Origin of the sequence: Bradyrhizobium sp. GCM10028915 (assembly GCF_042666195.1) — a bacterium.
Taxonomy (GTDB): domain Bacteria; phylum Pseudomonadota; class Alphaproteobacteria; order Rhizobiales; family Xanthobacteraceae; genus Bradyrhizobium; species Bradyrhizobium canariense_D.
Genome location: NZ_JBHTFN010000070.1, coordinates 110,074 through 164,527 on the forward strand (window position 1 = coordinate 110,074; position 54,454 = coordinate 164,527).

Annotated in this window: 58 protein-coding genes (1 of these 58 cut by a window edge); 20 read left to right on the plus strand and 38 right to left on the minus strand. The window is 64.0% G+C overall.

Annotated elements, in window-relative coordinates; translation table 11 throughout:
- Positions 1–276: 276 nt before the first annotated feature.
- The 6 genes from ACFQX9_RS33950 to ACFQX9_RS33975 all read right to left on the minus strand — a co-directional run bounded on the left by ACFQX9_RS33950 (position 277) and on the right by ACFQX9_RS33975 (position 6,265).
- On the minus strand, positions 277–1,509 hold the full coding sequence (locus ACFQX9_RS33950) for a Zn-dependent hydrolase (RefSeq protein WP_085350549.1): 1,233 nt from the start codon (positions 1,507–1,509) through the stop codon (positions 277–279).
- A complete protein-coding gene (locus tag ACFQX9_RS33955) occupies positions 1,502–2,287 on the minus strand; it encodes an ABC transporter ATP-binding protein (protein ID WP_162496351.1) in 786 nt (261 codons plus the stop codon). Before ACFQX9_RS33955 ends, ACFQX9_RS33950 begins: the two co-directional genes overlap by 8 nt.
- Positions 2,284–3,057, minus strand: coding sequence for an ABC transporter permease (locus tag ACFQX9_RS33960; protein ID WP_007601313.1), 774 nt, complete (start codon positions 3,055–3,057; stop codon positions 2,284–2,286). Before ACFQX9_RS33960 ends, ACFQX9_RS33955 begins: the two co-directional genes overlap by 4 nt.
- Before the next feature lie 73 nt (positions 3,058–3,130).
- The gene (locus ACFQX9_RS33965) at positions 3,131–4,075 is read right to left on the minus strand and encodes an ABC transporter substrate-binding protein (RefSeq protein ID WP_026234003.1); all 945 of its coding nucleotides are present in this window, start codon (positions 4,073–4,075) and stop codon (positions 3,131–3,133) included.
- A gap of 106 nt (positions 4,076–4,181) precedes the next feature.
- The gene (gene hutC, locus ACFQX9_RS33970; RefSeq protein ID WP_085350550.1) at positions 4,182–4,910 is read right to left on the minus strand and encodes a histidine utilization repressor; all 729 of its coding nucleotides are present in this window, start codon (positions 4,908–4,910) and stop codon (positions 4,182–4,184) included.
- Positions 4,907–6,265, minus strand: a complete 1,359-nt coding sequence (locus ACFQX9_RS33975; protein WP_018460327.1) for a formimidoylglutamate deiminase — start codon at positions 6,263–6,265, stop codon at positions 4,907–4,909. The genes hutC and ACFQX9_RS33975 overlap by 4 nt, the downstream gene beginning before the upstream one ends.
- An 84-nt stretch (positions 6,266–6,349) precedes the next feature.
- Between ACFQX9_RS33975 and hutI the strand changes: the two genes are divergently transcribed.
- Genes hutI through hutU form a run of 3 tightly spaced genes read left to right on the plus strand, consistent with a single transcriptional unit; the run spans position 6,350 to position 10,801 of the window.
- Positions 6,350–7,564, plus strand: coding sequence for an imidazolonepropionase (hutI, locus tag ACFQX9_RS33980; protein ID WP_018460326.1), 1,215 nt, complete (start codon positions 6,350–6,352; stop codon positions 7,562–7,564).
- Complete coding sequence (gene hutH, locus ACFQX9_RS33985; protein ID WP_377791677.1) at positions 7,564–9,120, plus strand: histidine ammonia-lyase; 1,557 nt, start codon at positions 7,564–7,566, stop codon at positions 9,118–9,120. Before hutI ends, hutH begins: the two co-directional genes overlap by 1 nt.
- A gap of 13 nt (positions 9,121–9,133) precedes the next feature.
- Positions 9,134–10,801 carry a urocanate hydratase gene (hutU, locus tag ACFQX9_RS33990; protein ID WP_085350669.1) on the plus strand — a complete coding sequence of 556 codons (1,668 nt, stop codon included), beginning with the start codon at positions 9,134–9,136 and terminating at the stop codon, positions 10,799–10,801.
- Positions 10,802–10,808: 7 nt separating this feature from the next.
- Here hutU and ACFQX9_RS33995 read toward each other — a convergent pair whose 3' ends face one another.
- Positions 10,809–11,084, minus strand: a complete 276-nt coding sequence (locus tag ACFQX9_RS33995; RefSeq protein ID WP_083926599.1) for a hypothetical protein — start codon at positions 11,082–11,084, stop codon at positions 10,809–10,811.
- Here ACFQX9_RS33995 and ACFQX9_RS34000 point away from each other — a divergent pair.
- Positions 11,077–12,393, plus strand: a complete 1,317-nt coding sequence (locus tag ACFQX9_RS34000; protein WP_085384854.1) for an esterase family protein — start codon at positions 11,077–11,079, stop codon at positions 12,391–12,393. The genes ACFQX9_RS33995 and ACFQX9_RS34000 overlap by 8 nt on opposite strands.
- Positions 12,394–12,404: 11 nt before the next feature.
- On the opposite strand, the gene ACFQX9_RS34005 is transcribed toward ACFQX9_RS34000, so the two are convergent.
- From ACFQX9_RS34005 to ACFQX9_RS34015, 3 genes are all read right to left on the minus strand, one after another.
- Positions 12,405–12,671, minus strand: a complete 267-nt coding sequence (locus ACFQX9_RS34005; protein ID WP_198957639.1) for a TonB-dependent receptor plug domain-containing protein — start codon at positions 12,669–12,671, stop codon at positions 12,405–12,407.
- A 60-nt stretch (positions 12,672–12,731) separates the two neighbouring features.
- Positions 12,732–13,799 (minus strand): hypothetical protein, encoded by a 1,068-nt coding sequence (locus tag ACFQX9_RS34010; RefSeq protein WP_377791848.1) that lies wholly within the window; start codon positions 13,797–13,799, stop codon positions 12,732–12,734.
- 327 nt (positions 13,800–14,126) lie between these two features.
- Positions 14,127–14,399, minus strand: a complete 273-nt coding sequence (locus ACFQX9_RS34015) for a hypothetical protein (RefSeq protein ID WP_085384851.1) — start codon at positions 14,397–14,399, stop codon at positions 14,127–14,129.
- 173 nt (positions 14,400–14,572) lie between these two features.
- On the opposite strand from ACFQX9_RS34015, the gene ACFQX9_RS34020 reads away from it, so the two are divergent.
- Positions 14,573–15,382 (plus strand): substrate-binding domain-containing protein, encoded by an 810-nt coding sequence (locus ACFQX9_RS34020; RefSeq protein ID WP_377791678.1) that lies wholly within the window; start codon positions 14,573–14,575, stop codon positions 15,380–15,382.
- On the opposite strand, the gene ACFQX9_RS34025 is transcribed toward ACFQX9_RS34020, so the two are convergent.
- Both ACFQX9_RS34025 and hisC read right to left on the minus strand, forming a co-directional pair.
- Positions 15,356–16,054, minus strand: a complete 699-nt coding sequence (locus ACFQX9_RS34025; RefSeq protein ID WP_085384849.1) for an ABC transporter permease — start codon at positions 16,052–16,054, stop codon at positions 15,356–15,358. The two genes, ACFQX9_RS34020 and ACFQX9_RS34025, sit on opposite strands and share 27 nt — an antisense overlap.
- A gap of 222 nt (positions 16,055–16,276) precedes the next feature.
- A complete protein-coding gene (hisC, locus tag ACFQX9_RS34030; protein WP_377791679.1) occupies positions 16,277–17,329 on the minus strand; it encodes a histidinol-phosphate transaminase in 1,053 nt (350 codons plus the stop codon).
- 222 nt (positions 17,330–17,551) lie between these two features.
- On the opposite strand from hisC, the gene ACFQX9_RS34035 reads away from it, so the two are divergent.
- The 5 genes from ACFQX9_RS34035 (at position 17,552) to ACFQX9_RS34055 (ending at position 23,506) form a co-directional block, all read left to right on the plus strand.
- A complete protein-coding gene (locus tag ACFQX9_RS34035; RefSeq protein WP_377791680.1) occupies positions 17,552–19,030 on the plus strand; it encodes an FAD-binding oxidoreductase in 1,479 nt (492 codons plus the stop codon).
- Between the two features lie 258 nt (positions 19,031–19,288).
- Complete coding sequence (locus ACFQX9_RS34040; RefSeq protein ID WP_085350558.1) at positions 19,289–20,140, plus strand: 3-hydroxybutyryl-CoA dehydrogenase; 852 nt, start codon at positions 19,289–19,291, stop codon at positions 20,138–20,140.
- A gap of 139 nt (positions 20,141–20,279) precedes the next feature.
- On the plus strand, positions 20,280–20,744 hold the full coding sequence (locus ACFQX9_RS34045) for a group III truncated hemoglobin (protein WP_377791681.1): 465 nt from the start codon (positions 20,280–20,282) through the stop codon (positions 20,742–20,744).
- A gap of 264 nt (positions 20,745–21,008) precedes the next feature.
- Positions 21,009–21,662 (plus strand): ubiquinol-cytochrome c reductase iron-sulfur subunit, encoded by a 654-nt coding sequence (locus tag ACFQX9_RS34050; RefSeq protein ID WP_018460312.1) that lies wholly within the window; start codon positions 21,009–21,011, stop codon positions 21,660–21,662.
- Positions 21,663–21,778: 116 nt separating this feature from the next.
- Positions 21,779–23,506, plus strand: a complete 1,728-nt coding sequence (locus tag ACFQX9_RS34055) for a methanol/ethanol family PQQ-dependent dehydrogenase (RefSeq protein ID WP_018460311.1) — start codon at positions 21,779–21,781, stop codon at positions 23,504–23,506.
- Positions 23,507–23,812: 306 nt separating this feature from the next.
- On the opposite strand, the gene ACFQX9_RS34060 is transcribed toward ACFQX9_RS34055, so the two are convergent.
- From ACFQX9_RS34060 to xoxF5, 7 genes are all read right to left on the minus strand, one after another.
- Positions 23,813–24,073: a hypothetical protein gene (locus ACFQX9_RS34060; RefSeq protein ID WP_018460310.1), complete on the minus strand. Its 261-nt coding sequence runs from the start codon at positions 24,071–24,073 to the stop codon at positions 23,813–23,815.
- Between the two features lie 57 nt (positions 24,074–24,130).
- Positions 24,131–26,443: a molybdopterin cofactor-binding domain-containing protein gene (locus ACFQX9_RS34065; RefSeq protein ID WP_085384846.1), complete on the minus strand. Its 2,313-nt coding sequence runs from the start codon at positions 26,441–26,443 to the stop codon at positions 24,131–24,133.
- A gap of 1 nt (position 26,444) precedes the next feature.
- A complete protein-coding gene (locus tag ACFQX9_RS34070; RefSeq protein ID WP_007601363.1) occupies positions 26,445–26,897 on the minus strand; it encodes a (2Fe-2S)-binding protein in 453 nt (150 codons plus the stop codon).
- 641 nt (positions 26,898–27,538) lie between these two features.
- Positions 27,539–28,102 (minus strand): S-(hydroxymethyl)glutathione synthase, encoded by a 564-nt coding sequence (gfa, locus tag ACFQX9_RS34075; protein ID WP_018460308.1) that lies wholly within the window; start codon positions 28,100–28,102, stop codon positions 27,539–27,541.
- A 33-nt stretch (positions 28,103–28,135) separates the two neighbouring features.
- Positions 28,136–29,245: an S-(hydroxymethyl)glutathione dehydrogenase/class III alcohol dehydrogenase gene (locus ACFQX9_RS34080; RefSeq protein WP_018460307.1), complete on the minus strand. Its 1,110-nt coding sequence runs from the start codon at positions 29,243–29,245 to the stop codon at positions 28,136–28,138.
- Positions 29,246–29,304: 59 nt separating this feature from the next.
- Entirely contained in the window at positions 29,305–29,793 is a 489-nt protein-coding gene (locus tag ACFQX9_RS34085; protein WP_007601366.1) for a c-type cytochrome, methanol metabolism-related, read from the minus strand.
- Positions 29,794–29,902: 109 nt separating this feature from the next.
- Positions 29,903–31,708: a lanthanide-dependent methanol dehydrogenase XoxF5 gene (gene xoxF5 / locus ACFQX9_RS34090; RefSeq protein WP_018460306.1), complete on the minus strand. Its 1,806-nt coding sequence runs from the start codon at positions 31,706–31,708 to the stop codon at positions 29,903–29,905.
- A 513-nt stretch (positions 31,709–32,221) separates the two neighbouring features.
- Here xoxF5 and ACFQX9_RS34095 point away from each other — a divergent pair.
- Positions 32,222–33,190, plus strand: a complete 969-nt coding sequence (locus tag ACFQX9_RS34095) for a helix-turn-helix domain-containing protein (protein WP_007601369.1) — start codon at positions 32,222–32,224, stop codon at positions 33,188–33,190.
- A gap of 58 nt (positions 33,191–33,248) precedes the next feature.
- Here ACFQX9_RS34095 and ACFQX9_RS34100 read toward each other — a convergent pair whose 3' ends face one another.
- The 5 genes from ACFQX9_RS34100 to ACFQX9_RS34120 form a co-directional block, all read right to left on the minus strand.
- The gene (locus ACFQX9_RS34100) at positions 33,249–33,674 is read right to left on the minus strand and encodes a hypothetical protein (protein WP_085350671.1); all 426 of its coding nucleotides are present in this window, start codon (positions 33,672–33,674) and stop codon (positions 33,249–33,251) included.
- A 130-nt stretch (positions 33,675–33,804) separates the two neighbouring features.
- Complete coding sequence (locus ACFQX9_RS34105) at positions 33,805–34,794, minus strand: tripartite tricarboxylate transporter substrate binding protein (RefSeq protein WP_085384845.1); 990 nt, start codon at positions 34,792–34,794, stop codon at positions 33,805–33,807.
- A 113-nt stretch (positions 34,795–34,907) separates the two neighbouring features.
- Complete coding sequence (locus tag ACFQX9_RS34110; protein WP_085350563.1) at positions 34,908–35,837, minus strand: ABC transporter substrate-binding protein; 930 nt, start codon at positions 35,835–35,837, stop codon at positions 34,908–34,910.
- Positions 35,834–36,190: a c-type cytochrome gene (locus tag ACFQX9_RS34115; RefSeq protein WP_018460302.1), complete on the minus strand. Its 357-nt coding sequence runs from the start codon at positions 36,188–36,190 to the stop codon at positions 35,834–35,836. The genes ACFQX9_RS34110 and ACFQX9_RS34115 overlap by 4 nt, the downstream gene beginning before the upstream one ends.
- Before the next feature lie 10 nt (positions 36,191–36,200).
- Complete coding sequence (locus tag ACFQX9_RS34120; RefSeq protein WP_085350564.1) at positions 36,201–37,865, minus strand: methanol/ethanol family PQQ-dependent dehydrogenase; 1,665 nt, start codon at positions 37,863–37,865, stop codon at positions 36,201–36,203.
- A 345-nt stretch (positions 37,866–38,210) separates the two neighbouring features.
- Here ACFQX9_RS34120 and ACFQX9_RS34125 point away from each other — a divergent pair, with 345 nt between their 5' ends.
- The 4 genes from ACFQX9_RS34125 to ACFQX9_RS34140 all read left to right on the plus strand — a co-directional run bounded on the left by ACFQX9_RS34125 (position 38,211) and on the right by ACFQX9_RS34140 (position 40,125).
- Positions 38,211–38,603 (plus strand): EF-hand domain-containing protein, encoded by a 393-nt coding sequence (locus ACFQX9_RS34125; protein ID WP_026233996.1) that lies wholly within the window; start codon positions 38,211–38,213, stop codon positions 38,601–38,603.
- 171 nt (positions 38,604–38,774) lie between these two features.
- Positions 38,775–38,855, plus strand: a complete 81-nt coding sequence (gene pqqA, locus ACFQX9_RS34130) for a pyrroloquinoline quinone precursor peptide PqqA (protein ID WP_018460299.1) — start codon at positions 38,775–38,777, stop codon at positions 38,853–38,855.
- A 36-nt stretch (positions 38,856–38,891) separates the two neighbouring features.
- The gene (locus ACFQX9_RS34135; protein ID WP_085350565.1) at positions 38,892–39,797 is read left to right on the plus strand and encodes a hypothetical protein; all 906 of its coding nucleotides are present in this window, start codon (positions 38,892–38,894) and stop codon (positions 39,795–39,797) included.
- A gap of 118 nt (positions 39,798–39,915) precedes the next feature.
- Positions 39,916–40,125 carry a hypothetical protein gene (locus tag ACFQX9_RS34140; protein WP_007601386.1) on the plus strand — a complete coding sequence of 70 codons (210 nt, stop codon included), beginning with the start codon at positions 39,916–39,918 and terminating at the stop codon, positions 40,123–40,125.
- Positions 40,126–40,135: 10 nt separating this feature from the next.
- On the opposite strand, the gene ACFQX9_RS34145 is transcribed toward ACFQX9_RS34140, so the two are convergent.
- From ACFQX9_RS34145 to ACFQX9_RS34160, 4 genes are read right to left on the minus strand one after another with little or no spacing between them, the layout of a single operon-like run.
- Positions 40,136–40,489 (minus strand): hypothetical protein, encoded by a 354-nt coding sequence (locus ACFQX9_RS34145; RefSeq protein WP_085350566.1) that lies wholly within the window; start codon positions 40,487–40,489, stop codon positions 40,136–40,138.
- A gap of 47 nt (positions 40,490–40,536) precedes the next feature.
- Positions 40,537–41,247, minus strand: coding sequence for an ABC transporter ATP-binding protein (locus ACFQX9_RS34150; protein ID WP_085350567.1), 711 nt, complete (start codon positions 41,245–41,247; stop codon positions 40,537–40,539).
- Positions 41,237–41,974 carry an ABC transporter permease gene (locus ACFQX9_RS34155; protein WP_085350568.1) on the minus strand — a complete coding sequence of 246 codons (738 nt, stop codon included), beginning with the start codon at positions 41,972–41,974 and terminating at the stop codon, positions 41,237–41,239. Before ACFQX9_RS34155 ends, ACFQX9_RS34150 begins: the two co-directional genes overlap by 11 nt.
- Position 41,975: 1 nt before the next feature.
- Positions 41,976–42,950 carry an ABC transporter substrate-binding protein gene (locus tag ACFQX9_RS34160; protein WP_162496355.1) on the minus strand — a complete coding sequence of 325 codons (975 nt, stop codon included), beginning with the start codon at positions 42,948–42,950 and terminating at the stop codon, positions 41,976–41,978.
- An 88-nt stretch (positions 42,951–43,038) separates the two neighbouring features.
- Here ACFQX9_RS34160 and ACFQX9_RS34165 point away from each other — a divergent pair, with 88 nt between their 5' ends.
- A complete protein-coding gene (locus tag ACFQX9_RS34165) occupies positions 43,039–43,398 on the plus strand; it encodes a hypothetical protein (RefSeq protein WP_018460292.1) in 360 nt (119 codons plus the stop codon).
- Between the two features lie 120 nt (positions 43,399–43,518).
- Here the strand turns inward: ACFQX9_RS34165 and ACFQX9_RS34170 are convergent, their stop codons facing one another.
- Complete coding sequence (locus ACFQX9_RS34170) at positions 43,519–44,337, minus strand: quinoprotein dehydrogenase-associated SoxYZ-like carrier (RefSeq protein WP_162496349.1); 819 nt, start codon at positions 44,335–44,337, stop codon at positions 43,519–43,521.
- A gap of 50 nt (positions 44,338–44,387) precedes the next feature.
- Positions 44,388–45,311: a quinoprotein relay system zinc metallohydrolase 2 gene (locus tag ACFQX9_RS34175; protein ID WP_377791683.1), complete on the minus strand. Its 924-nt coding sequence runs from the start codon at positions 45,309–45,311 to the stop codon at positions 44,388–44,390.
- A 127-nt stretch (positions 45,312–45,438) separates the two neighbouring features.
- On the opposite strand from ACFQX9_RS34175, the gene ACFQX9_RS34180 reads away from it, so the two are divergent.
- Together ACFQX9_RS34180 and ACFQX9_RS34185 are read left to right on the plus strand one after the other, a co-directional pair.
- Complete coding sequence (locus ACFQX9_RS34180) at positions 45,439–46,320, plus strand: substrate-binding domain-containing protein (protein ID WP_085350572.1); 882 nt, start codon at positions 45,439–45,441, stop codon at positions 46,318–46,320.
- Positions 46,321–46,330: 10 nt separating this feature from the next.
- Positions 46,331–46,888, plus strand: coding sequence for a PQQ-dependent catabolism-associated CXXCW motif protein (locus tag ACFQX9_RS34185; protein ID WP_085395381.1), 558 nt, complete (start codon positions 46,331–46,333; stop codon positions 46,886–46,888).
- A gap of 128 nt (positions 46,889–47,016) precedes the next feature.
- Here the strand turns inward: ACFQX9_RS34185 and ACFQX9_RS34190 are convergent, their stop codons facing one another.
- The 6 genes from ACFQX9_RS34190 to ACFQX9_RS34215 form a co-directional block, all read right to left on the minus strand.
- Entirely contained in the window at positions 47,017–47,316 is a 300-nt protein-coding gene (locus tag ACFQX9_RS34190) for a copper-binding protein (RefSeq protein ID WP_377791684.1), read from the minus strand.
- A 137-nt stretch (positions 47,317–47,453) separates the two neighbouring features.
- Positions 47,454–48,068: a hypothetical protein gene (locus tag ACFQX9_RS34195; RefSeq protein ID WP_026233992.1), complete on the minus strand. Its 615-nt coding sequence runs from the start codon at positions 48,066–48,068 to the stop codon at positions 47,454–47,456.
- Complete coding sequence (locus ACFQX9_RS34200; RefSeq protein WP_018460286.1) at positions 48,065–48,913, minus strand: ABC transporter permease; 849 nt, start codon at positions 48,911–48,913, stop codon at positions 48,065–48,067. The genes ACFQX9_RS34195 and ACFQX9_RS34200 overlap by 4 nt, the downstream gene beginning before the upstream one ends.
- The gene (locus ACFQX9_RS34205) at positions 48,910–49,716 is read right to left on the minus strand and encodes an ABC transporter ATP-binding protein (protein ID WP_018460285.1); all 807 of its coding nucleotides are present in this window, start codon (positions 49,714–49,716) and stop codon (positions 48,910–48,912) included. Before ACFQX9_RS34205 ends, ACFQX9_RS34200 begins: the two co-directional genes overlap by 4 nt.
- Complete coding sequence (locus ACFQX9_RS34210) at positions 49,713–50,693, minus strand: YVTN family beta-propeller repeat protein (RefSeq protein WP_026233991.1); 981 nt, start codon at positions 50,691–50,693, stop codon at positions 49,713–49,715. Before ACFQX9_RS34210 ends, ACFQX9_RS34205 begins: the two co-directional genes overlap by 4 nt.
- A 10-nt stretch (positions 50,694–50,703) precedes the next feature.
- Complete coding sequence (locus tag ACFQX9_RS34215) at positions 50,704–51,885, minus strand: ABC transporter substrate-binding protein (protein ID WP_018460283.1); 1,182 nt, start codon at positions 51,883–51,885, stop codon at positions 50,704–50,706.
- Between the two features lie 127 nt (positions 51,886–52,012).
- On the opposite strand from ACFQX9_RS34215, the gene ACFQX9_RS34220 reads away from it, so the two are divergent.
- Complete coding sequence (locus ACFQX9_RS34220) at positions 52,013–52,513, plus strand: DUF3280 domain-containing protein (RefSeq protein ID WP_018460282.1); 501 nt, start codon at positions 52,013–52,015, stop codon at positions 52,511–52,513.
- Positions 52,514–52,522: 9 nt separating this feature from the next.
- Here the strand turns inward: ACFQX9_RS34220 and fghA are convergent, their stop codons facing one another.
- Together fghA and ACFQX9_RS34230 are read right to left on the minus strand one after the other, a co-directional pair.
- Positions 52,523–53,368, minus strand: coding sequence for an S-formylglutathione hydrolase (gene fghA / locus ACFQX9_RS34225; RefSeq protein WP_018460281.1), 846 nt, complete (start codon positions 53,366–53,368; stop codon positions 52,523–52,525).
- A 70-nt stretch (positions 53,369–53,438) separates the two neighbouring features.
- Positions 53,439–54,059: a response regulator transcription factor gene (locus ACFQX9_RS34230; RefSeq protein ID WP_018460280.1), complete on the minus strand. Its 621-nt coding sequence runs from the start codon at positions 54,057–54,059 to the stop codon at positions 53,439–53,441.
- Between the two features lie 146 nt (positions 54,060–54,205).
- Here ACFQX9_RS34230 and ACFQX9_RS34235 point away from each other — a divergent pair, with 146 nt between their 5' ends.
- Positions 54,206–54,454, plus strand: the 5' end (the start) of a protein-coding gene (locus tag ACFQX9_RS34235) for a histidine kinase (protein ID WP_162496348.1). Its footprint extends 1,110 nt past the window's final position; only the first 249 of its 1,359 coding nucleotides appear in the window; its start codon is at positions 54,206–54,208; its stop codon lies off the right edge, out of view.

Genomic DNA, 54,454 nt, shown 5'->3' on the forward strand with positions numbered 1-54,454 from the left:
CCGGTGACTTTCGTTGGGGCGAGGGAGGCCAAAGAGAACTCGGCTCCCGGGAGAGCACGGCATAAGCCGTCCAACCATCGCGCAGGGAAGGCCGAGTGATTGGCTACACCTGTATGCTGCTGTGCGGTTTTCCTGCGTGTGCTTTTCGCGCAGCGGACCGCGGGTGCCAGCCGGCACCCGGCCTTCCCTGCGCCCTCTTGGACAAGAGGGTGAAGCGACGAAGCAAAGCTCGGGCGAAACACGCCGCGAGGATGCGAAGCTGTGTCTGTAATCGTTCTAGCCGCCGAGTATCCGCTGGCAAGCGTCGACAAACACCTGGGCGCCGGTGACGATGTCGACGTCGGCGGTGTTCTCGGTCCAGTGATGACTGATGCCGCCGATCGACGGTACGAACAGCATGCCCGCGGGCATGATTGTCGCCAGCATCTGCGCGTCGTGGCCGGCGCCGCTGGGCATGCGGATGGACCGTCCGCCGGCCAGGGCCTTGCTCGCGGCTTCGATCGCGTCCTGGATGCCCGCGTTCATCATGGCCGGCGCACCGGTGCGCAGTTTGTCCACGGTGACGGTGCAGGGGCCGTTCGCGCTGACCTCGTCCGCCATGCTCCGCAGCAGTTCTTCCAGCCGTGCGACGACGGAAGGATCGTCGTCGCGGATCTGGAACAGCATTTCGGCCGCACCCGGAATGATGCTCGGTGCGCCCGGATCGAGCGTGATGCGGCCGGTGGTCCAGACCGTGCGCAGGCCGCAGCTCTCGGGGAAACGCTCGTCGATCGCGACGCAGAACTTTGCCAGCGCCAGCCCGGCATCCTTCCGTGCAGCCATGCGGGTCGTGCCGGCGTGATTCTGTTCACCGACGAAATTGATCTGGTATTGCCAGATGCCGACGATGGAGGTGACGACGCCGATCGCAAGGCGACCGCTTTCGAGCGTGTCGCCCTGCTCGATATGGGCTTCCAGATATCCGACGTGCCGGCCCGGCTCGGCGGCGATGCGTGGTCGTCCTGCGAGCCCCATGTCGGCAAGTGCGGCCCGCATGGTGCGGCCGCTGGTGCGGTCGCGTGCGGCATCGATGTCGGTCTCGGTCAATTGGCCGACATAGGAGCGCGAACCGAGAAAGTGTCCAAAGTGTCCTTCCTCGTCGCACCAGGCGGCAACCTCGACCGCGCCTTCGAGCGAGGGATCGGCATTGAGCACGCGGGCCGCTTCGAGCGCGTAGACGACCCCGAGCGGGCCGTCGAGCCAGCCGGCGTAGTTCTGGCTTTCGAGGTGCGATCCCGCGAGCAGCTTGGGTCCCGACTTTGCGCTGGTGCCAAAGACATTGCCGATGCCGTCGATCGCGGCGGAGAGGCCTGCGTCGGGCAGCTTCTGCACCAGCCAATCCAGCGAAAGCTTGTGCGGCTCGGAGAAGGTCGGCTTGTGCACGCCGGTCTTGTACGCGCCAATGGCACGGAGCGCATTGAGATCGGCGAGAACGCGCTCGCCGTTTGCGCGTGAAAAGGTGTTAGGCATGCTCGGCAACCTTCAACGCCTCGGTGCGGATCTGCTCGACCAGCCGTTCCTTCAACTGCACAAATTCGGGCGTGGTCTTGATCTTGTAGGAGCGCGGATGCGGCAGGTCCACATTGATCTCGGCCTTGATGCGGCCGGGACGCGCGCTCATGACGATGACGCGGCTGCCGAGGAAGATCGCTTCCTCGATGTCGTGGGTCACGAACAGCACGGTCTTCTGGTCGCGCTCCCAGATCCCGAGCAGCATTTCCTGCATCAGGGCTCTCGTCTGGTTGTCGAGCGCGCCGAAGGGCTCGTCGAGCAGCAGGATCTTGGGATCATTGGCGAGCGCGCGCGCGATCGCGGTGCGCTGCTGCATGCCGCCGGAGAGCTGCTTTGGCCAATGGTTCTCAAAGCCGGACAAACCGACCTGGCGGATGAAGGCATCGGCGACCTTGTTTCGCTCCACCTCGGGCACGCCGCGCTCGCGAAGGCCGAAGGCGATGTTCTCGCGCACCGTCAGCCAGGGAAACAGCGTGTAGGACTGGAACACCATGCCGCGGTCGGCGCCCGGGCCAGTCACCTCGCGTCCGTCGAGCACCACACGTCCGCCGGTCGGGCGATCGAGGCCGGCGACGATGCGAAGCAGCGTGGACTTGCCGCAGCCGGAAGGGCCGAGGATGGTGACGAAGTCGTTGTTGCCGATCACAAGGTCGGTCGGCTCCAGCGCCCTCGTTGGCGCGTTGCCGTGGCGCGCGGGAAAAGTTCGCGAGACCTGTTCGATCTTGAGGATCGTCATGCGAGCCTCCAGGGAAACAGCCACGCGTTGAACGCCTTGAACAGGAAGTCCGAGACGAGGCCGATCAGCCCGATCACGATGATGCCGAAGATGATCTGGCCGGTGTTGAGCAGCGCCTGGCTGTCGGTGATCATGTGGCCGATGCCGGAGGAGGAGCCGATCAGTTCGGCGACGATGACATAGGTCCAGGCCCAGCCCAGCACCAGCCGCAGGATCTCGGCGATCTCCGGCGCGGAAGAGGGCAACAGCACGCGGCGGATGATGCCGCGGTCGCTGGCTCCCAGCGTATAGGCCGCCTCGACCAGGTCGCGCCGCGTGGTGCCGACGGTCACCGCGATCATCAGGATGATCTGGAACACCGAGCCGATGAAGATGACGAGCAGCTTCTGCAGCTCGCCGATGCCTGCCCACAGGATCAGGAGGGGAATGAAGGCGGAGGCCGGCAAATAGCGCGCAAAGGAAACGAACGGTTCGAGGAAGGCCTCGACCGGCTTGTACGCGCCCATCAGCACGCCGAACGGCACCGCGATGATTGCGGCCAGCACGAAGCCGCCGACGACGCGCCAAATCGTCATGCCGATGTCGAACAGGAAGCCCTGTTTGATGATCAGATCGACGCCTTCCTGCACCATGGTCAGCGGGTTGGCGAGGAACACCTTCGACACATGGCCGCCGAAGGTCGCCCAGGACCAGAGGGCTACGAACACCACGAAGAACGCAAGGCCGTAAGCCACGCGCTGCCTTGACGTCACGGGATCGAGGGGACGCATCAAACTGTCTATCCGGGCGGTGAACAAGTTTGCCGGCCCCGCGGCGAGACGGGGCCGGCGGCTCCTGGGAGATTTACTTGATATAGCTGGCGTCGAAGAGATCCTCGACCTTCGGCGCGGCCTTGATGATCCCGATCTCGAGCAGGAGGTCGGCGGCCTCCTTGTTGAAGGTCAGGAAATCGCCGGCGAAGAATTTCTGGTTCGCGGCCTTGTCCTGCCAGCGCAGATATTTTGCCGAGTTGCCGAACGCCTCGCCGCTCTGCTTCACGTCGGCACCCATGATCTCGTAGGCCTTGGCCTGGTCCTTGGCGATCATGTCGAGGGCCTCGAAATAGCTGTCGGCGAGCGCCTTGGCGGCCTTCGGGTTCTCGGTGAGGAATTTCGGCGTGCAGCCGAACGTGTCCATGACCATCGGATAGTCGAGCGTGGTCGCGATGATCTTGCCCTTGTCGGGGGCGGCACGAACCGTCGACAGATACGGCTCATAGGTCATCGCGGCATCGTTCTGGCCGGAGACAAAGGCCTGTGCCGCCGCCGCCGGCTCGAGGTTCACGACAGTGACGTCCTTCACCGACAAGCCGTTCTTCTTGAGCATCCAGGCCAGCGCGAAATAGGGCGAGGTACCGGGCGCGGAAGCAGCAACCGTCTTGCCCTTCAGATCCTTGATCGCGGCAAGCTCGTTGCGCACGGCCATGCCGTCGGCGCCGTAGCTCTTGTCGAGCTGGAAGATCTGCTTGGTCGCGACGCCGTTGGCGTTCCAGGAGATCCAGGTCTCCACGGTGGTCGCCGCGCACTGGACGTCGCCGGACGCGATCGCGAGATGGCGATCCTTCTGCGGAATCTTCTTGATGGTGACGTCGAGGCCGTTCTTCTTGAAAATGCCGGCTTCCTTCGCCAGCGTCAGCGGCGCGAACCCGGTCCATCCGGAGATGCCGACGCCGACCTTGACGTCGTCGGCGAGCACGGGGGTGGAGACCGCAAGTGCAATGACTGCCGCAAATACTTTCGAACTACGCATGATTGTCGTCCTCTTGCCGATCGATGGATTGACGTCCTGTTGATCTTGGTCGGTCCTCATGGACCGTTGCCCGAAACGTTGCACGATTTGTGCCGACATCGTCCTCTCAGCCTCCCTTGAATCGGGCGACAAGGCGGTGAGAGTCACCGGGATAGAGCAGCCGCACGGCGGTGATCGTGCGCGCGCTGCGCCAGGTATAGCGGTCGATCACGAGGCAGGGCGCGCCGACGGCGATGTCGAGCGCTTCGGCCGTGCGATCGTCCGCAACGATAGCGCTGATCGTATGCTCTGCCTCTGTCCATGGAACATGGTGAAGCAGCCATGAGCCGGGTGGCTCACGCGAAAAATCTGCGGCCGCCGCATCCGGCACCGACGCGAGATCGATCAGCCTGTCCTCGACGGCGAAAGGCACGTTGTCGGCGCTGTGGCGGCAGGTGATCGCGACCACCTTGCCGGCCTTCTTGACACCGAGGCGGTCACGGTCGGCCGCAGTCGCGGCGCGGAGCTTGCGGCCGATCAGCTCGTAGCCGTAATCGCGCCCGAGCGCGGTGATCTCGGCGCGCATGTCGGCGATCTTGAGCACAGCGGACTGGTGTTGCGGCCGGCGGACGAAGGAGCCGGCACGTCGCCGCCGCTCGATCAGGTCGGCTTGCGCGAGCTCCGACAGCGCCTTGTTCACGGTCATGCGCGAGCAGCCGTAACGCGCCACCAGTTCGTGCTCGAACGGGATGCGATGCCCGGGCGGCCACTCGCCGGTCAGAATGCGCTTCTCGATATCGGCGCGGATCCGCTTGTAGAGCGTCGGCTTGTCGCCGGCATCTGTGGCGAGGCTCATGCGACGAGCCTCCGCACCGATGCGTTGAAGTGTTCGCGCGCGGCCTGGCGCAGTCTGTGCCGCCCGCCTTCGACGACCTTGTCGCCGCCGGCCCAGACGCAATCGATCGCGCCGTTGCCCCCAGCGAAGATCCAGCCGTCGATGGCGGCATCGCGCGCGCGCCCCGCCAGCGAGGGATGCGTGATGTCGAGCGTGACGATGTCGGCGCGTGCACCTGGCGTCAGACCGACTGACATCTGGGCTAGTGCCCGCGCACCGCCTGCAAGCGCATGATCGAACAGGGCGCGTCCCGTCGAGCGGCCTGCGCCGGCAGAGAGCACGTTGCGTTCACGGTGCTTGAGCCGTTGGCCATATTCGAGCTGACGCAGCTCGTCGGCGACGCCGACCAGCACATTGGAATCCGTGCCGACGCCAAAGGCACCGCCGGCACCGACGAATTCGCGCGCCGGGAAAATGCCATCACCAAGGCTTGCCTCGGTGATGGGGCAGAGGCCGGCGACCGCACCGGTCCTAGCGAAGGCGCGGACTTCCTCGTCCGTGGTGTGGGTGGCGTGAATGAGGCACCAGCGTTGATCGACGGGTGCGTGCTCCAGCAACCATTGCACCGGACGTCGTCCGGACCACGCCAGGCAATCCTCGACTTCCTTCACCTGCTCGGCGGCATGAATGTGCACCGGGCCGCCCTCCGCGAGTGGAATGATCGGTGCAAGCTCGGCCGGCGTCACCGCGCGCAAACTGTGCGGCGCGATGCCGATATTCGCGCCCGGCAGTCGTTCAATCGCCTTGCGCGAGGCAGCCATCAGTGCGGAAAATTGATCAACCGTACAGATGAAGCGGCGCTGGCCGGCATGCGGTGCTGCGCCCCCAAATGAGCCATGCGCATAAAAACTCGGCAGCAGCGTCAGCGCAATACCCGAAGCTTCGGCGGCCTGCGCGATGCGTGCGGCCATTTCGCCGATGTCGGCGTAGGGCGAGCCGTCGCGATCATGATGCAGATAATGGAATTCGCCGACGCGGGTAAAACCCTGCTCCAACATCTCGACATAAAGCAGTGTCGCGACCGCTGCGACGTCGTCAGGCGTCATCGCCAGCGCGAAGCGGTACATCGTCTCGCGCCAGGTCCAGAAGGTGTCGGTGCTATCGCCGCGCAGTTCCGCGAGACCCGCCATGCCGCGCTGGAAAGCGTGGCTGTGCAGGCTCGCAAGTCCCGGAAACGCGATGTCGTGGCGTTCATCGCCGGAGACCGGCGCCATGCCCGGCGTCACCTCGGCGATCGCGCCGGCGGTGATCACCACCTGCACGTCATTGGCCCAGCCCGAGGGCAGGAGCGCGGAGGCGAAATGCAGTCGTGTCATGTTTCCATGCCGGCTGGACAGAACCGCGACACGATTATATGTCTAGACATATAAGTCAAGCATCCCACGCGAAGGGACAGTTGCATGGCAGAACGCTTCGACCGGATCTGGCATAACGCCCGGCTCGCCACGATGCGGGCCGATGGTCCCGATCTCGGTGAGATCGAGCACGGCGTGATCGCCGCGCGCGGCGGCCGTATCGCTTATGCGGGTTCGCAGACCGATTTTCCGGCGAGCGCCGATGCAGCCGACCGGATCGATTGCGGAGGGCGCTGGATCACGCCCGGTCTCGTCGACTGTCACACCCATCTGGTCTATGGCGGTAACCGCGCCCATGAGTTCGAGCTGCGCCTGAAGGGCGCGAGCTACGAAGAGATCGCGCGCGCCGGCGGCGGTATCGTCTCGACAGTGGCCGCGACGCGCAAGGCAAGCGAGGCCGAGCTCGTAGCACACGCGCTGCCGCGGCTCGATGCGCTGATTGCCGAGGGTGCCACCACGGTCGAGATCAAGTCCGGCTACGGCTTGGACACCGAGACCGAGATGCGGCAGCTGGCCGCCGCGCGAAGCCTGGGCCGTCAGCGGCCGGTCGCGATCCGCACGTCGTTTCTCGGCGCGCATGCGCTGCCGCCAGAGGCCGATGGCGACAAGGATCGCTACATCGATCTCGTCTGCAGGGAGATGTTGCCGGCGGTCGCGAAGGCGGGCCTCGCCGATGCCGTCGATGCCTTCATGGAGGGGATCGCATTTTCCGGCGAGCAGACGGGGCGGGTGTTCGAGACGGCGAGGCGGCTCGGACTTCCGGTTAAGCTGCATGCTGACCAGCTCTCGAACCTCGGCGGGGCTGCGCTCGCCGCAAAATTCTCGGCGCTCTCGGCCGATCACCTCGAGCACACCGACGAAGCCGGTGCAGCGGCGATAGCGAAGGCCGGAACGGTGGCCGTGCTTCTGCCCGGCGCCTTCTACTTCATCCGCGAGACGCAAAAACCGCCGGTCGAGGCGTTCCGCAAGCACGGCGTTGCCATGGCGCTCGCGACCGACTGCAATCCGGGCAGCTCGCCGCTGACCTCGCTGCTGCTCGCCATGAACATGGGCGCGACGCTGTTCCGGATGAATGTGGCCGAGTGCCTTGTGGGTGTCACCCGCGAAGGCGCGCGAGCGCTCGGCGTGCTCAATGATACCGGCACGTTAGAGGCCGGCAAATGGTGCGACCTTGCGATCTGGGACATCGATCGCCCCGCCGAGCTGGTGTACCGTATCGGCTTCAATCCGCTTCACCGCCGGGTGTGGAGGGGACAGTGATGGAGGAGAGCGCAGCGATCGTCGTCAAGCCGGGAACGGTTAGCCTCGACGATCTCGCGCGCGTGCTCGAAGGCGCATCTGTCGTTCTCGATCCCTCGTTCTGGCCGCGCGTCGACGCGGCCGCGGGGATCGTTGCAAGGGCTGCGCGAGCCGACGTCCCCGTGTACGGGATCAACACCGGCTTCGGGAAGCTGGCGTCGAAGCGGATTCCACCTGACCAGACCGCGCTGCTCCAGCGCAATCTCATCGTCTCGCATTGCTGCGGCGTCGGTGCGGCGACGCCCGAGCCGATTGTCCGGCTGATGATGGCGCTGAAGATCATCTCGCTCGGGCGCGGTGCTTCCGGCGTGCGCCGCGAGGTGATCGAGCAGCTGCAGGCCATGCTGGCGCGGCGCGTCTCACCGCTGGTGCCGCAGCAGGGTTCGGTCGGTGCTTCTGGCGATCTCGCGCCGCTCGCGCATATGACCGCTGTGATGATCGGCGAAGGACAGGCGTTCGTCGACGGCAAGAGCGTATCAGGCAGCGACGCGCTCGCCGCAGCCGGCCTACCGCCACTGACGCTCGGTCCCAAGGAAGGGCTCGCGCTGATCAACGGCACGCAATTCTCCACTGCCTACGCCGTCTCCGGCGTGCTGCGCGCATTTCGCCTGGCCCGCGCCGCGCTCGTCACCGGCGCGCTGTCGGTCGATGCCGCGATGGCTTCGACGGCGCCGTTCCGCCCCGAAATCCAGGCGCTGCGCGGCCATTCGGGACAGATCGCGGCCGCGGCAACCTTGATGGCGCTGCTCGACGGCAGCGACATCCGCCTGTCGCATCTCGAAGGCGACGAGCGCGTGCAGGATCCCTATTGCCTGCGCTGTCAGCCGCAGGTCGCAGGCGCGGCGCTCGACCTGATCGTGCAGGCGGCGCGGACGCTGATCATCGAGGCCAATGCCGTCACCGACAATCCGCTCGTCCTGGTCGAGACTGGCGAGATCGTCTCCGGCGGCAATTTCCATGCCGAACCGGTGGCCTTTGCCGCGGATACCATCGCGCTGGCGCTGTCGGAGATCGGCGCGATCAGCGAGCGGCGCATCGCGACGCTGGTCGATCCCGCGCTCAATTTCGGCCTGCCGCCGTTCCTCACTCCCGATCCCGGTATCAATTCCGGCTTCATGATCGCCGAGGTGACGGCGGCCGCACTCTATGCCGAGAACAAGCAGCGCGCGGCCGCGTGCTCGATCGATTCGACGCCGACCAGCGCCAATCAGGAAGACCATGTCTCGATGGCCGCGCATGCTGCACGGCGCCTGTCTGACATGGCGGACAATCTCGCCACCATCCTGGGCATTGAGCTGCTGGTCGCCGCCCAAGGCATCACGCTGCGCGCGCCGCATGCGACCAGCGCGCCGCTCGCCGCCGTCATCGCCGCACTGCGCGAGCAGGTGCCGCAGCTCGGCGCCGACCGCTACATGGCCGGCGATCTCGCCAGGGCTGCAGCGCTGGTCGAAGCCGACGCGCTGCCGGCTGCGGCGCTCGCCGAGCTTTCAACCGACCCGTTTCCGACACTTGCCTGACGAGGTGTTCCGCATGAACCGCCGACTGGACAATGAACGCACCATCCGCGCGCCCCGCGGCAGCGAAATCAGCGCCAAGAGCTGGTTGACGGAAGCTCCCTTGCGCATGCTCATGAACAATCTCGATCCCGACGTTGCAGAACGTCCGAGCGAGCTCGTCGTCTATGGCGGCATCGGCCGCGCCGCGCGCGACTGGGAGAGCTTTGACCGGATCGTTGCTTCGCTGCGCGAGCTCGAGGACGACCAGACGCTGCTGGTCCAGTCCGGCAAGCCGGTCGGCGTTTTCCGGACCCACGCCGATGCACCGCGTGTCCTGATCGCGAACTCGAACATCGTGCCGCACTGGGCGACGCTCGATCATTTCAACGAGCTCGATCGCAAGGGCCTGATGATGTACGGCCAGATGACGGCGGGTTCCTGGATCTATATCGGCAGCCAGGGCATCGTGCAGGGCACCTACGAAACCTTCGTTGAAGTTGGCCGCCGCCACTATGGCGGCAGCCTCGCCGGCAAATGGATTTTGACGGCCGGTCTCGGCGGCATGGGCGGCGCGCAGCCGCTGGCTGCGACCATGGCCGGGGCTTCGATGCTGGCGGTCGAATGCCAGCCGAGCCGCATCGAGATGCGTCTGCGCACCGGGTATCTCGATCGCCAGGCCGCAACGCTGGACGAGGCGCTTGCGATCATGGCCGACGCAGCGAAGACGAAGAAGGCGGTCTCGGTCGGCCTGCTCGGCAATGCCGCGGAGATTTTTCCCGAGCTGGTCCGCTGTGGCGTCAGGCCCGACATCGTCACCGATCAGACCAGCGCGCACGATCCGATCAACGGCTATTTGCCGAAGGGCTGGACGCTCGCCGAGTGGGAAGCCAAGCGCGCTGCCGACCCCAAGGCCGTGGAGCGCGCCTCGAAGACCTCGATGGTTGAGCACGTCCAGGCCATGCTGGATTTCCATGCACTGGGCATTCCGACCCTCGACTATGGCAACAATATTCGCCAGATGGCGCAGGACATGGGCCTGAAGAATGCCTTCGATTTTCCCGGCTTCGTTCCCGCCTATATCCGTCCCTTGTTCTGCCGCGGCGTCGGGCCGTTCCGCTGGGCCGCGCTGTCGGGCGATCCCGAGGACATCTTCAAGACCGACGCCAAGGTCAAGGAGCTGATGCCTGACGACAAGCATCTGCACAATTGGCTCGACATGGCCAGGGAGCGCATCAAGTTCCAGGGCCTGCCGGCGCGGATCTGCTGGGTCGGGCTCGGCGATCGCGATCGCCTGGGCCTTGCCTTCAATGAGATGGTGGCGCGCGGCGAATTGAAGGCACCCATCGTGATTGGCCGCGATCATCTCGACAGCGGTTCAGTGGCGAGCCCCAACCGCGAAACCGAAGCGATGAAGGACGGGTCGGACGCTGTGTCCGACTGGCCCTTGCTCAACGCCCTGCTCAATTGCGCCAGCGGCGCGACCTGGGTGTCGCTGCATCACGGTGGCGGCGTCGGCATCGGCTATTCCCAGCATGCCGGCATGGTGATCGTCGCCGACGGTACGCCGGAAGCGGCGAAGCGGATCGCGCGCGTGCTCTGGAACGACCCTGCCAGCGGCGTCATGCGCCACGCCGACGCGGGCTACGACACCGCGATCGGCTGCGCCCGCGACAAAGGGCTCGACCTGCCGAGCCTGCGCTAGGCGCGACTTAGGCCACGACCCTGGCTTCGGCGCTGCCGAGGCGCTGGCGTTCCTTTGCGAGATACTCGTCGATCGCGTCGCCGTGCATGGGCTTTGCGAAGTAGTAGCCCTGGATGAAGTCGCATCCCAGCCGGCCTGGAGTAACCGTGCCTGCCCGTTTTGAGCATGGCGGCCATAGCCGCAACGCGGCCGGCTGAGGTTTGACCGCGCACAGTCGGCTCGTCATACTTTGCGCCAAGGCGAGCCAGAAAGACTCGTCGGTATCGGGAGCTGAAATGACCAAATCATTCTCCGTCCTTGCGGGGACGCTGATTTCCGTCGTCTCCTTCACTTCGATTGCCTTCTCGCAGCCGGCCTGCGTCACCCAGAACATGGCCGTGCCGCCTGGGGCCAACACCACCGACAAGGCGGGCCCGTTCTTCATTGATACGACGGGTCTTGACTTCAAGACGGCGCCTCCGACGCGCGATCCATCCAATCCCAATTATCCACGCGCCACAGAGCTTCCTGACGGAACGCTGCCGCCACCGGGTGCCGAGGGCAATTTCATCATCGGTCCCACCCACAATCCTGCGCCGGAGACGATCGCGAAGGAGGGCGTGCCGCGTGGGACGACAAAGTCCTTCACGCTGTCGTCGAAGGAGAGCACCATCTACAATCCTGGCCTGATCCGCGATGACGCCGCCGGCTGCACCAATTCCTCGATCATGACGACCGTCACGGCGCCGGACGACAAGTCGCACATGATCGTCACCACCAGCCATCCCGGCGTCTGGTCGCGCACCATCGACGTCTATGTGCCGGCGCAATATGTGCGCGGCAGCGAGGCGCCGTTCATCGTGGTCGGCGACGGCGGCTCCAACGCCTACAAGGACCTCGCCGTCACGCTCGACAATCTGATTGCGCAGCGCCGCGTGCCGCCGATGATCGCGATTCAGATCGGCAATGGCGGGCAGGACGCACAGGGCAGTCAGCGTGGCCGCGAATATGACGCGGTGTCAGGTGCCTACGCGCAGTTCGTCGAGCGTGAAGTGCTGCCGCTGGTCGAAAAGAACGCCGATGTCAAGCTGACCAGAAATCCCGACGGGCGTGCGACCATGGGGCTGAGTTCGAGCGGTGTGGCAGCCTTCACCATGGCGTGGTTCTATCCGGATCTCTATCACCGCGTGCTGGCGTTCTCGCCGACCATGGTCAACCAGCAATGGCCGCATGACCCGTCGCTGCGCGGCGGTGCCTGGGAGTATCACAGCGCATGGACGGGGCCGGCCACACCCAATCTCATCTCCAAGGCGGGCGTGCTCACGCCGGCCGAGCCGCCCGGCCTGCCGCTGATCGTCGCTGCGCCGACCAAGCCGATCCGGTTCTGGTTCTTCGGCGGCGACCAGGACCTGTTCTATCCGAACCCCACTATTCCCGACGGCATGCACGACTGGACCCTCTCCAACGCGCTGATGGCCAAGGTGCTGGCGGAGAAGGGCTACCACTATCAGTTTCTGTTCGTACGCAACGCCAAGCACGTCGACCGTCCCACGATCGCGCAGACGCTGCCGTCGGCGCTGGAGTGGGTCTGGAAGGGCTATCCTATCCCCTGAGCGAAAGTGGCCTAGCGCCCGATTGTCACGCCGGCGGTCGAGCGCATGGCGTCCTTGAGGCTCGTGGCGTTCTTGTCGTCGAGGACCTCTCGCGTCAGCACGGTGGTCTGGCCGGGCGTGTTGAGGATCGTCTCTCCGCGCGAAGAGGAGAGGCGGTCGGCCTTGTAGGATGAGGCCTGATCGGTCGTGGGCGCATGGCGTTTACTGGATGCGGCGAAGGCTCCTTGCGAGACGCAGAGGGCGGCAATCACGACCAGTCGCAAAGATTTTGCGCGCATGCGATCTCCCAAATTCAGGGCGTTAGCCTAGCATGGGCTGGTCGTCGCTGGAATAAAGGGTCAGGCGAGAGCGGCTTGGCGTTTCCGCGTTAATTCGCGGACCGGATCGAGTTTCCCCGGCTCGGCGAGCGGCGTAAAACTGCGCTGGCTTGCATGTGCGGGGGCTTCGACAATCACGCCTTCGCAGACGATCTGTCCGCCGAGCATCCGGAATTCCAGCTTGTCGTAGCGCGGCATCGTCTCGCCGGGCGCGGGCGGCAGCAGCCCGACGCTGCCCTGGATGTTCAGCGTGGCATCACCGACGCCGTGGAGGCGCGGATTCCACATCCTGATCCCGGTCTCCGCCCAGCGCTGCCGGATCAGCGCGCCGCGGTCGGCGGGCTCTGCGGCTCTCGCGCGAGCTTTCCGTGCATACGGGATCTCCGGAGCCGGAGACACGAGGGCCGGAGCCGGCTCGATAGTTGTGACGACGCCGAGGGTCTCGGTGGAGTCTTCGGCGGCGCCGGGGGAGGGATCGCTCTCGATGCTATCCTCAGGGACATGCTCCCGCGAGATATCGCGATCGGCGAACGCGACACACATGTCGTCCAGAGTCGAGAAAGTATCCACGTCGACGACCAGAGCGATAGCGTCAACCGGAGCGACCTCGACATCGACAGAAGAGGCCTTCTCCGCGACGACGGGCTCAACGTCGTCCGCGAGTTCGGAAGTTGGATCGCTGTTGATGATGGGTTCGGGGACGTCAACCGGCTCGCGCTCGACGTCGATGGTCGCAACCGAAGCTTCCACGACGATCGGCTCGACTTCCGTCGGCGTCTCTTGGGATGAATCGTCGCTGCCGCTGACATCGGCTAGCGTTTCCGACGGGCTCTCCGCGATGACAGGGCTGGAGGCGTCGTCTTCGACGGCTGAAGCCGCGACGGCGGCGTCGCAGTGCGACGGATCCGCGCTGATGCTGGTGTCGAGAGCCGGAGCCGTGTCTGCAATTTCGGCAACAATGCCGGGTGAGGCGTCTGCCGTCTCAGGCGCGACGTCGATGCTGCCGCCATGCGGCGCGGGCCGAAGCCGCGCGAACGCCCATTTCACCGCGGGAATGCGGCGCAGCAACGATATCAGTCTCGAAAGCACTGGGAGTTGTCCAAGAGGTACTCGGCTTGAGGCCATCGCTGATTCGCCAGCAATGTAAAAATCCCCGGCTGTCACACTGATGTCAATGTAGGTGGGACCAATTGCAGAACATTCACGCTTTTCAGAGCGCACGGCTGCAATTTAGTCGGCGTGACTGTAATGCCGACGTAAGTGTAATCGACGTGACCGTAATCAAGGTGCAGTACCGTCAATACGCTTCGTTCGACACCAAGACCTTCGCGTATGACGTCGACAAGCTTTGATGCAACGAAGACTTCTGGAGAGGGGACGATCGCCCCCTCTCCAGAATTTCCGATCGATGCCAGGCTACTTTCCGGAGCCAGCGCCGCCGCCGGCCTGGCTGCCCATGTTATTGGTGTTGCTGCCGCCGGCCGACGGAGTCTGCTTGCCCTTGCTGTCGGCGGCCTCGTTCTGCATGTTCGACGACGCGCCGGTCGTCATGCCCTTGGTCGCGGGGCCCCGCGACGAGGGGCCCACGTCGCCCTGGCCGGATGCGCCTGGGGCGGGTTGTGTCTGAGCGAAGGCGCCGCCGGTCGCCAGCGCCATGATGCATGCGGATGCCAAAATGATCTTCTTCATCTGGTTTCCTCCTGGGTTGACTCGAGGACAACTTGCCCGCGGAGCGGACGTTCCTCACAGGGGGGCGTCGCGAGGATGATGACCAAGCGCGCTGAGGCGCTTGTCGAGGTTCCCTGTGCGGCTCTATCGACGGCAGAGTTTGGAACATCGGGCATCTGGTGTAAGGACGAGGCATGAAAAGGATTATGACTCTCGGAGCGGTTCTGCTCTGGTCCACGATCGCAATCGCGCAGGAGCGCGCCATCACCGTGGCCTCGACGACATCAACGGAACAGTCGGGCCTGTTCGGCTATTTGCTGCCGCTATTCTCGAAGGCCACGGGCATCGACGTGAAGGTCGTGGCCGTCGGCACGGGCCAGGCGCTCGACATCGGACGGCGCGGCGATGCAGACGTCGTGTTCGTCCATGACAAGCCCGCCGAAGACAAGTTCATGTCCGAAGGCGAGGGCGTGAAGCGCTTCGACGTCATGTACAACGACTTCGTCATTGTCGGGCCGAAGAGCGATCCCGCCAAGATCGCCGGCGGCAAGGACGTGGCCGAGGCGCTGCGCAAGATCGCGGCCGTGAAGGCGCCGTTCATCTCGCGCGGCGACAAGTCCGGCACGCACGCGGCCGAACTGCGGCTGTGGAAGGAGGCAGGCATCGACCTCGGTGCCGCCAAGGACAGCTGGTATCGCGAGATCGGGCAGGGCATGGGCCCGGCACTCAACATGGCGTCGTCGTTGAACGCCTATCTCCTGTCGGACCGCGGCACCTGGTTGTCATTCAAGAATCGCGGCGAGCTCGCCGTCCTCACCGAAGGCGACAAGCGGCTGTTCAACCAGTACGGCGTCATGCTGGTCAATCCGGCCAAGCATATGAACGTGAAGGCGCGGGACGGGCAGGCCTTCATCGACTGGCTGATCTCTCCTGGGGGGCAGGAGACCATCGCCGGCTACAAGATCGGGGGCGAGCAGCTATTTTTCCCCAACGCGTCCCACTAGCAGGAAGGCGATGGTCGACACTGCGACGCTGAGTGCGAGCAGGATCAACCCGAGCCCGAGCGCCAGCGGCAGGTCGCCCTTGCTGGTCTCCAGCGCGATCGCCGTCGTCATCGTGCGCGTGAAACCGCGGATGTTGCCGCCGACGATGAGGATGGCGCCGACCTCGGCGATCGCGCGCCCGAAGGCTGCGAGAAAGGCCGTCAGCAGCGAGGTCCGGCCCAGCGCGAACAGCAAGCCGATGCTGCGTAGCGTTGACAGCCCGTCGATCCGCGCCAGGTCGCCATACTCCGCCCACAGCAGGCTCGCCGGCCGGTGCACCAGTGCGACCACGATGGGTGTGGCGAGCAGCGTCTGCGCGACCACCATGGCCGCTGGCGTGAACAACAGGCCGGCGGCCCCGAGCGGGCCGGAGCGCGACAGCAGAAGATAGAGCGCGAGCCCGACCACGACCGGCGGAAGGCCAAGCAAGGCATTGGTCAGGACGATGATGACCTGCCGCCCACGGAACCGGGTGATCGCAAGCAGCGCCCCGAACGGCGCCCCGATCAGAAGGGCGAGGATACTGGCGGTCAGGCTGACGCGCACCGACAGCCCGACGATGCCCAAAAGCTCTGCGTCGGCCTCGCCGATCAGTGTGAATGCGGCGCCGATGGATCGCGCGAAGTCGTTCATCCGTGCCCGAGCTTCGGCGCCCGCCACGATGCCTCGGGTGCGCCGATTTCGGGACTGCGGAGGTGATTCACGTATATTTCCCTGAGGGCATCGTCATGCAAGGCAGCGGCGGAGCGGTTTGGTACCCCGAATTTGACCGGAGATCAAAGCCTTGCGCGGCATGGCCCGAGGTGGCGTTCGGCCTCATCGTTTGACGTTGCCCGATGCGGGGACCGTTGGGGCTCAAATCAAGCCGCGCAGCACTTCAACAAGCCGGGCACACTCGGCCTCCGTCCCGACCGTGATGCGCAGAAAGTCCTCGATGCGCGGCTTTCCGAAATGCCGCACCAGAACGCCACGCTGGCGAAGCGCTGCCGCGAGATCTGCTCCGCTCCGGCTTCGATGGCGCGCGAAAACGAAGTTGGCGAGCGACGGCAGCACATCGAAGCCGAGTTGTCTGAGATCGCGGGCCAAGGTTTCGCGGCTTGCGATGATACGGGCACGGGTGTCTCGGAACCAGCCGTCGTCCTCGATCGCGGCGACGGCGCCGGCGATCGCGAGGCAATCGAGCGGATAGGAGTTGAAGCTGTCCTTCACCCGTTCCAGCGCTTCGATCAGCGGTCGTTGGCCGATTGCAAAACCAACCCGCAGGCCAGCGAGCGAGCGCGACTTCGAGAAAGTCTGGATAACCAGCAGATTGTCGTGGCGTGCAACCAGCGGCACGGCGCTCTCGGCGCCGAAATCGACATAGGCCTCGTCCACCACCACCAGCCGGTCCGGCTGTTCGGCCAGCAGCGATGCGATTGCGTCGCGCTGAAGGGCGATGCCGGTAGGAGCGTTCGGATTGCAGAGGAGGATGGCACTCGATGGTCGCCTGTAGTTGGAGATATCGATCCTCATCGCAGCATCGAGCGGCACCTCGTCATGCGTTATTCCATAGAGGCCGCAATAGACAGGGTAGAAGCTGTAGGTGACGTCGGGGAATAGAAGCGGTGGTTCGTGCTTCAGAAGTGCCTGGAAGGTGTGGGCCAGCACCTCGTCGGAGCCGTTGCCGACGAACACTTGCTCGGGCGCCACATCGCAATGGGCCGCGATGGCCTCGCGCAGGCGGGTTGCGCGCGGATCGGGATAAAGGCGCAGCCGCTCCGCGGCCGATGCGATCGCCGCCAGCACGCGCGGCGAGGGCGGGTAGGGATTCTCGTTGGTATTGAGCTTGACGATGCCGTCCTGCTTGGGCTGCTCGCCGGGGACATAGGGCGAAAGCGTGTGGACGACTGGACTCCAGAAACGGCTCATGAGCTCCAATCCGAATTTGATCGGGGCACAGTAGGGTATGCGGGAGCCCGGTGGAAGTGCGCCTGCGTTCAGCATTGCAGGCAAATCCGCACGAGGCTTACTGCCGGAGACGTTCCCGCAAGCGCGACCCCTATGCTAGGGTCATTGCACCACCGCCCAGAATGAAAAAGAACGAAGGCCGGCGCGCCCCAAGGCGCGCAACGGCCGAAAAGAGAGGAACACATGCCGGGTGCAGCCCTTCCCACCGCCCCCTCGATTCCGAGCGCGCCGGTGACGTCAGCCGTTCTCGACCGCTTGCGGGCCATCGTCGGCGACAAAGGCCTGATCGTGGACGAGCAGGACAAGCTGCCCTTCGTGACCGACTGGCGCGGCACGCTGGCGGGGCAGGCCGCGGCGATCGTGCGTCCGGCCATCACCGCGGAAGTCTCCGCTGTCGTCAAGCTCTGCTACGACAACGGCATTGCCATCGTTCCGCAAGGTGGCAACACCGGCCTGATGGGCGGTGCCACGCCGTGGCCCATGCACCGCGGCATCGTGCTGTCGCTTGGTCGCATGAACCAGGTGCTGAATATCGATCCCGTCGGCTATGCTATGACTGTGGAGGCGGGCTGCATCCTCGAGACGCTTCAGGACACAGCCGCGCGCCACGACCGCCTCTTTCCGCTCAGCCTCGGTGCTCAGGGCTCGTGCATGATCGGAGGTAATCTGTCCACCAATGCCGGCGGCGTGCAGGTGCTGCGTTATGGCAATGCGCGAAATCTGGTGTTGGGTCTCGAGGTCGTGCTGGCTAACGGCGATATCTGGGACGGCCTGCGCGCACTCAAGAAGGACAACACCGGCTATGACCTCAAGCATCTGTTCATGGGCGCCGAAGGGACGCTCGGCATCATCACCAAGGCGGTGCTGAAACTCTGGCCGGCGCCGAAAGACGTGTGCACGGCATGGCTCGCAATTCGCGATCCCAAGGCAGCCATCGACGTTCTGTCGGAGGCGCATGCCGCTTCCGATGACAATGTCGGCTCCTGTGAGCTCATCAGCCGTGCGTGCACCGACATGGTGCTGCGCCACATTCCCGGCACCCAGGATCCCCTCAAGGCTGAGACGGAATGGTATCTCCTTCTCGAATGGTCATCGGCACGGCCACGGCAGGACGGAGGCACGGGCATGTCGGACAGGATGGAGCAGTTCTTGGCCGACCAACTCGAGACGGGCCGGGTGCTGGATGCGGTGATCGCGCAAACCGAAGCGCAGTCGCGCAACATGTGGCGGATTCGCGAGAGCGTGGCCGAGGCATCGCGCACCGAAGGTCCGGGCTTGAGCTACGACGTGTCGGTCGCGGTCTCCAGGATTCCCGAGTTCATCGACAGCGGTCTCGAGGCCGTACTCGCAATCCTGCCGGCGATCCGCCCCTATCCGCTCGGCCACATCGGAGACGGCAATGTGCACTTCTCCTTCATGGGCCCGAAGGGCATGGACCGCGATACGCTCTCCCAATATTCCGCGGCGATCACACGGGCCGTCAACGACCTCGTCACCTCCATGGGCGGCTCGATCTCGGCGGAACATGGCATCGGCATCGAAAAGCTCGACGAACTCCAGCACTATCGCTCCCGGACCGAGCTCGACATCATGCGCACGATCAAGCGGGCGCTCGATCCCAAGAACATCATGAATCCGGGCAAGGTGCTTCGTCTCGGTTGAGCTGTGCCCACCTCAAGCCCGGTGCTCCCGAACGCTCGGCGCTCACGGAGACGGATGCCGCGGATAGGCCGGGCCAAACAGCCGGGGGCGTCAAATCATGCCGTGTGGCGGCCGAAAGGCGGCTTTATTCCCGCCTTGGATGCTTTAAGGAAGGGACAGGATCAGGTCGCACCCGCCCGGGGGGGGTGCTAGACCCTGATGCAGGAACAAAGGGGCGGGCCGGCATGGCACGTCCGCAAGGATGAAGGATTTGAGGCAATGATCCAAAGCGTTGGCATCATCGGGGCAGGCACCATGGGGAACGGCATCGCGCAGATCTGTGCCGCGGCCGGGCTTTCGGTCGTGATGGTCGATATTTCCGATGCGGCAGTGAACCGCGGGATTTCGACGGTTGGCGGCAGCCTCGAGCGCCTGGTCAAGAAGGAGAAGATGTCGGCGGGCGATCGCGACGCCACGCTCAAGCGCATCACCGGCACCACCGACCGCGCCAAGCTCGTCGATTGCGATCTCGTCATCGAGGCCGCGACCGAGAACGAGGAACTCAAGGTCAAGATCCTGAAGGATCTCTGTGCGACGCTGTCGCCACGCACGCTGCTCGCCACGAACACCTCGTCGATCTCGATCACGAAGCTCGCCGCGGCGACCGACCGTCCCGACCGATTCATCGGCATGCACTTCTTCAATCCGGTTCCAGTCATGGCGCTGCTGGAGCTCATCCGCGGCTTGCAGACCTCCGACGACACCCACGCCAAGGCGCTCGATTTTGCCAAGCGCGTCGGCAAGGTGGCGATCACGGCCAAGAACAGCCCGGGCTTTGCCGTCAACCGCATCCTTTGTCCGATGATCAACGAGGCGATCTTCGCGCTGCAGGAGGGGATTGCGACGGCGGAAGAGATCGATGCCGGCATGAAGCTCGGCTGCAACCATCCGATCGGCCCGTTGGCGCTCGCCGATCTCGTCGGGCTCGACACCATGTTGTCGGTGATGGAGGTCTTTTACAAAGGCTTCAACGACCCCAAATACCGTCCGGCCCCCTTGCTCAAGGAAATGGTCGATGCCGGCCATCTCGGCCGCAAGACGGGGCAGGGCTTTTATACCTACAGCGCCTGACAACGGCGCGGGCGGCGGGCGTTGAGTGTGCTCGCCGCCAGACCCCGCGATTTGCGCTGCGACAAAGACGCCGCGCGCAATCGGCCCGACAATGTCGAACGGGCGGCCTGCGGGAACAACGGAACGGATAACAAGGGACATGTCGGATCGACTGAAGGCCGAGCGCGAGGCTGCGACCGCGCGGCGGAATTTGCTGACCCAGGATGCAATCGAGCGCACGGGGATCACCGAAGAGATGATCGGGGAACTCGTCACCCGCTTCTACGGGCGCGTGCGCGAGGATGAGCTGCTGGGGCCGGTGTTCGCGATCGTGCAGAATTGGGACGAGCACCTGGCCAAGCTCCGGGATTTCTGGTCGTCGGTCGTGCTGATGAGCGGCCGCTACCATGGTTCACCGATGCGGGCGCATATGCCACTGAACCTGATCGGGGATCATTTCGACCGCTGGCTCGATTTGTTCGAACAGACGGCGCGCGAGGTCTGCGCGCCGCCGGCAGCCGCGCTCTTCATCGACAGGGCGCGCCGCATCGCCGACAGTTTTGAGATGGCGTCGGCAACGTTGGCCGGACGTATCGCTGCGCCGCGTCACGTGCTCCGCTCCTAGAACACAAAACGCCTGCCTGAGAAATGCGCAGCCGCGCTGATGGCGCTACGATGGCGCCGAGCGTCGGCGCATTGCACCAATACCGGCAGCATTGATCTGATCTGCAAAATCATCATGCCGGTCGCGTAGCGTGACGTTGCAATTAGAAAAATGCGCGTAAATGCGCGTGTTCGCGTTCAATCAGTGCGAGCATAACCATGTGATGCACTGCGGGAAAAAATCTTTGCCTTTTTTTCGGCAGAGTTCCAGCGCCTCCTTGCGGGCATGTCGCGTGCATCGTTCAACACATCCTCTTCATCCTCCGACAACACAGCGGAATCCGACGCTGACGCCTGCACGGAGCAAACCCGGCGGGCGCTGTTGATGAATGCGCTGGCCACCACGGCGTGCCTCGCCTGTTCCACGCAGGTCCACGCGGGCGAGGATGCGCCCGGCTCCGACGAACGGCCTCAGAAGGGCGATCTGCTCGTGTTCTCCGAAGGCGATCAGGAGGGAAAGCCCGTCACCGCGGCCGCTCTGTCGGCCGGCGGACCGCCGGTGCATGCCTGGCCGAAAGATCCGAAGACATCGGTCGTGCGCAGCGCCTCGCGCCTCAATGAGATTCTGATCATCCGCCTTGACCCCACCGAGCTCGACGAGCAGACGAAAGCGCGCGCTGTCGACGGCATCCTCGCCTATTCGGCAATCTGCTCGCATGCCGGCTGTCCTGTCACGGCCTGGGTGAAGAGCGATGTCGGCGACAAGGAAGTGCTCAAATGCATGTGCCACAACTCCGAATACGATCCTCGCGCGGGCGCGCAGGTCGTGTTCGGGCCGGCGCCGCGACGGCTCGCTGCGCTGCCGCTGGCGCTGGCTGACGGCTCGCTCAGCGTCGCCGGAAACTTCATCGGAAAGGTAGGTGGCGCGCAGCCGGGATGATGGGCGTGCGGGTTGTGCCCGCGTCACGAGAGGCCGCATCCGCCGATTGGCGGACGACGGGACGAACGACAAGAATTCAAAACAAGAATTCAAACGGATAAAAAAGGGGAACGTCCATGACCAGGAAGCAATGGTTACTGTCCGGCTTCGTCGCCTTCACGTGTCTTGCATCGACCGCCGCCATGTCAGGCCCGATCGAGAACTACGCGCCGGTTACCGCGCAGCGGTTGGAAAACCCGGAGCCCGCCAACTGGATGCTTTACCGGCGGACCTATGACGGGCAGGGCTACAGCCCGCTCGACCAGATCAACACCTCGAATGTGAAGAACCTCACCCCGGTCTGGACTTTCGCGACCGGTGTGGTCGAAGGTCACGAGGCGCCGCCGATCGTCAACAACGGCGTGATGTTCGTGGCGACCCCGATGGGCCAGGTGATCGCGCTGAACGCCAAGACCGGCGACGAATATTGGCGCTACAAGCGGCAGCTCCCCGACGACCTGTTCCAGTTGCATCCGACCAGTCGCGGCGTCGGCCTCTGGGAGGACAAGCTCTATCTGGCCACCACCGACGACCATGTCGTCGCGCTCGACGCCAAGACCGGCAAGGTGGTGTGGGACACCAAGGTTCAGGATTACAAGAAGGGCCAGTACATGACCCTGATGCCGCTGATCGTCGACGGCAAGGTCATCGTGGGCGGCTCCGGCGGCGAGTTCGGCGTGCGCGGCTATGTCGCCGCCTATGACGCCAAGGACGGCAAGGAGCTCTGGCGGACCTATACGATTCCGGGCGAAGGCGAACCCGGCCACGACACCTGGCAGGGCGAGGACTGGAAGAACGGCGGCGGCTCGGCCTGGATGACCGGCAATTACGACAAGGACACCAAGACGATCTATTGGGGCGTAGGCAACGCCGCGCCCTGGCCCGGCGAGATGCATCCGGGCGACAATCTCTATACCTCGTCGGTGCTCGCGCTCGATCCGAACACCGGCAAGATCAAGACCTATCATCAGTATCACCAGAACGATTCCTGGGATTGGGATGAGGTCGAAGCGCCGATGTTGATCGACCTGCAACGCGACGGTCGCAACATCAAGAGCCTGGTCCATCCGGGACGCGATGCGATCTTCTGGATACTCGAGCGCACGCCGACCAAGATCAACTACGTCGCCGGTTGGCCGTTCGTCTCCACCGACGTCTGGAAGGGCATCGACGCCGAGAGTGGCAGGCCGATCGTCGATCCCGCGCACAAGCCGATGGTCGGCAAGCGCGTGGAGTTCTGTCCGTCGCTGTGGGGCGGCAAGGATTGGCCCTCGGCGGCCTACAGCCAGAAGACCGGCCTCGTCTACGTGCCCGCCAACGAGAATTTCTGCGGCGGGTTCACCGGCGAGAAGGTTCCGCTCAAGCCCGGCGAACTCTGGCTCGGCACCAAGCCGGAGGACATCGGGCTGAAGACGAAGCCCGGGGCGGATCATTTCGGCGAGCTCCAGGCCTGGGACCCCGTTACGGGCAAGAAGATGTGGCAACACAACTTCCCGAAATCGCAGCTGTTCGGATCGGTGACGGCGACCGCGGGCGATCTCGTCTTCGTGGGCGGCACCAACGACCGCAACTTCCGCGCCTTCAACGCCAAGAGTGGCGAGCTGCTGTGGGAGCAGAAGACCAACTCCGGTATCATGGGCATGCCGGTGTCCTATGAGATCGACGGTACGCAATACATCGCGATCCAGTCGGGATGGGGCGTGGATGCGCAGCGCATCCAGGATGCCCTCGTGACCAACAATATCGGCATCGAAGCCAACGTGCCGCAGGGCGGCGTGATCTGGGTGTTCGCGCTGAAGAAATAGGCTCCGCTGGCGGATCGAAAGAAGCGGAGTGTCAGGGGGCAAATGCGGCGGACGGCAACGTCCGCCGCATTTTGCGTGGGCGTTGTCCCTTCTTCCCCTGCGGGAGAAGGTGGCGCGAAGCGCCGGATGAGGGGTTCTATCCGCGCGTCTCAATGTGCGGACCCGCGCAGGCATACCCCCCACCCACGCGTGATCGTGGCAACTGGCGTCGCTGCCCTCTCCCGCAAGGAAAGAGGGCACATCGATGCGCTTCGGCGAAGAAGTAGAGCCGATAATCGCGATGTCAAAACGCCGATGCTCAGATCGCTACTTCCCCTCGCGCTCGACCTTGTCCTTTTCCTTCTGGTTCATCTCGCGAACCTTGGGATCGGGATTGTGCTGCCCGGTAGTCTGGGTGGTCGAGGGCGGCGTGGCATTGGCGTTGGGCAGCGAGTTCTGGTCCGGCGTGCTGGGGCGCGTCGCCGTTGTCGGCGGCGTGGTGTTGCTCTGGGCGTATGCGCCAGTGGCCGTCAAAAGAAAGGCGCTCGACAGCAACGAGACTGCGAGCGCCTTTGGGATATGGGTCATCGATCTGCTCCTGTCAGATCGATGCAAACGGCGCGAGGCCGCCTTGTGTTCCCGCCTTTACGCTTCCAATTGCTTGCCGAGCGGAAGGCTGCGGATGCGCTTTCCGGTCGCGGCGAAGATGGCGTTCATCAGCGCCGGCGCGAATGGCGGGACGCCAGGCTCGCCCACGCCGCTCGGCGGCGTGTCGGGTCCTGGCGGCACGATGTAGACGTTGGTCACGGCAGGGGATTCGTCGATCCTGAGGACCTGGAAGTCGTCGAAGTTCTTCTGCTGCACCTTGCCGTCCTTGAAGGTGATCTCGCCGTATTTGGCGAGACTGAGCCCCATGATCGCCGCGCCCTCGATCTGGGAGGCGATGCGCTCGGGGTTGACATAGGTGCCGCAGTCGATGGCGGTGTCCACCCGCGGCACCGCCAGCTTGCCCTTGTCGTCGACGGCCACCTCGACGATGGTCGCGATATAGCTGACGAAGCTGCGGTGCACGGCGATGCCGAGGCCATGGCCCTTCGGCACTTGACGGCCCCATTCGCCCTTCTCGGCGACCAGCTCGACCACCTTGCGCAGGCGCGCGGTGTCGATCGGATAGCTGTCCAAGGGCTCGCCGTAGTTCCACATGTCCTTCACGGCGGGCTTGACGATGCGCGGGCTCCCGATCAGCGCGAGCAGCGTCTCCTTCTGGTCGCGGCCGGTCGCATGGGCGATCTCGCCCACCATCGACTGGACCGCGAAGGCGCGCGGGATGTTCGAGACCGAGCGGAACCAGCCGATGCGGGTGAACGCCGCGGCTTCCGGGTTCTCGCAGGAGATGTTAGCGATCTCGAACGGCATGTCGACGAGGCCCATGCCGAGCTCGAAGGGCGCCTCATGCTTTGCACCCGCCGCGAACGTCGAGGCGATGCTCGGGGCCACGCTGCGATGGCGCCAGGCGATCACCTTGCCGCTCTTGTCGAGCCCCGCCTCGATCCGTTCCACGGAGACCGTGTGCAGGAAATCGTGGCGGACGTCGTCCTCGCGCGTCCACTGCACCTTGACGGGTACGCCGAGCTCCTTCGACAGCAACGCGGCCTCGAGCGCAAAGTCGCATTTCGACTTGCGGCCGAAACCGCCGCCGAGCAGCGTGACGTTGACGGTGACATTGCCCTCGGGAATGCCGAGCGTCTTCGCGACGTCCTCGCGCGTACCGCCCGGGCTTTGCACCGGCGCCCAGATCTCCGCCTTGTCGCCCTTGACGTCGGCGACCGCCACCGGCGGCTCCATGCTGACATGAGCAAGATGCGGCAGATAATATTCGCCGACGACGACCTTGTCGGCGCCCTTCAGAGCAGCCTCGGCATCGCCTTCCTGGCGCACCACAAGGCCCGGCTTGCGCGAGGCCTCCTCGAGCTCCTTGCGGTAGGCGACGGAATCGTATTTGCCGTTGGCGCCATCGTCCCAGGTCAGCTTCAGCGCGTCGCGACCCTTGATCGCCGCGCCGGTATTGCGCGCGATCACGGCAACGCCGCCGAGCGGCTGGAATTTCGACGGCCACGGCCAGCCGCGCACCTCCATCACCTTCTCGACACCGGGGACCTTCAACGCCGCGTCCGGATCGAACGAGACCAACTTGCCCCCGGTCACCGGCGGGCGCGCGATCACGGCATACTTCATGCCAGGCAGCCGCACGTCGGCGCCGTAACGCGCTTTGCCGGTGGTGATGTCATGGAGATCGACGATGCCGATCTGGCCCTTGCCGAGATAGCGGAAGTCCTTGGGGTCCTTCAGCTTGAGCCCTTCGATGCTCGGGACCGACTCCTTGGCAGCGTCGGCTGCGAGCTCGCCGAACCCGAGCTTGCGGCTCGTCGCGCTGTGGACGACTTCGTGATTGACGGCCTTGACCTCGGTTGCCGGCACACCCCAGCGTTTCGCGGCGGCCTGCTCAAGCATGGTACGGGCGGAGGCGCCGATCTGGCGCATCGGCATCAGATAATGCCGCGTGCTGCGCGAGCCGTCGGTGTCCTGGTTGCCGAACTTGACCTCGTCGCCATGGGCCTGTTCCACCTTGACCCGTGACCAGTCGGCTTCCATCTCCTCGGCCACGATCAGCGGCAGGCTGGTGCGCACGCCCGTTCCCATCTCGGCGCGGTGGGCGAGGATGGTGACGGTGCCGTCGGGCGCGACCGCGACGAATACGCGCGGATCGACCACGACGCCGTGCGGCATCTTGCCGGCGCCGGTCTCGTAGGCGAACGCCTGGCGCGACATCACGGGCGCCGCGAGCACAAAGCCGCCGGTGATGCCGAGCCCCTTCAGGATGCTGCGGCGCGAAACCTTCTCGACCTTGATGTTCTTCTCGAAGCCACGAAGCTTCTTCGGGTTGTCGATGAAATTCATGTCACACTCCCGTCGATGCGAGATGGACCGCATTCTCGATGCGCTGGTAGCAGCCGCAGCGGCAGATGTTGCCGGACATCGCCTCGCGGATCTGGTCGTGCGACGGCTTCGGGTTGTCCATCAGCAGCGCAGCCGCCTGCATGATCTGGCCCGCCTGGCAGAAGCCGCACTGGGGTACGTTGACCTGACGCCAGGCCTTCTGCACCGGGTGATCGCCGTTCGGATGCAGTCCCTCGATCGTCGTGATCTCGCGGCCGGCGACGTCGTTGATCGACGTGATGCAGGCGCGCACGGCTTCCTTGTCGACGATAACGGTGCAGGCGCCGCACAGGGCCTGGCCACAGCCGAACTTGGTGCCGGTCAGCCCGGCCTCGTCGCGCAGGAACCAGAGTAGCGGGAGATCCGGGTCGCCGTCCCAGCTCTGTTCCTGGCCATTGATCTTCACCTTGATCATGATCGTCCCTCGCTCTTCATAAGCTTGCCGATTTCAGATTTTCCAGATGCCGGTCGGTGCAATGCCCGCTGCGCGGCGTCGCGTTCCAGCCGTCCTCCCGCGCGGGCAGATCCCGGCAGGACTCAGAGGAATGCCAATGTCATGTCCGGATGTGCTCGATACCTCCCGTCGTGTTCTTGATTATTGAATTTCGCGCGGCATCGTCACGACGCGATCGTAGCAGGATCGCTTCGGTCTGGCGTTCACAGCCAAGTGTTTTCCAATCAGCTGTTCTCGACGGGAAAAGATTGCAACGAAGGTTTGTCAAAAGCAGGGCGCCCCATCGCGCCGCGCGCCTCTCGAGATGGGCGCAGTAAAAAAAGAGCTTCGTCCGCCAGAAGACCTGTGCGGACGAAGCAGGATGCCTCAGTCGAGGGAGGGAGAAACGCAGGCCGCGAACTTCAAGCCGGAAGCCGGCGGCCCTGCGCAGTCATTCAGAGACCAGGACTGAGGGAGCTGACGGTCCCCACACAAGTGCAATTGAGAAGCGGCGGCATCGCCGCGATTGTCCCGGGCCGGCTCCGTCCGCTCGCTGGGGGTGGTGGAACGCGAGCGGACGGGCGCGGCAAACGTCAGGCGACCTTTGCTCAGGCGGCCTTTGCTTAAGCGGCCTTGGCTTTCGCCACGTGGGTCGCGATCGCGTCCATCAGCGCCGGCGACAGGCAATCATAGGGCTCAAGTCCAAGCTCCTTGAACCGAGCCCGTATTCCGCCCATCTGCTCCGGCTTCACGCCCGATTCGATCACGGACGAGACGAAGGCGGCGAATTGCGGCGCCTGCGAACCCTGCTCCTGGAACAGTTCGGGGTGGATGAAGTCGAGGCCGTAGAACGGGTGATCCTTGTTCTCGATGCGGCCGTACATGTGCGTGCCGCAGGCCTTGCAGGCGTAGCGTTGGATCGTCGCCGATGGATCGACGATCTGGAGCTTGTCGCCGTTCTCGAGCACGGTGACGTTCTGGCGGGGTACCACGGCGACGACGGAGAAATTCGCCCCCTGCGGTTTCCAGCACTTGGTGCAGCCACAGGCGTGATTATGCGCGACGTCGCCCTTGACGGCGACCTTGACCTGATGGTCCTTGCATTTGCATGCGAGCGTGCCGCCGGCGAAGCTGCCGCTGCCCTGTTTGATGCCGTTATCGATCGAGGGATGGAGTGCAACAGTCATGGGTCGATCCTCCTTGGGGTGACGCTTTTCGAACTAGAACACGACGACTGAACGGATGGACTTGCCCTCATGCATCAGGTCGAAGCCTTTGTTGATGTCTTCGAGCTTGAGCGTGTGGGTAATCATCGGGTCGATCTGGATCTTTCCGTTCATGTACCAGTCGACAATCTTCGGCACGTCGGTGCGGCCCCGCGCGCCGCCGAAGGCGGTGCCGCGCCAGTTTCGCCCGGTGACGAGCTGGAACGGGCGGGTCGCGATCTCCTTGCCGGATTCGGCAACGCCGATGATGATCGAGGTGCCCCAGCCGCGATGGCAGGCTTCCAGCGCCTGGCGCATCACTGTGGTGTTGCCGGTGCAGTCGAAGGTATAGTCGGCGCCGCCGTCGGTCAGGGTCACGAGATGCGGGACGATGTCGCCGGTGATCTTCTTGGGATTGACGAAATCGGTCATGCCGAACCGGCGCCCCCATTCCTCCTTGGAGTCGTTGATGTCGACGCCGATGATCTTGTCCGCGCCAGCCATCTTGGCGCCCTGGATCACGTTCAGGCCGATGCCGCCGAGGCCGAACACGACCACGTTGGAGCCCGGCTCGACCTTGGCGGTGTTGACGACGGCGCCGACGCCCGTGGTGACGCCGCAGCCGATGTAGCAGCTCTTGTCGAACGGCGCGTCCTCGCGGATCTTGGCGACCGCGATCTCCGGCAGCACGGTGAAGTTCGAGAAGGTCGAGCAGCCCATGTAGTGGTAGATCGGCTTGCCTTTGTAGGAGAAGCGGCTGGTACCATCGGGCATGACGCCTTTGCCCTGCGTCGCGCGAATCGCGGTGCAGAGATTGGTCTTCTGGCTGAGGCAGCTTTTGCATTGCCGGCATTCCGGCGTGTAGAGCGGGATGACATGGTCGCCCGGCTTCACCGAGGTCACGCCAGCACCGATCTCGCGGATGATGCCCGCGCCCTCATGGCCCAGGATCGACGGGAAAATTCCCTCGCTGTCGAAGCCGTCGAGCGTGTAGGCGTCGGTATGGCAGATGCCCGTCGCCTTGATCTCGACCAGGACTTCGCCGACCTTTGGTCCTTCCAGATCGACTTCGACGATCTCGAGCGGCTTCTTGGCTTCGAAAGCGACGGCGGCACGTGTCTTCATCTTAAGCTCCTCAATTCCAGCAGGGCGCCCAGATCCAGGTCTGGTCGGGCTCCGCACGTTCATTTCTTGCCCATGCACGAATCTTCGTTCTTGGTATAGGCGTCGTTCTTGTCCTCGTGCTTGCCGGGTCTTGTGCGGCCCCAGGCCTCGTTGGAGCGGGCGCGCAGGTAGACGTAGAGATCGTCCATGTAGCAGGCGACGTTCGGGTTATCGCCGAAGGCCGGCATCACGTTCTCTGCGGCAGTCGAGATGTTCTTGCGGCCGGAGGCGACGACGCCGAGAAAATCGGCATAGCTCATCGTCTTCAGCGAATCCTTCAACGCCGGGGCGTAGGTCGAGCCCATGCCATCTGGGCCGTGACACACATGGCAGTCCGAGTGATAGCGGCGGTATCCGGAATAGGTGTACCAATCGACGGATCCGTCGGTGATCTTGTAGGTTGGGTTGCCTTCCTTGTCGGACCATTCGCCGGTTTCGTTCTGCTTGACGGCGGTCGGGTCACCTGAGCCGTCCGCGACGGCAATTCCCCCGGACGCGACCAAGAACATCGCAGCAATGGCAGAGCAGATTTTACGCAAGAGATTTTCCTCGGAAGGCATTCGGTGAGACGAGCCGGCGCGTGGAGTTGATCCACGCGCCGGAGCGATGCTGAGAGGCCTAGTTGGGCAGCGAGAACACGGTCAGCGTACCGCCGAGTGCCGTGTAGTTGCTGAGCGCCGCGTAGCCGCCGACTGCGCCGAGACCGGCGGTCGGATCGGTCAGGCCTGCCGCCAGACCGATGCCGGCCCAGCCGCCCACGCCGGAGAGCACTGCGACATACTGCTTGCCGCCGTTCTCATAGGTGGTGACGTTGCCGATGATGCCGGAGGGAGTCTTGAACTTGTAGAGCTCCTTGCCGGTCTTGGCGTCGACTGCCTTCAGGTAGCCTTCGAGCGTTCCGTAGAACACCACATTGCCCGCGGTTGCGAGCGCACCCGACCAGACCGAGAACTGCTCCTTGTTCGACCAGACGATCTTGCCGGTCTTGCCGTCCCAGGCGATGAAGTTGCCCATGTGGGTTTCACCCTGCGGCGGATACATCGAGAGCGTTGCGCCCACGTAGGGCTGACCCGCGGTGTAGCTCACCTTGAACGGTTCGTAGTCCATGCAGACGTGGTTGGTCGGAACGTAGAACAGCTGCGTGTCCGGCGAGTAGGCTGCCGGCTGCTCGTCCTTGGTGCCGAGCGCGGCCGGGCAGATGCCCTTCACGTTGTGGTCCTCGCCCGCCTTGTCGGTCGAAGCTGCATCGAGCACCTTCGGGCGGCCGTAGGTCGGCGAGTTCTTGTCCATGTCGACGCCGGAGGTCCAGTTCACCTTCGGATCGTACTTTTCGGCGACCAGGAGCTCACCGGTGGCGCGATCGAGCGTGTAGCCGAGGCCGTTACGATCGAAATGCGTCAGCAGCTTGCGCGGCTGGCCGTTGATGGCCTGGTCCGAGAGGATCATCTCGTTGACGCCGTCATAGTCCCACTCGTCGTGGGGCGTCATCTGATAAACCCACTTGGCCTGGCCGGTGTCAGGGTTGCGAGCCCAGATCGTCATCGACCATTTGTTGTCGCCGGGACGCTGCTTCGGATTCCAGGTCGAGGGATTGCCCGACCCGTAATAGACGAGGTTCAGCTCGGGGTCGTAGGAGATCCAGCCCCAGGTGGCGCCGCCGCCGATCTTCCACTGATCGCCTTGCCAGGTCTTCAGGCTCGAGTCCTTGCCGACCGGCTTGCCGAGTGCGGTGGTCTTCTCTGCGTCGACCAGGATCTGATCGTCCGGTCCTTCAGAGTAGCCGCGCCAAGCCAGCTTGCCCGTCTTGATGTCGTAGGCGGTCATATGGGCTTGAACACCGAACTCGCCGCCGGAGATGCCGATCAGCACCTTGTCCTTGACGACCATGGGGGCCGAAGTACCGGTCTCGCCCTTGCTGGCGTCGCCGTTCTTCGCGGTCCATGCCACCTGACCGCTCTTGGCATCGAGCGCGACAAGCGTGGTGTCGGCTTGATGCAGGAAGATCTTGCCGTCGCCATAGGCCAGGCCGCGGTTGACCGTGTCGCAGCACATCACTGGAATGACGTTCGGATCCTGCTTCGGCTCGTACTTCCAGACGATCTTGTTCTCGTTGGAAAGGTCAATAGCGTAGACCTTGTTCGGGAACGGCGTGTGGACGTACATCATGTTGCCGATGATCAGCGGGCCGCCTTCGTGGCCGCGCAGCACGCCGGTCGAGAAGGTCCAGGCGACCTGGAGCTTGCCTACGTTTTGTGCGTTGATCTGGTTCAGCTTGGAATAGCGGGTGTTGGCGTAGTCGCCGGTCGGCATCACCCAGTCTTTCGGGTTCTGCGACATCTTGAGCACTTCGTCGTTGGCCGACGCGCTGCCGACGGCGAGAGCCGCCGCGGAGCCAAGATAGGCCGCGAGTAGTACCTTGCGCATAGTCATTCCTCCATTGGTCTCGTTTATTGTTTCCGAAGCATTGCTTAATCGCCGGGCTTTTCGTCCGGCGTCTGCTCGTGCAGGGCGGTCACGATTGGGACCAGAAACGATGCTGTGGTGTTTCCTCCTCCTGATGAGAGCCACGGGTCCACGTGCGGAGCGGCCCGTTCTTGTTGTTCCTGATACAATCCCTAACGACTTCGTCATCGGGAAACTTGCCCAAGAGAGAAGCTGGTTTGCTTGACAGCGCACGGGTCGGAAGTTTTTGATTTTGCAGTAGCGAATTCAGCGGCTTCCGCAACGCTTTGGCAGCGCCTTCACCGCTCAGGTTCCCCTTGACGGCGCTGCAACTAAGGCGGAGGATTAACTTACAAGGGTGGCAATGGAACGATGGCGCTCGTTCTAGAAGATCGCTCAAAATCGAGGTAAACGTCACGCAATCACGGTTCAGGGCTCCGGCAGCGCGGCTCGCGATTCGCGTCAAATCTCCGGATCAAACCAGTGGCTGGATTAATGTCCGACACGATTCACACGCTCTCGACGACGGGCATGACGCCGAAACGTCAGATCCAAAGCTGGATCGACGGGCTGACCAGCCTGTGTGGGCATTTCGACGTCGATCCGCTGGAAGCGTCTTCGCTCGAAGGCCGCATCGACTACACCAGCGTCTCGCGTCTGAAGCTCTGCCAGATCGAGGTCAGCCAACATCGCATCGCGCACACGCTGGCGCGCGCCAAGGCCAATGAACACCCGTATATCAAGATCCACTTCCAGACTTACGGCGTGTCCTATTTCGAGCAGGAAGGCCGCCACATCGAGCTGAACCCGGGCGACATCATCGCCTATGACGTCTCCTGTCCGCATTCGATCATCAGTCCCGCTTTCACGCGCCATGACGTGGTGATCGTGCCGAAGGCGCTGCTGCGCGACCGTGGATTCCCGTCGCAGCGAATGCCCGCCTGCAAATTGACCTCACGCACGGGGACGGGGCGCATCGCCCATGATTTCGTCCATGCGACCTTCGACGAGGCGGCCAAGCTGTCGGCGAACAGTGCGGTCGGCGTCGCCGATTCGCTGATCGACCTCTTGCTGCTGCCGCTGCGCGAGGCCGACACGATGCTCGATCGCGTCGGACCCGAAGCGACCTATGTGCGCGCGCAATTCTTCATCCGCGAGCATTTGCGCGATCCGGATCTGTGCATCGACCAGATCTCCGGCGAACTGGGCTGCTCCAAGCGTTATCTGCACATGCTGTTCTCGGAGCGCGGCACCACGGTGAGCGACTACATCTGGCAGGCGCGTCTTCAGAATTGCCGCCAGGAGCTCGAGGCCCACGCCGGCAAGACCATTACCGACGTCGCGTTCTCCTGGGGCTTCTCCAGCTCATCGCATTTCAGCCGGGTGTTCCGGAAATATTTCGGCGTAGTGCCGTCCTCGATCCACAAGGCGCAACAGGGCGCGGTTGCGGCGGACGAGCACTAGGCAAACGCCAGGTTCGGAGTCGACGCGACGGTTGACCGTCACGCGCCCGCGATGTCTCTCATGCCGATATGGCGATGTAGGGAATGCTGGTCAGGAGAGCGACGAGCAACACCGCGTTGCCCAGCATTCCACTCCAATGCAGTCGGCGTAGCCGGCGCGGGGCCTCGGCATCGCCGGCGTCCCTGGCGCTGAGCTGTTCGTCCATCTGTTGCATGAACCAGCGGCGCCCATAGATCGCCAAGGCTGCAAGGAGGCCAACGCCCATCGCTGCGACCAGACGACCGTCGAGCAGGAAAGCGACCGCTCCGATGATTCCGGCAACGCGCATCACCAGAAAATGCGCATTGAACATTCCGCGCAAAAGCTGGGCGACGGGCTGGATATCCAGCTTCACCAGCAGGAAGGCCGGAGACGCCAGGGTGAAATAGCCCATCGGAAAGAGTAGGATGATCATGACGGCTACGGCAACGCCATCCGGTGTCATGGGATCGGCCTTTCTCGTCCGCGCCGGCGAGACCTTCCCGCCAGCGTCGCACAATCATAGCGGGAAAATGCGCTTCCGGCACTAGGCTTTGGTCGGATGCCGCGCTGCGAAGGGCGTCATGCCTCGCGGTTCAGGCGGGTTCGAGGCCGAGCGATCGCGCGCTCTCGATCCAGATCGGCAGCTCGCGCTGATACAGGGCGTTGGTTTCCTTGAAGCCGATCGCGGGTTCGAGCACGAACGTGTTGAGAACCTCCTTCACCTTCGGATCGCTGTTGGCAGCGACGCAAAGCTCCGCCAGGCGGTCGACGACCGGCTGCGGTGTCGCTTTCGGCACGGCCCAACCGGAGAAGCCGCTGACGGTGAAGAATTTCGACGTCGCGCCCTGCTCGGGGAGGGTCTTGATATCAGGGATGGCGTCGACCTTCTTCGAATGCACCGCGAACACGGTGCCGCGATCGCTTTGCAAGACCGATTGCGCTGCGGTGTAGCTGCCCATGGCCACATCGAGCGTACCTTCCAGCATGCCCGTCCACATCGGGGCTTCGCCGCGATAGTGGATCGGCTCGATGGCAAGGCCATACTGCTTGTTGAGCTCGTGGACCGTCATATGCGGGGCCGAGCCCGCGCTATAGGTGCCGAAGTTGACCTTGCCGCTCTTGCGCGCAAAGGCGACGAAATCCTCCAGCGTCTTGACGCCGGTTTTCGGGTTCGCCACCAGCAACAGGCCGGCGCCCGGAATGACGCTGACCAGCGTCAAATCCTTGTCCATGTCGTAGCCGGGAGTCTTCATCACCACCCGGTTCATGATGTAGGTGGTCGAGATCGAGCACAGGATTGTGTGGCCGTCGGGCTCTGCGCGGGCGACCTCCGCCGTCCCGATCGCGCCGGCGGCACCGGGCTTGTTCTCGACGACGACGGTCTTTCCGACCTGCTTGGCAATGAATTCACCATAGGCGCGCGCGAGCAGATCGGTCTGTCCGCCGGCGGGATAGCTGCAAATCATGCGGATCTGCCGCGATGGCCACGCAGCCTGCGCCGAGGCGCCACGCGAGACGAAAGGCATCGCGAGTGTGGTGGTGCCGGCGGCGATGAAGCGGCGGCGATCGAGTTTTGCGGACATGATTCTCTCCCGGGTTGTCGCCGACGGTACTGCATCGGGTCGCCTCTGCCATGGGTGGCTGGCGAGACAGATTGGCGCATTCGAAGGGCCGCGCTGGGTGCGCCAGCTGTCCACTAGCGCTGAATGATCTTCAACCAGACGTCGCCAAGGATCGCAGGCTCCCGCGGCGGCAGATAGCTCAGCCCCGCCTGTGTGCCGAATTCGGCGATCTTGCCCTCGGCAGCAAGCCCGGTCAGCGCCTTGTTGACGGCGTCGAGCAGTGCGGGATCGCTGGCCAGCCCGACATAGCCGCGATTGGCCCCGATCGGATAGTAATAGCCGGACGCGGTGATCGCCGTGTCGGGGTGCGCGGCGCGATGGGCGTCGAAGCGGCCGAGGTCGATCAGCGTCGCGTCATAATCGCCACGGGCAAGTGCGCCGAGGAGATCATCGCGGCCGGGGACGAGATGCGTGATGTCGTCGATCAGGCGCCCCTTGTCGAAGGTCATGAGGATCGCATCGCCGAGCGAGCCGCTCTCGATGACGAGGCGCAGGCCGGCGAGATCTCCGATATCGCCGATGTTGCGACCCCGCGCCTTCGGCCCGAGCACGACCGTCATCGGCGAGTAGACATAGGGCTGGCTCGGCGCGAGCACGCCGAGCGCGACGCGGCGGCGCCGGTCGTCGCGCGTGGCGCCGGCAAAATCCGGCAAGCGCGCCGTTTTCATGCCGGGCTTGACGAGGGAGTCCGTCGTCAGCGCGTAGCCGCCGACGAGCGAGCAACGCCCATCGGACAGCAGCGCATTGGCCTCGAGCTGCGGGCTCGAATCCTCGTCCAGCTTGCTCTCGAACCACTGGATCGTCAGCGGCCGTCCGAGCCGGTCGGCGATCGCCTGCGCCAGCAGCACGTCGAAACCCGAGCCGGGCTTGCCCTTGTGATGCACGGAGAGCGGCGGCCTGTCCTCGTCGAGACAAATCTTGAGCGGATCGTCGGCCGCGCGTGCAGCTGCGGCCGCCGCCGCGAGAATCGCGGCAATGCTCCAAACGGCCAGCCAGCGCCTCATGGTTTTCTCCGGCTCGAGATGAAGGCCCAGAGATTCCCGATCTCCTCGTCGCTGAGAATGTCAGCCCAGGGCGGCATCTTGTTGTTCTTGCCGTTCTTCACGGTGGTGACGAAGCGCGTCTTGTCGTCGGGGAAGGCGCGCAGGTCCGGCGTGATGGTGCCGGGGTTCATCATGTTGGGGCCGTGGCAGTGCGAGCATTTCTCGGCATAGGTCGACTTGCCGTGGTCGATCTGTGCCTGCACGGGATTGCCGGTTGAATCATCCGCGGCACGAACGGTCGCCGCAAGCGCGACCGTCAGCACCGCGACGGCGGCGAGGATCGCCACCGTCTTGTGAGATAGCTTTCTCAGCATCGTGCCGTGGTTATTGCTTGACCGCAAAAACCCAAAGTGAGCCGCCGGGCGGGACTTTGGCCAGCCGTTCGTCGCCGGAGAACAGCGAGTAGACGCCGCCATAGCCGCTCGTCACGGCGACATACTGCACGCCGTCCTGCTGCCAGGTCACCGGTTGTCCCTCGATGCCCGAGCCGGTCTGGAACTGCCAGAGCTTCTTGCCGGTATCGGCATCGAAGGCCTCGAACTCGCCGGTCAGCGCGCCCGAGAACACGACACCGCCCGCGGTCGACAGCACGCCGGAGAAGCGCGGGATGTCGCTGGGTGCTTCCCACTTCGCCTTGCCGGTCATGGGATCGATCGCCTTCAGATGACCGCGCGGGCCGTCACCCCATTCCCAGAGATCGGTGAGGTCCATGCCGAGATACCATTCACCCTGCTTGAAGGTGGCGGGTTCGGTCTTGTACCTGCCGCCGAAGGCGAGCGTGTTGGCGTAGGCGAGGCCAGTCTGCGGATTGAACGACATCGGCTCCCAGTTCTTGCCGCCGAGGATCGACGGATAGACGGTCACCTTCTTGCCCTCACGCGCATCCTTCGAGACGTCGGTCTCGATGGGACGTCCGGTCTTCATGTCGATTCCCGTCGCCCAGTTGACCTTCACGTAAGGATTGGCCGCGAGCAGCTTTCCGTTGGTGCGGTCGAGCACGTAGAAGAAGCCGTTGCGGTTGGCGTCCATCAACACCTTGGTCGGCTTGCCCTCGACGTTCATATCGGCGAGGACCATCTCGGCCACGCTGTCATAGTCGAACGGATTGTTGGGCGAGAACTGGTAGTGCCACTTGATCTTGCCGGTCTTGGGATCCATCGCCAGCACGGAGCAGGTGTAGAGGTTGTCGCCCGGGCGTACCGCCGAGTTGAACGGTCCGGGATTGCCGATACCCCAGTAAACCGTGTTCAGCTCGGGATCATAGGAGCCCGTAATCCAGGTCGAGCCACCGCCGAGCTTCCAGGTATCGCCCTTCCAGGTGTCGCCGCCGGGCTCATCCGGAGAGGGGATCGAATGGGTGCGCCACAGGTGCTTGCCCGTTGCGGGATCCCAGCCGTCGATGAAGCCGCGGGTGCCGAACTCGGCGCCGGAGATGCCGGTGATCACGACGCCGTCGGCGACCAGCGGCGCCACCGTCATCGAATAGCCTTCCTTGATATCGGCCGCCTTCTGCCGCCACAGCTCTTTGCCGTCCTTGGCGTCGAGCGCGATCACGTTGGCGTCCAGCGTGGTGCGGAACACCTTGCCCTCATAGAGTGCTGCGCCGCGATTGATGATGCCGCAGCAGACGATGCGCGGCGTTTCGGCAGGATACTCGACCTTGGATTTCCAGATCTGCTTGCCGGTCTTGGCGTCGACCGCCATGGTCGCGTTGTGCGACGTCACGTAGATCACGCCCTGGTACACCAGCGGCTGCGATTCCTCGCTGCGATCGTCGTTGAAAGAGTAGTTCCAGACCGGGACAAGGTTCTTGACGCTGTCCTTGTTGATCTGGTTCAGCGTCGAGAAACGCTGAAGATTGTAGCCCATCCCGTAGTTGAGAACGTTCGATGTATCGGTCGCGCCTTTGACCAGCTGCTCGCTGGTTTGTGCACTTGCACAAGTCGATGCAAGCATGACGAGGCTCGCGGCCATCGCAAAGCGTTTCATCCGTCCCTCCCAATATGCGCGCCTATTGACGCTGCGACAGCAACACTCCGCCCGAATGCAAAACGCGTCAATACGAAAGTCGTAATTGCGATGCCGATATGGTAGGCGGCGCGGGATGCCGTCACCTGACGGAGACCTGACAAAGCAACTCTCACTTGTGCGCAGGCGCTGAAGAAATTCCGCGGCATGGAGCAGAGCGCGTGCGCCACGGCAGCGGTCGCGCCGACGGGTTCTGCAAGTTGTGCGGTGCGCAGGCTGCAATTCGGGACTTGAACCGAGGCTCGCTTGTGGACTTATGTCGTTTCGATCCGGTTCGAATCGGAGCTCTTGGTGAGGGAGGTTTTCATGATATCGCGTCGCTCTGTTGCACTTGCGCTCACGATTGCACTGCTGTCCGGTCCGGCATGGTCGGCCTCCGGCAACGCGGTCAAGACGTTCGATACCGACAATGACGGCACCCTCGATCTTGCCGAGGTGAAGAAGGCGGCGGCGGCGTTGTTCGCCAAGCTCGATCCCGATCACGACGGCACGCTCGACGCCCGCGAATTGCGCGGACGGTTAACAGCGAAAGAACTCGCCGCCGCCGATCCCGATCGCGACGGGACTCTCACGCTCGACGAATATCTCTCGGTGGTGGAGCAGCGCTTCAACGCGGCGAATCCCGACAAGGATGGAACGCTGGATGCGAAGGAGCTGAACTCGCGCGCCGGTCGCGCGCTGCTGCGCTTGTTGCGGTGAGAACCGCGCCGCTTGACTGGGAGCGAAGGCGAGTTGCCCGAGAGAGAAATTTGCAAGCGCGATGCGACAGTTCGCTGTGTCAACGGTGCGATTCCAGACTTGCGCTGTGGCTGACGCAGCCCTAGGTTTTCGCCGGCGCGATGTCGCGCTCAATCCCTTGGGAGTCCCCGAATGGCCTGGAAAGCTCCGAAGATCGTGGAAGTGCCGGTCGGCATGGAAATCAACATGTACGCCTGCGCTTTGCGCAAGTAAGACCACAAGTAAGACTGACGACCTGCCGCGGCTTCGATGGCAACCACCGTCGAAGCCGTGGTAGTGTCGGGGATGCGCGCGAGAGCCCTTACATTCTGGACCATAGCCGCCTGCACCGTCGCGCTCGCGCCGGCATGCGTCCGCGCCGAAGAGGGCTTCGATACCGAACACATCTTCGGCTTCATGATCGGTACCGATGTCGGCAATCCCGGCGAGCGCGAATTCCAGACTCAGACGACAGGCCGATTCGGCAAAGGAGGCGGGACCTATCGCGCCCTCTCGCAGGAGGTCGAGATCGAGATCGTGCCGCTGCCGAACTTTCGCATCGAGGTCGGCGGCACTGCCACGCTGCACGACATCACCGGCGTTCCCGATCTCGGCGACCGCCGCCAGTTCAATTTCCAGGGCGCCTCGCTCGACCTGCGCTATCGCCTGCTCGATCGCGAGCGCGCGCCATTCGGGTTGACCGTCGCCGCCGAACTCCATGGCGACCGCATCGACGAGACTTCTGGAGCAAAAGGGCGGATGTACGGTACCGATTTCACGCTCGCCTTCGATCGCGAGCTGATCCCGAACTTCGCCATCGGGGCGCTCAACCTGATCTATCAACCCGAATGGGCGCGTTTCGAGATGGCGGGACTCTCCGAAAAGAGTTCGACCATCGGCGCGGCCTTCGCCGGCCTGGTGCGCGTGCGGCCCGATGTGCTGCTCGGCGGCGAGGTGCGCTACTTCCGGCAGTACGAAGGCATCGGCCTCGGCGAGTTCGCAGGACAGGCGCTTTTCGTCGGTCCGACCGCTTATTTCCAGCTTTCCGAGCGCTCGCGCCTGACCATGAGCTGGAGCATGCAGGCATGGGGCCGGCCGGCCGGATCGGGCGGCAATCTCGACCTCGTCAATTTCGAGCGCCACCAGGCAAGGCTGGTCTTTGGAGTTAATTTCTAGCGCTCGGGGAGAGTTGACAGGCAATTCCCGCTTTATTTCGGGCGGCCGGATTGAAACTTCCCGCTCATCGGAACGTAATCTTTTGTGCTAACTTCATCGCCTCTGCGAGGATCCCGGCATGAACCCGATCGACCTGGTGGTGACTGTGTGTGCGTTGCTCTCGCCTGCGACCTGCGAGGAGCAGCATCTGGTGTTCAACTATGCGGGGTCGCCGACGCAATGCGCGATGGCTGCCCCGCCCTATATCGCGCAATGGGTTGGCGACCATCCGAAGTGGCAGGCAGTGCGGTGGCGCTGCGAATATCCTCACCCGAACGACAAAGCGTGAGTCGCCGGCGTTATTTCGTGCAGTCCTTCAGATCCTTGTCGGCGATCGAGAACACCGCATCCGCCTTGATCTCGATGTCGCGCACGATGCATTGCCGCGCATTGGGATAGCTGACCCTGGCGTCGTAGCGGCCGGGCTCGACGCCGGTGATGCGCAGCCGCTCGTCGTGGTCGACCTCCTTGTCTTTGTCGTTCAGGCACTGGTTCGGCCCCCACTCGGTCTTCCCGGCCGGGGAGAGCTGGAAGCCGGAGATCGTCTCCGTCGTCAGATTCCAGAGCCGGATACCCTTGCCCTTGGCCTGGGCGAGCGCCGCGCCCGGCATCGCAACCAACAGGATGCCGATCGCAATCAGCGTACGCCGCATGATGACCCTCCCGCGAAGACGTCGTTGGTCCAATTGACCATGAGTTCTCATTGCGATTCAAGCTGCAACGCCGCGAGCTCGGCCCTGATCTTGCCGAGTTCGGCCTCGCTGCGCTCCGCGCGCGGGACGGCAATCGGCACCTCGCGCACGATGCGCGCCGGTCGCGGCGACAGCAAGAACAGGCGGTCGCCGAGCCGGATCGCGTCATCCAGGCTGTGGGTGACGAGCAACGTCATCACCGGACGGCGCGCCACCAGCGTCGCGATCTCGTCGCGCAAACGGCCGGCGAGTGCGTCGTCGAGCGAGGCGAGGGGCTCGTCGAGCACGAGCAGGTCAGGCTCGACGGCAAAGGCGCGAGCGAGCGCGACGCGCCGGGCGAGGCCAAGCGACAGCTCGCCTGGAAAATGACTGCGATGCGCGTCCAGCTCCAGGATCCTGAACAGCTCGGCGAGCTTGGCGTCGGTGACATCGGGTGCCGCAAGCCGCACATTCTGCTCGACCGAGCGCCATGGCAGCAGCCGCGGCTCCTGGAAAACCATGCCGATCCGCGCTTCCGGCGGGCGCGAGACGCGTCCCTCGAAATCGCGGTCGAGGCCGAGGATAATGCGCAGCATCGTGCTCTTGCCGCAGCCGGACGGTCCGATCAGCACGCCGACCTCGCCGGATTGAAGCGCGAAGCTGACCGGCGCGAGCACCTCCTGCGTCCCGCCCGCGGCACTCTTGAACCTCTTGCCTGTGATATCGACCTCAAGCCGCACGGGGGCGCCATCGTGTTGCGCGGGCTTCGAACGGTTGCACCAGCGCGGTCTCGATCACGAGCACGACGGCGGCGAAGGTTAGCGAATAGGCCAGCAGCCGCGGCGTGTCGAACAGCTGGAAGGCGACGCCGATCTCGAAGCCGACGCCGTTCGGTCGCCCCAGGAGTTCGGCGACCAGCACGATCTTCCACACCAGCGACAATCCGGAGCGGGCTGAGGCTGCGATATAGGGCGCCAGTTGCGGCAGCAGGACGTGGCGGAAGGCGCGCCAGCGCGGCATCGCGAACACGCTCGCCATCTCGTCGAGCGAGCGGTCGAGCGCGCGCGCGCCCTCGCGCAGGGTGACGATGGCGGTCGGCAGCTTGTTGATGGCGATCGCCGCGATCGCTGCGGCTTCGGTGAGCCCGGCCCAAATATAGGCCAGCACGATCACGACCAGCGCGGGCAGGTTCAGGAGCAGGATCAGCCAGGGATCGCCGAGCCGGTCGGCAAGCTTCACCCGTCCCATCAGATAGCCGATGGCGCTGCCGAGTGACATCGCCAGCACGAAGGCGAGGCTTACGCGGGCGAGCGTGGCGCCGAGATGCAGGAACAGGGCGCCGCTCGATGCTTCCGCGATGACGACGTCGAGCACGGCGGGCGGGGAGGGCAGCTTTGCGGCGCCGACGAAGAGGGCGGCAATCCACCAGATCGCGAGCAACAGGGCAAACGACAGAAGACGCAGCACCTCAGTCTCCGGCAACTGCGTGATAGAACGTGCCGGGATCGAGCTCGGCGGCCGGGCCCACGAGGTCGCGGCCGCCGGTTTCGGCCAGCACGCGGTAGAGCACGCGCGCGTCCCTTTCTTCGTCATCGATGCTCCGGCGCGGAATGCCGTCGCGATAGCGCTCGCGATAAGTCTTGAGCAGGGTGGCATCGCTCGTGCCGGTGAGCGGTGCGATCTTGTCCCAGGAGGCATCGGAGGTCACCAGCAGCTGCTTGGCCTTGCGGGTCATCGCGATGAAGCGCGCCACCGCATCGCGATGACTTGCCGCCCAGGTTTCGTCGAAGACATAGCCGACTGCGGAGACCGCGCCCTTGGCGCCGAGTTTCGGCAATATGTCCTCGATACCGGCAAGGCGTCTAAAACCCTTGGCCTCCAGCTGTGCGCAGAAATTCCAGAAATTGAGGCTCGCATCCATCTCGCCGTCGAGCGCCTTGGCGGCGAGCAGAGGCGGAGCACCATAGACGATGGTCGCCTCCGATTTCAGGTCGATGCCGTCCTGCTTCATGCGCGCCTGGAGCAGCAGCCAGCTCTTGTCGATGGGACCGCCGCCGACGGCGAGCTTGCGGCCCTTTAAATCGGCGAGCGACTTGATCGGCGAGGAGGCCGGCACCATCACCGCGCCGAGCGCGCTGGAATAGGGATAGAATGTCAGCTTGGCGCCAAGCGTGCGCTCGCGAGACACCCACAGCCAGTCGGACAGGATGATGTCGGCATTGCCGGCGCGCAGCGCGATCTTGCCGGCCTCGGGGCTCGCAAGCTCGGCGACGTCGAGCGACAGGTCGGCCTCCTTGTCGAGGCCGTTGGCGCGGATCGCGGCCAGCTCCCAGGAGAATGTTCCGGTCTTCTGCACCGCAAGGCGAATCGTATCCGCGGCGCGGCCGGGCCCGGTTAGCGTCAGCGCCACCGCGAGCGCCAATGATCCACCAAATGTTCTCATCACCTTGTGAGCCGTTTCCTCTGACAGAAGTGCTTTTCAGGACAATACGCATAGCATAGCTTCCGTCGCAACCAGCGGGAGGACGCTCATGAATCTGGCCGGACAGCTACGACCGATTGTCGCCGCATTGGCGGTGTGGGCTGCGACCGCGCTCGCCGCGCAGGCTGAACAGGCCAATGATTATCCGACGTCGGCGCGTGCCGAGTATGTCTATGGCTGCATGAAGGCGAATGGCGAGAGCCGGCAGGCGATCGAACAATGTTCCTGCTCGATCGACGTGGTGGCCTCGATCGTGTCCTATGAGCGCTACGTTACCGCAGAAACCGCGCTCAGCATGTCCCAGGTCCGCGGCAATCTCGGCGTCCAGTTCCGCACCTCGGAGCAGGCGAACTCGGCCGTGAATGATTTGAGGCGTGCCCAGGCGGAAGCCGAGGTGAGGTGTTTCTGACCGCTTGGTTGTACGACCACCGTATTCGTCATGCCCGGGCTTGTCCCCGGGCATCCACGTCTTGGCGGCACCTAAGATCGTGGATGGCCGGGACAAGCCCGGCCATGACGACCGGGAGCCTCACGTCCCCGGCTTCTCCACGTCCCACTCGTTCCGGAACACGTGTCCGTCCGTGTCCTTGGCTTCCGCGCGAAAACGCTTGGCGCCGTTGGATACATAGGTGAAGCGCAGATTTGGATCTTCCGAGATCGAGATGCCGCCTTCCATCGACAGCACGGGGCTGTCGTCCTGCGTCAGCTTGAGCTGGTTGATGAAGAAGGCGGGAATGTAGAGCTGTGTGACCTGGTCCATCTGCAGGCCGGAATTGTTGGGATGGCCGATCATGATCTGCGCTTCCCGCATGCGGCTCGCCGGGGCCTCCTCGCGCGCGAATTGGCGGTAGCGCATCTGGCCGAGCCGGTTCTGGGCCTCCTCGGCATTCTTCCCTGCTGGTGCCGAGCAGCCGCCGGAGGCCTTCACATAGACTTTCGAGACATAGAGCTGGCCATCGCTGAGCTCGGCCACCGCATGAACGTCGGTGTAATTGTTGACGCGCACGCGGGTCGAGATTTCAGTGACGTTGGCATCCGGTCCGAGCTCGAACTTCGCCGCCATCGGCGCGGGATTACGATCGATCACCAGCGTGATCGAACGGATGCGGCGGGCATCGCCGGGCGAGAGCTTGCTGCGCAGGGTCACCGGCACGATGGCCGCGTCTTCGGCACGATACGGCATCTCGATTCCAATGACATTGCCGCCGTCATTCATCGGACGGTTGCTGAAGATGTCCTGCACCAGGCCCGGCCAGGGATCGTAAGCCTCTTCCGCCTGCGCCGGCACGGCGAATGCAATGCCGAGGAGCAGGGCGATCAGAGGCAGTCGGCGCGTGCATCCCGTCATGGTCATGGTCCCGCGGACGAAGCAACGTTTCACGCATCGTAGCGCGTCCGCTACTCCCATTCAATTTCCGAAAATGCTGCGGTTGCGTTGCGGGCGTTGTAGTCGTCGAACAGCTCCCAGTGCGGCCGTTCCGAGGCGGCGGCCTTGTCTGCAGCGGTTCGGATCGGTTCGCCCTTCTTGTTCGACGCCCGGATGTCCGCCAGCAGTGCCGTCAGATAGCGCCGTTCATCGGTCAGCGCGGCAGGCCATTCACTCACAGGTCCGTGACCGGGAACGACGCGCTGCGCCGGAATGCTCTCGAGTTCCGCGAGGATGCGAAGCCAGCCGCGAATGCTGCCGTCCATCACCGGAATATGGCGGAGGAAGATGAGGTCGCCAGTGAACAGCGTCTTCGTCGTCTCATCGAACACGGTCAGGTCATTGTCGCTGTGCCCGGCCGGCCAGGCCCGCAGGGTCAGGCGGCGCGCACCGAGATCGAGCATCAGGGTGTCCGTGACGAGCATTGTGGGCGGCACGATTTTCACGGGAGATATCAATTCGTCGCCCATGATGCGCCTAAAATTGTCGAGATAGTACGGCCCGCGGGCAGCGAGCGCCCGCGGCAGTCGGCTGTGACCGACGAAAATGGTGTCCCCGGCGACGAAAGCCGCATTGCCGAAAACATGGTCGGGATGGCCGTGGGTATTGATGACGTAGCGGATCGGCTTGCTGGTGCGGGCCCGCACCGCCGCCAGCAGCGCCTCGCCCTCGCGAACGCTACCGCCGGTATCAATCACGGCCACCGCATCTTCGCCCACGATGAAGCCGACATTGGCGATGTCGCCCTCGTTCTCGCGGGTCATCAGGGCGATGGTCCCGGAGTGTACGAAGATTCCCGGCGCGACTTCGCTCACAGGCAATTCGGCCGCTGCGGCGCATGCTAGCGTCGCTGTTACCAGGGACAAGGCTGCGATCACGAGAGCGATGCGAGACACTTTTCAGCCTCAGTTCAAAGGTTGCGCGCATTGCACTGCAACAAAGAAAGCCAGCACAAAGTCTGGCAAAACATGGCGCGTCATGCGTTGCATGGCTAGCATTCAAACAAGCCTAGGAGGAAGCGCGATGACGGAGGCCGGACGACATCGTCGCTGGTTGCTTTCACTGAGTATCCTGGTTGCGTCTTGCGCGTTCGGCGACGTCGCCATAGCGCAGACCAACGAGACGGGTGACCTCTCGTTCGAGCTGGTCGACCCCAAGGTGCTGCGCGTCTGTTCCGACCCGCGCAATCTGCCGTTCTCGAATGAGAAGGGCGAGGGGTTCGAGAACAAGCTTGCCGAGCTGTTTGCGGACAAGCTCCAGAAGAAGCTCGACTATGTCTTTTTTCCGCAAGCCACCGGCTTCGTGCGCATGACGCTCGGCTCGCATCGCTGCGACGTCATCATGGGTTTTCCCCAAGGCGACGACCTCGTGCAAGGCACCAATCCCTATTACCGCACGAGCTATGCCTTGGTCGCGAAAACAGGCAGCGGGCTGGAGGAGGTCGACACGCTCGAGGATGCCAGGCTGAAGGGCAAGCATGTCGGCATCGTCGCCGGCACGCCGCCTGCGACCAACATGGCCATCGCGGGACTGATGGGTGATGCAAAGCCCTATCCGCTGATGATCGACACGCGCTACGACAATTCGGCGCAGGCAATGATCGATGATCTCACGGCGGGCAAGATCGACGCCGGCGTGCTGTGGGGACCGATGGCAGGGTTCTACGCGAAGAAGGCGGGGTCGCTTCATGTCACGCCGCTGGTGAAGGAAACCACCGGGCCAAAACTGGTCTATCGCATCGGCATGGGCGTGCGTGGCGCCGACCAGAACTGGAAGCGGCAGCTCAACAAGCTGATCCAGGAGAACCAGGGCGAGATCAACAATATCCTGCTCGATTTCGGCGTGCCGCTGCTGGACGAGAATGATCGGCCGCTCGGCGCGGAGACGGCCAAGAAGGCACCATGAGGCAGACGCCATGAGGCGGCACCTTGCGGCTGCGCTGGTCGCCGCCGTGCTGGTGGCGCCGGTCGTTGCGCAGCAGCAGGAGCCGTTCGAGCCCGAGGGCTATCGCACCGACAACTACCGCGCGCCCGTGCCGGCGACGCTCGGCGAGGCGCGCGTGCTGTCGACGTCAGAAGCCGAGGCGATCTGGCACGCGAAGAGCGGCGCCTTCATCGACGTGCTGCCGCGCGCGCCGAAGCCGAAGAACCTTCCCGCGGGTACCGTTTGGCGCGAGGCGCCGCGCAAAAATATTCCGGGCAGCATCTGGCTGCCGGATACCGGCTACGGCATGCTGCCGCCCGCCATGGACGACTATTTCCAGCGCGGCCTGGCGCGTGCATCACACGGCGATAAGACCGCGCTGCTCGTGATCTATTGCCTGGCCGATTGCTGGATGTCCTGGAACGCCGCCAAGCGCGCGCTCGCGTATGGCTATTCCAACGTCGCCTGGTATCCCGATGGCACCGATGGCTGGGAGCGTGCAAAGCTTCCTACTGAGGAGGCGCAGCCCGAGCGGCGGCCGGAGCAATAGGCAAGAGATCGTCATGCCTGGGCTTGTCCCGGGCATCCACGTTTTTCGTGCCTCGTGGCTGTGCTTGGATGGCCGGGACAAGCCCGGCCATGACGCCCTGTCGCACGTGGGAAGAGGCGAGGAAAAGCTTACTGCTTCTGCAACTTCGTCAGCGTGCCCGTCCCGTTATTGTCGGTCGCAGAGTAGCTCACCCTGTCGCCGGCGTGGACGGCGTCGAGCATCGCGGCATCCTTGGCCTTGTACTCCTGGAGCGCGCCGGCGCCGCCTGCGCTGCCGCCGACTGTGCCCTTCTGCGTCTGCTGGATCGAAATCGTGCTGTTGAGCCGATCTATCCGGGTGACCATTCCGGTCAGATCGTCAGCGAATGTGCTGCTTGCGAGCATGCTGATGGCTGCAGCGCCTGCGAAGATGAATTTCGTGGTTCCCATCGAGGCCTCCCGATGCCTTGGATTACCCGTCGACAAGACATCCTAGACCGATTTGGTTCCGGCATATAGCACGGCGGCAGGTTAATGATCGCCATGGAGGCGCGGGAACCGGCCGCAAGCGGTCAATGAGGCTGACTCTATTCCATTTCCTGCTGGATCACGCGTCCAAGCGCAAACAGCCGCTGGTCGATGGTGGTGGGAACCTCGCAGACGAATCGCACCACCTTGTGGCGGTCCTCGAAAATGCGAGTCTTCCAGATCAGCTCGTTGCTGAGCGCATCGACCTTAGCCTCGTCGCGCGGCGTGGCGCCTTGGAGCGCCTGAAGCTGGACGCTCTCCTCGCGGATCTTGTCGGCGGCTTCGCGCTGCTTGCGGCTGACGCGTTCCAGCCCGCTCATGACCTGCGAGCGCTGAGCGTTGAGCGTGTCGAACAGGCCTGCGAACAGCAGTTTTGCGTTCGTGGTCTTGTCGGCCGCGGAGCCCGCCAAAAACTCCTTCACCAACTTCTCGCCCTCGTCCAGCGGCGTCTTGCGTGCCGACAGTTTGGCGACCAGCGCGCTGACCTTGGCGTCGTCCTTCCATTTGTTCTGCACGTCGTCGAGCGGAGGACCAGCCCATACGGCGGCGAGCGAAATTTCCGGCACTTTGGCCTGAGTGCAGGGCCAATCCGGATAGCGCGGATCGGCCGCGCGTGCCGCCGTGCTCGCGGCTGCGAGCATCAGAGCGGCCATGGCCAGAACCCGAACCGTCATCCTTCGCCTCCCGCAGGCCCCCGTCGCGCCAGCCCGCGCGAGGGATCATAGGCCAGAATCGCGCCGATCATGAAGACGATTGTGCAGGTCGCGACCACCGCCAGCGAGATCCAGTTGATCTGTCCGTACAGCGCGAAGCGGATCAGCTCGACCGCATGGGTGAACGGATTGGCCTCGCAAACATAGTAGAGATATGGGCTGCCCTCCTGCACCCGCCAGAGCGGGTAGAGTGCCGATGAAGCGAAGAACATCGGGAAAATGACAAAATTCATCACGCCGGCAAAGTTCTCCAGCTGCTTGATGCCGGAGGAGATCAGCATGCCCAGCGAGCCCAGCATCAGTCCGGACAGGATCAGGGCCGGCAGCACGGTGAGATAGCCCGATAGGGGAGGGGTGATGTCCCAGAACCAGGCTATCAGCAGGAACGCGTAGACCTGGAGCAGCGACACCGCGGTGCCCGCGAGCAGCTTGCAGAACAACAGGTAGCCGCGCGGCAGTGGGCTCACCAGCAGCGTGCGCATGTTCCCCATCTCACGGTCATAGACCATCGAGAGCGAGGACTGCATGCCGTTGAAGAGCTGGATCATGGCCATCAGCCCCGGCGCGATGAAGACCTCGTAGAGGATGTAGGTCTCGTAGGGCGGGATGATGGAGATGCCGAGCACTTGGCGGAACCCGGCGGCGAAGATGAACAGCCAGACCAGCGGCCGCACCAGCGCCGAGACGAACCGCTCGCGCTGGTGCAGGAAGCGCAGTCCCTCGCGCCAGACAATGCCCGTGAGGCAGGTCATGTATTCGGCGGCCGAGAAGCCGCGCTGCGCCTCGCGCGTGGTGATGCTGCTCATGCGCCGCCGCCCGGCAGGGTCTGCGCGCCGGTCAGGCGCATGAAGGCGGTGTTGACGTCCTGCGCGCCGGCTTCCGCGACGACGCGGCTCATCGGTCCCTGCGCCAGCACCTTGCCCTGATGCAGCACCACGAGATCGTCACCGGCCATGATTTCGTCGAACAGATGCGTGGCCCAGAGTACGCCGATGCCTTGCTCGCTCACGAGCTGGCGCACATGGCTGATGATGTCGGCGCGCGCCTTGACGTCGAGGCCGACGGTCGGCTCGTCCAGCAAGAGCAGGCGCGGCCGGTGCAGCAGCGCCCGGGCGATCTCCAGCCGCCGCATCTGCCCGCCCGAGAGATCGCGCACCTTGCTGCCGGCGCGCTCGGTAAGCCCGATGCGACCGAGCAGCTCGGCGGCTCGAGCGCCGGCTTCGCGGCGGCTGATGCCATGGAGTGCGGCGTGATAGAGCAGGTTCTGCGTCAGCGACAGATCGAGATCGAGCGTGCGCGGCTGGAACACGACGCCGAGCAACCGCAGCGCCTCGCCGGGACTCTTGCTGATGTCATGGCCGAAAATGCCGACGCGGCCGGACTGGATGCCGAACAGGCGCGTGATCAGCGAGAACAGCGTGCTCTTGCCCGCCCCGTTGAGGCCAAGCAGGGCCGTGAAGCTCGCGGGCTGCACGTTGAAGGACACGTCCATCAGCGCGCGGCGCGGTCCATAGGCGTGGCTGACGTCGTCGATCGATAGCGCGGGCACGGTCGCCGGATCGGGCCTTGGTGTTTCGCGTTGTTCGGCGATGGGAACAGGGCTGGTCATGGCGCGATCGTGATACCCCAGGGCAGTTCGCCCACTTGAATGGTCTTGATCACCTTTTGCGCGGCGACGTCGATGACGGAGACGTCGTTCGAGACGCCATTGGTGGTGAGCAGAAATTTTTCGTCCGGCGTGAATGCCATGTGCCAGACCCGCTGTCCCACCAGCAGATATTTCGTCACCTTGCGCGAGGCGGTATCGACCACGGCGACGCGATTGGCGGGACCGAGCGCGATGAAGGCAGTCTTGTCGTCCCGGGTCATGCCGATGCCAACGGGCTGGATCGCCTCTTTCCTCAACCCCGGAATCTCGAAATTGATCTTGCCGGTCACCTCGTGCTTTCCGGGGTCGATGATCGAGACGGTGCCGCCGATCTCCGAGGACACCCACAATTCGGAAGCGTCGTGCTTGAATTCGGCAAAGCGCGGTCGCGCGTCGACCAGCACGTTGGCGACGATCTGGCGCGACGACGTGTCGATGAAATGCGCCATGTTGGTGGTCTCGGACGTGTTGATCAGCGTCTTGCCGTCCGGGCTGATGGTCATGCCCTCGGGCTCGACGCCGACCTGGATGTCGCCAAGGCGAGCGCGCTTCTCGAGGTCGATCACGGTCACTGTGTTGTCGTTCTCGTTGGCGACATAGAGGACCTTGCCGGCGGCATCCTGGGCGAACAATTCAGGGTCGGGACCGGAGGGCAGGCTGTCCACCACGGTTTGCGTCTTCGCGTCGATCATCTGGATCGTGTCGTCGTCGCCGACCGCGACCATCACGAACTTTCCGTCGCGCGTGAAGTCGATGCCACGCGGGCGCTGGCCGACCTTGATGGTCTTGGTCACCGTCCAGCTTTCGGTATCGATCACCGACACCGTGTTGCTCTTCTCGTTCGAGACATAGGCGATGAACGCATGCGCCGGCGCTGCCGCCAGCGCCAATCCGGACAGCAACCCAACACGCCACGCGCGGAACGTCCAAGTCCTCACTTTAATGTCCTCACTTCAGCTTGCATTTGCTCTCCGGGCGGTCATAGCCGAGCGTGTCGAGCTCGGAGACCTGGTGCAGGAAACCTTCTTGCGGCGACACCGACACCACCATGCGGCCATCGACCAGCAGGATCGGCTGGCGCAGCTGCAGGTTCCAGTCGCGCAAGGTCAGCTTCGTGCCCTTGAAGGCGGCGACCGAGAACTCCGGGCCCTTGATGAAATCGGTGACCTTCTTGACCTCGCCGGAATTGGTGCGCGACGTGGCCTCTCCGATCATGCGCACGGCGGTCCACGCCTGCATGTCGAGCGCAGTCATCCGCCGCGCGTTGAGCTTGACGAAGCGGTTCTGCATCTGGATCGCGCCCCACTGGTCCTGCGCAGCGTCCCAGCTCCGCGGCACGAGGCCGGCCGAGCCCGCGACAGGCCGTGGATCCCAGGTGCGATAGGGCAGGTAGGCGCCGAACACCTCGCTCTCGTCAGCGGCGACCAGTACATCATAGGCCGGAGCTTGTTGCGTGAACACCGGCATCTGCCGCTGGATCAGCGTCACGCCGGAGTCCGTGCGGCGCGCGCCGCCTTTGTCTTCGAAGCTGCGCTCCTGCACGATCTTGGCGCCGAACCGCGTCGCGGTGCGCCGGAGCGCATCGGCGAACAGTCTGTCCTCGTCATGCGAGCCAACCACGAGCAGCCAGCGCTTCCATTGCTTCCACACCAGATACTGACCGAGCGCATCGGCCAGCATTGCGCGCGTCGGCGCGGTGTGGATGACGTTGGCACGGCAATCGGCCTCGCGCAGCCGCTCGTCGATCGCGCCGGCGTTGAACAGCAACGTGCCGCGCTCGCGCAGGGCGTCGGCGACCTTCAGCAGCGTGTCGGCCGGCAGGTCGGCGATGATGAAGCCGTTGCGTGCGGCGAGCTCTGTCGCGGCCTGCACGGCATCTTCGCCCTCCTTGATACGACGCTCCTCCAGCGCAAATCGCTGGTTGAGGAATTTGCCGGTAGTGTTGTTGTCCTCGATGGCCAGGCGTGCGCCGGCGACGCCGTCATTCTCCGCGGGCTGCTCGACCAGCGACAGCGTTGATCTGGTGCCGGCGATTCCGAGATAGCCGACGCCGATCATGACAGGGTCGGCTGCGAGCGCACTCGTCGCAGCAAAACCCAGGCAGATCAGGCCGACCAACCATCGGATCATGTTTCCTCCAGATGTTCTCCCCGGCTTGACCGCCGATGGAGAATTGTCTCTGCTAAAGCATGACCGATTTGTCAGGGCATGCAACCCCGCATTTCGTCCTCACGCCGCCACGCCGGGAATCACGATCATGCGAGCGCTGATATGTTTCGCCGCTTTGCTGTTGACGGGCTCGGCCGCATTCGCCGATCCGCCGAAACTCGCGGTGTTCGATTTCGAACTGATCGACACCAGCCTGCCTGGCGAGTTCTACGGCTCCAAGCCCGAGGAAGCGCGGCTCGACCTCATCAGCGAGCAGTTGCGCAAGGCACTGGTTGAGTCAGGCAGGTTCCAGCTGATCGATATTGCGCCGGTCCGGGATGCGGCCCGTCACGCCAATCTGCAGGCCTGCGGCGGCTGCGACCTCAAGCTTGCCGGGCAGCTGGGTGCCGATTTGGAAATCACCGGCATGGTGCAGAAGGTCTCGAACCTGATCATCAATCTGAACATCTACCTGCGCGACGTGAAGACCGGCAACATGATCACGGCCGCGAGCGCCGACATGCGCGGCAACACGGATGAATCCTGGACGCGCACGATGAGCTATCTGATCCGCAACCGCTTGCTGGCGCCGAACTACGGCAAGCCGTGAGGGAGATATTTACCCCTTCAATCGCTCCGCATGCCAGTGCAGGTGATCGCCCATGAAGGTAGAGATGAAATAATAGCTGTGGTCGTATCCCGCCTGCCGCCGCAGCGTCAGCGGAATGTTGGCCTTGGCACATGCCGCCTGCAGCAATTCAGGACGAAGCTGCTCTTTCAAAAAGTTATCGGCCTCGCCGACGTCGACGAGGAAGCCTGAAAACTTCGCGCCGTCCTCGATCAGCGCCACCGTGTCGTGGCTGCGCCAAATGTCCTTGTTCGGCCCGAGATAGCCGGTCAACGCCTTGATGCCCCAGGGCACGAGCGACGGCGCGACGATCGGCGCAAAGGCGCTGGCCGCGCGAAAACGGTGCGGGTTGCGCAGCGCGACCGTCAGCGCGCCATGGCCGCCCATCGAATGGCCCATCACCGATTGGCGCTTCGCATCGACCGGAAAATTTTCCGCCACGAGTTTCGGCAGTTCGTCGGTGACGTAGCTCCACATGCGATAATTGCTTGAAAACGGCGCTTCCGTCGCGTCGACATAGAAGCCGGCGCCAAGACCGAAATCATAGGCATTATTGGCATCGCCGGGCACGTCGGGGCCTCGCGGGCTGGTGTCGGGCGCGACGAAGATCAAGCCGAGCTCGGCGCAGGCTTTGCGGAATTCGCCCTTCTCGGTGACGTTGGCGTGCGTGCAGGTGAGGCCGGAGAGATACCAGACCACAGGCAGCTTGGCGCCCTGTGCGTGCGGGGGAACATAGACCGAGAACGTCATGTCGGTTCCGGTCGCCTGGCTGGCATGGCGATACACGCCCTGCACGCCGCCATAGGATGTATTGGTCGAGACAGTCTGGATCGTCATGCCGTTATGCTCCGTGGCATCAAACCACATCAGGATTGCAACGCTTGTGTGACCGAATTCGCGGCGGCCGTCAGGCCACGCCGCTGTCGATCGCCAGCCGCACCAGCTCGACAGAGGTTTTCACCCCGAGCTTCTGGCGCATGATGGACGAGGTGTTGGCGACAGTCTTGTAGGACGACTGCACCAGCCAGGCGATCTCGGATAGGCTCTTTCCGGCGCTGAGCAGCCGCAAAATCTCCATCTCGCGCGCGTTCAGCTTCGACAGCGGGCTTTGCGCCAGCGCGGGTCCCGCAAAGGCGATGCTGCGCGCGATCGCGCTCGGCAGATAGGTGCCGCCGCCGCCGACGGTGCGAATCGCCTCGACGAGATCGTCGGGGTCACCGGTCTTGGAGACATAGCCCTTGGCGCCGCACTCGATCGCCCGCGCGGCAAAAGCAGGGTCGTCGTTCATGCTGAACATGATGATCCGGGCCTCGGGCGCGCGCTCGAGGATGCGGCGCGCGAGCTCGAAGCCGGACACGGTCGGCAGGTTGATGTCGATGATCGAGAGGTCGGGGCGCTCGACGATGAAGACGCACTCGCCGTCTTCGGCGTCGGCGGCCTCCAAAATCTCGATCTCGCCCTCGTCCGCCAGCACGGCACGGCAGCCGGAGGCGACGATGGGATGATCGTCGACGATCAAAATGCGCATAGGCGTTCCTCGCGACAGCGTCTTGGCCTGTTTCGCGCCCGGCCGGGATTGCTGTACGCTTTCGATTAGATATCGGGCGCTTCGCCTCTGTCAACGTTATCGGACAAGGGGCAGGCCAATCCTTCGCGGGGGCACGGGCGATACCAATGTGGCAAAATCTATCCTTGCGCGGGCGCATCAACCTGCTGCTGGCGCTGCTGCTGGCGCTGGGACTCGCCGTGAATATCGGCCGCCAGGTCGCGGAAGCCGGGCCGCGCGTGCAGGCCGAGGACCAGAGCGTGATCCGGCTCGCGCGCGAATTCATCGAGATGATCGTTGCGGATCTCAACGAGGCGCCCGATCCGGAAGCCAGGCTGAACCAGATCGCACGCGACCTCAGCCGCCTGCGCCATGTC

Excerpts from the sequence above, each read along its gene's own strand:
- ACFQX9_RS34060 (WP_018460310.1), bottom strand. The coding sequence starts at position 24,073 with ATGACCCATATCCCAAAGGCGCTCGCAGTCTCGTTGCTGTCGAGCGCC.
- ACFQX9_RS34190 (WP_377791684.1), bottom strand. The coding sequence starts at position 47,316 with ATGGGAACCACGAAATTCATCTTCGCAGGCGCTGCAGCCATCAGCATG.
- ACFQX9_RS34025 (WP_085384849.1), bottom strand. The coding sequence starts at position 16,054 with ATGAACGACTTCGCGCGATCCATCGGCGCCGCATTCACACTGATCGGC.
- ACFQX9_RS34050 (WP_018460312.1), top strand. The coding sequence starts at position 21,009 with ATGTCGCGTGCATCGTTCAACACATCCTCTTCATCCTCCGACAACACA.
- ACFQX9_RS34215 (WP_018460283.1), bottom strand. The coding sequence starts at position 51,885 with ATGATCCGATGGTTGGTCGGCCTGATCTGCCTGGGTTTTGCTGCGACG.
- hisC (WP_377791679.1), bottom strand. The coding sequence starts at position 17,329 with ATGAGCCGTTTCTGGAGTCCAGTCGTCCACACGCTTTCGCCCTATGTC.
- ACFQX9_RS34140 (WP_007601386.1), top strand. The coding sequence starts at position 39,916 with ATGAACCCGATCGACCTGGTGGTGACTGTGTGTGCGTTGCTCTCGCCT.
- ACFQX9_RS34020 (WP_377791678.1), top strand. The coding sequence starts at position 14,573 with ATGAAAAGGATTATGACTCTCGGAGCGGTTCTGCTCTGGTCCACGATC.
- ACFQX9_RS34145 (WP_085350566.1), bottom strand. The coding sequence starts at position 40,489 with ATGCGGCGTACGCTGATTGCGATCGGCATCCTGTTGGTTGCGATGCCG.
- ACFQX9_RS34170 (WP_162496349.1), bottom strand. The coding sequence starts at position 44,337 with ATGACGGGATGCACGCGCCGACTGCCTCTGATCGCCCTGCTCCTCGGC.
- ACFQX9_RS33960 (WP_007601313.1), bottom strand. The coding sequence starts at position 3,057 with ATGCGTCCCCTCGATCCCGTGACGTCAAGGCAGCGCGTGGCTTACGGC.
- ACFQX9_RS34125 (WP_026233996.1), top strand. The coding sequence starts at position 38,211 with ATGATATCGCGTCGCTCTGTTGCACTTGCGCTCACGATTGCACTGCTG.
- ACFQX9_RS34015 (WP_085384851.1), bottom strand. The coding sequence starts at position 14,399 with ATGAAGAAGATCATTTTGGCATCCGCATGCATCATGGCGCTGGCGACC.
- ACFQX9_RS34115 (WP_018460302.1), bottom strand. The coding sequence starts at position 36,190 with ATGCTGAGAAAGCTATCTCACAAGACGGTGGCGATCCTCGCCGCCGTC.
- ACFQX9_RS34040 (WP_085350558.1), top strand. The coding sequence starts at position 19,289 with ATGATCCAAAGCGTTGGCATCATCGGGGCAGGCACCATGGGGAACGGC.
- ACFQX9_RS34000 (WP_085384854.1), top strand. The coding sequence starts at position 11,077 with ATGACCAAATCATTCTCCGTCCTTGCGGGGACGCTGATTTCCGTCGTC.
- ACFQX9_RS33955 (WP_162496351.1), bottom strand. The coding sequence starts at position 2,287 with ATGACGATCCTCAAGATCGAACAGGTCTCGCGAACTTTTCCCGCGCGC.
- ACFQX9_RS34205 (WP_018460285.1), bottom strand. The coding sequence starts at position 49,716 with ATGACCAGCCCTGTTCCCATCGCCGAACAACGCGAAACACCAAGGCCC.
- ACFQX9_RS34080 (WP_018460307.1), bottom strand. The coding sequence starts at position 29,245 with ATGAAGACACGTGCCGCCGTCGCTTTCGAAGCCAAGAAGCCGCTCGAG.
- ACFQX9_RS34045 (WP_377791681.1), top strand. The coding sequence starts at position 20,280 with ATGTCGGATCGACTGAAGGCCGAGCGCGAGGCTGCGACCGCGCGGCGG.
- fghA (WP_018460281.1), bottom strand. The coding sequence starts at position 53,368 with ATGACGATCCAGACTGTCTCGACCAATACATCCTATGGCGGCGTGCAG.
- ACFQX9_RS34165 (WP_018460292.1), top strand. The coding sequence starts at position 43,039 with ATGAATCTGGCCGGACAGCTACGACCGATTGTCGCCGCATTGGCGGTG.
- ACFQX9_RS34065 (WP_085384846.1), bottom strand. The coding sequence starts at position 26,443 with ATGAATTTCATCGACAACCCGAAGAAGCTTCGTGGCTTCGAGAAGAAC.
- ACFQX9_RS34095 (WP_007601369.1), top strand. The coding sequence starts at position 32,222 with ATGTCCGACACGATTCACACGCTCTCGACGACGGGCATGACGCCGAAA.
- ACFQX9_RS34230 (WP_018460280.1), bottom strand. The coding sequence starts at position 54,059 with ATGCGCATTTTGATCGTCGACGATCATCCCATCGTCGCCTCCGGCTGC.
- hutU (WP_085350669.1), top strand. The coding sequence starts at position 9,134 with ATGAACCGCCGACTGGACAATGAACGCACCATCCGCGCGCCCCGCGGC.
- ACFQX9_RS34055 (WP_018460311.1), top strand. The coding sequence starts at position 21,779 with ATGACCAGGAAGCAATGGTTACTGTCCGGCTTCGTCGCCTTCACGTGT.
- ACFQX9_RS34220 (WP_018460282.1), top strand. The coding sequence starts at position 52,013 with ATGCGAGCGCTGATATGTTTCGCCGCTTTGCTGTTGACGGGCTCGGCC.
- hutC (WP_085350550.1), bottom strand. The coding sequence starts at position 4,910 with ATGAGCCTCGCCACAGATGCCGGCGACAAGCCGACGCTCTACAAGCGG.
- ACFQX9_RS33950 (WP_085350549.1), bottom strand. The coding sequence starts at position 1,509 with ATGCCTAACACCTTTTCACGCGCAAACGGCGAGCGCGTTCTCGCCGAT.
- gfa (WP_018460308.1), bottom strand. The coding sequence starts at position 28,102 with ATGACTGTTGCACTCCATCCCTCGATCGATAACGGCATCAAACAGGGC.
- ACFQX9_RS34085 (WP_007601366.1), bottom strand. The coding sequence starts at position 29,793 with ATGTTCTTGGTCGCGTCCGGGGGAATTGCCGTCGCGGACGGCTCAGGT.
- ACFQX9_RS34105 (WP_085384845.1), bottom strand. The coding sequence starts at position 34,794 with ATGTCCGCAAAACTCGATCGCCGCCGCTTCATCGCCGCCGGCACCACC.
- ACFQX9_RS34110 (WP_085350563.1), bottom strand. The coding sequence starts at position 35,837 with ATGAGGCGCTGGCTGGCCGTTTGGAGCATTGCCGCGATTCTCGCGGCG.
- ACFQX9_RS34070 (WP_007601363.1), bottom strand. The coding sequence starts at position 26,897 with ATGATCAAGGTGAAGATCAATGGCCAGGAACAGAGCTGGGACGGCGAC.
- ACFQX9_RS33975 (WP_018460327.1), bottom strand. The coding sequence starts at position 6,265 with ATGACACGACTGCATTTCGCCTCCGCGCTCCTGCCCTCGGGCTGGGCC.
- ACFQX9_RS34005 (WP_198957639.1), bottom strand. The coding sequence starts at position 12,671 with ATGCGCGCAAAATCTTTGCGACTGGTCGTGATTGCCGCCCTCTGCGTC.
- hutI (WP_018460326.1), top strand. The coding sequence starts at position 6,350 with ATGGCAGAACGCTTCGACCGGATCTGGCATAACGCCCGGCTCGCCACG.
- ACFQX9_RS34180 (WP_085350572.1), top strand. The coding sequence starts at position 45,439 with ATGACGGAGGCCGGACGACATCGTCGCTGGTTGCTTTCACTGAGTATC.
- hutH (WP_377791677.1), top strand. The coding sequence starts at position 7,564 with ATGGAGGAGAGCGCAGCGATCGTCGTCAAGCCGGGAACGGTTAGCCTC.
- ACFQX9_RS34135 (WP_085350565.1), top strand. The coding sequence starts at position 38,892 with ATGGCAACCACCGTCGAAGCCGTGGTAGTGTCGGGGATGCGCGCGAGA.
- ACFQX9_RS33965 (WP_026234003.1), bottom strand. The coding sequence starts at position 4,075 with ATGCGTAGTTCGAAAGTATTTGCGGCAGTCATTGCACTTGCGGTCTCC.
- ACFQX9_RS34100 (WP_085350671.1), bottom strand. The coding sequence starts at position 33,674 with ATGACACCGGATGGCGTTGCCGTAGCCGTCATGATCATCCTACTCTTT.
- ACFQX9_RS34120 (WP_085350564.1), bottom strand. The coding sequence starts at position 37,865 with ATGAAACGCTTTGCGATGGCCGCGAGCCTCGTCATGCTTGCATCGACT.
- xoxF5 (WP_018460306.1), bottom strand. The coding sequence starts at position 31,708 with ATGCGCAAGGTACTACTCGCGGCCTATCTTGGCTCCGCGGCGGCTCTC.
- pqqA (WP_018460299.1), top strand. The coding sequence starts at position 38,775 with ATGGCCTGGAAAGCTCCGAAGATCGTGGAAGTGCCGGTCGGCATGGAA.
- ACFQX9_RS34035 (WP_377791680.1), top strand. The coding sequence starts at position 17,552 with ATGCCGGGTGCAGCCCTTCCCACCGCCCCCTCGATTCCGAGCGCGCCG.
- ACFQX9_RS34185 (WP_085395381.1), top strand. The coding sequence starts at position 46,331 with ATGAGGCGGCACCTTGCGGCTGCGCTGGTCGCCGCCGTGCTGGTGGCG.
- ACFQX9_RS34195 (WP_026233992.1), bottom strand. The coding sequence starts at position 48,068 with ATGACGGTTCGGGTTCTGGCCATGGCCGCTCTGATGCTCGCAGCCGCG.
- ACFQX9_RS34160 (WP_162496355.1), bottom strand. The coding sequence starts at position 42,950 with ATGAGAACATTTGGTGGATCATTGGCGCTCGCGGTGGCGCTGACGCTA.
- ACFQX9_RS34200 (WP_018460286.1), bottom strand. The coding sequence starts at position 48,913 with ATGAGCAGCATCACCACGCGCGAGGCGCAGCGCGGCTTCTCGGCCGCC.